65 protein-coding genes (1 of these 65 only partly in view) are annotated in these 51,736 nt (G+C 71.9%); 27 read left to right on the top strand and 38 right to left on the bottom strand.

Annotated elements, in window-relative coordinates; genetic code table 11:
• The 4 genes in view from MOX02_RS06045 to MOX02_RS06030 are tightly spaced (at most 14 nt apart) and all read left to right on the top strand, a layout consistent with a single transcriptional unit that may run on beyond the window.
• A protein-coding gene (locus MOX02_RS06045; RefSeq protein ID WP_147024895.1) for a MotB family protein crosses the window boundary here: on the top strand, positions 1-39 show its 3' end. 1,293 nt of this gene lie to the left of the window's left edge; 39 of the gene's 1,332 nt are visible here — the last part of the coding sequence; its start codon lies beyond the left edge, outside the window; it ends in the stop codon at positions 37-39.
• A 14-nt stretch (positions 40-53) separates the two neighbouring features.
• Positions 54-1,298 carry a MotC family chemotaxis protein gene (locus MOX02_RS06040; protein ID WP_147024894.1) on the top strand — a complete coding sequence of 415 codons (1,245 nt, stop codon included), beginning with the start codon at positions 54-56 and terminating at the stop codon, positions 1,296-1,298.
• Positions 1,295-2,812 carry a flagellar hook-length control protein FliK gene (gene fliK / locus MOX02_RS06035; protein ID WP_147024893.1) on the top strand — a complete coding sequence of 506 codons (1,518 nt, stop codon included), beginning with the start codon at positions 1,295-1,297 and terminating at the stop codon, positions 2,810-2,812. The genes MOX02_RS06040 and fliK overlap by 4 nt, the downstream gene beginning before the upstream one ends.
• The gene (locus MOX02_RS06030) at positions 2,766-3,335 is read left to right on the top strand and encodes a transglycosylase SLT domain-containing protein (protein WP_147024892.1); all 570 of its coding nucleotides are present in this window, start codon (positions 2,766-2,768) and stop codon (positions 3,333-3,335) included. The genes fliK and MOX02_RS06030 overlap by 47 nt, the downstream gene beginning before the upstream one ends.
• Here MOX02_RS06030 and MOX02_RS06025 read toward each other — a convergent pair.
• Complete coding sequence (locus tag MOX02_RS06025) at positions 3,323-4,006, bottom strand: response regulator transcription factor (protein ID WP_147024891.1); 684 nt, start codon at positions 4,004-4,006, stop codon at positions 3,323-3,325. The two genes, MOX02_RS06030 and MOX02_RS06025, sit on opposite strands and share 13 nt — an antisense overlap.
• A 433-nt stretch (positions 4,007-4,439) precedes the next feature.
• Between MOX02_RS06025 and MOX02_RS31020 the strand changes: the two genes are divergently transcribed.
• From MOX02_RS31020 to MOX02_RS06015, 3 genes are all read left to right on the top strand, one after another.
• Positions 4,440-4,580 carry a hypothetical protein gene (locus MOX02_RS31020; RefSeq protein ID WP_170267692.1) on the top strand — a complete coding sequence of 47 codons (141 nt, stop codon included), beginning with the start codon at positions 4,440-4,442 and terminating at the stop codon, positions 4,578-4,580.
• A 95-nt stretch (positions 4,581-4,675) separates the two neighbouring features.
• Entirely contained in the window at positions 4,676-5,278 is a 603-nt protein-coding gene (locus tag MOX02_RS06020; protein ID WP_147024921.1) for an RNA polymerase sigma factor, read from the top strand.
• Positions 5,271-5,933 (top strand): NrsF family protein, encoded by a 663-nt coding sequence (locus MOX02_RS06015; RefSeq protein WP_147024890.1) that lies wholly within the window; start codon positions 5,271-5,273, stop codon positions 5,931-5,933. The genes MOX02_RS06020 and MOX02_RS06015 overlap by 8 nt, the downstream gene beginning before the upstream one ends.
• Before the next feature lie 75 nt (positions 5,934-6,008).
• On the opposite strand, the gene MOX02_RS06010 is transcribed toward MOX02_RS06015, so the two are convergent.
• The 8 genes from MOX02_RS06010 to MOX02_RS05975 all read right to left on the bottom strand — a co-directional run bounded on the left by MOX02_RS06010 (position 6,009) and on the right by MOX02_RS05975 (position 12,225).
• A complete protein-coding gene (locus tag MOX02_RS06010; protein WP_147024889.1) occupies positions 6,009-6,461 on the bottom strand; it encodes a BspJ family T4SS effector nucleomodulin in 453 nt (150 codons plus the stop codon).
• The gene (flhB, locus tag MOX02_RS06005) at positions 6,458-7,522 is read right to left on the bottom strand and encodes a flagellar biosynthesis protein FlhB (RefSeq protein WP_147024888.1); all 1,065 of its coding nucleotides are present in this window, start codon (positions 7,520-7,522) and stop codon (positions 6,458-6,460) included. Before flhB ends, MOX02_RS06010 begins: the two co-directional genes overlap by 4 nt.
• 28 nt (positions 7,523-7,550) lie before the next feature.
• Positions 7,551-8,579 carry a flagellar motor switch protein FliG gene (locus MOX02_RS06000; RefSeq protein ID WP_147024920.1) on the bottom strand — a complete coding sequence of 343 codons (1,029 nt, stop codon included), beginning with the start codon at positions 8,577-8,579 and terminating at the stop codon, positions 7,551-7,553.
• Positions 8,580-8,592: 13 nt separating this feature from the next.
• Positions 8,593-8,916: a flagellar motor switch protein FliN gene (gene fliN / locus MOX02_RS05995; protein WP_147024887.1), complete on the bottom strand. Its 324-nt coding sequence runs from the start codon at positions 8,914-8,916 to the stop codon at positions 8,593-8,595.
• Between the two features lie 99 nt (positions 8,917-9,015).
• Positions 9,016-9,315: a hypothetical protein gene (locus tag MOX02_RS05990; protein WP_147024886.1), complete on the bottom strand. Its 300-nt coding sequence runs from the start codon at positions 9,313-9,315 to the stop codon at positions 9,016-9,018.
• On the bottom strand, positions 9,299-10,237 hold the full coding sequence (locus MOX02_RS05985) for a flagellar motor switch protein FliM (RefSeq protein WP_147024885.1): 939 nt from the start codon (positions 10,235-10,237) through the stop codon (positions 9,299-9,301). Before MOX02_RS05985 ends, MOX02_RS05990 begins: the two co-directional genes overlap by 17 nt.
• Position 10,238: 1 nt before the next feature.
• Entirely contained in the window at positions 10,239-11,108 is an 870-nt protein-coding gene (motA, locus tag MOX02_RS05980) for a flagellar motor stator protein MotA (protein WP_147024884.1), read from the bottom strand.
• A 106-nt stretch (positions 11,109-11,214) separates the two neighbouring features.
• Positions 11,215-12,225 carry a helix-turn-helix domain-containing protein gene (locus tag MOX02_RS05975; protein WP_174804881.1) on the bottom strand — a complete coding sequence of 337 codons (1,011 nt, stop codon included), beginning with the start codon at positions 12,223-12,225 and terminating at the stop codon, positions 11,215-11,217.
• A 591-nt stretch (positions 12,226-12,816) separates the two neighbouring features.
• On the opposite strand from MOX02_RS05975, the gene MOX02_RS05970 reads away from it, so the two are divergent.
• A complete protein-coding gene (locus MOX02_RS05970; RefSeq protein ID WP_147024883.1) occupies positions 12,817-13,731 on the top strand; it encodes a manganese catalase family protein in 915 nt (304 codons plus the stop codon).
• Positions 13,732-13,793: 62 nt separating this feature from the next.
• Positions 13,794-13,994 carry a DUF2934 domain-containing protein gene (locus tag MOX02_RS05965; protein WP_147024882.1) on the top strand — a complete coding sequence of 67 codons (201 nt, stop codon included), beginning with the start codon at positions 13,794-13,796 and terminating at the stop codon, positions 13,992-13,994.
• Here MOX02_RS05965 and MOX02_RS05960 read toward each other — a convergent pair.
• The 3 genes from MOX02_RS05960 to MOX02_RS05950 form a co-directional block, all read right to left on the bottom strand.
• Complete coding sequence (locus MOX02_RS05960) at positions 13,991-14,683, bottom strand: hypothetical protein (protein WP_147024881.1); 693 nt, start codon at positions 14,681-14,683, stop codon at positions 13,991-13,993. The two genes, MOX02_RS05965 and MOX02_RS05960, sit on opposite strands and share 4 nt — an antisense overlap.
• A gap of 71 nt (positions 14,684-14,754) precedes the next feature.
• Complete coding sequence (locus MOX02_RS05955; RefSeq protein ID WP_147024880.1) at positions 14,755-15,027, bottom strand: YiaA/YiaB family inner membrane protein; 273 nt, start codon at positions 15,025-15,027, stop codon at positions 14,755-14,757.
• A gap of 36 nt (positions 15,028-15,063) precedes the next feature.
• Positions 15,064-15,750 carry a PspA/IM30 family protein gene (locus MOX02_RS05950; RefSeq protein WP_147024879.1) on the bottom strand — a complete coding sequence of 229 codons (687 nt, stop codon included), beginning with the start codon at positions 15,748-15,750 and terminating at the stop codon, positions 15,064-15,066.
• A 252-nt stretch (positions 15,751-16,002) separates the two neighbouring features.
• On the opposite strand from MOX02_RS05950, the gene MOX02_RS05945 reads away from it, so the two are divergent.
• The 4 genes from MOX02_RS05945 (at position 16,003) to MOX02_RS05930 (ending at position 19,863) form a co-directional block, all read left to right on the top strand.
• A complete protein-coding gene (locus tag MOX02_RS05945) occupies positions 16,003-17,022 on the top strand; it encodes an SDR family oxidoreductase (protein ID WP_147024878.1) in 1,020 nt (339 codons plus the stop codon).
• 83 nt (positions 17,023-17,105) lie between these two features.
• Positions 17,106-18,251 (top strand): hypothetical protein, encoded by a 1,146-nt coding sequence (locus MOX02_RS05940; RefSeq protein WP_306424506.1) that lies wholly within the window; start codon positions 17,106-17,108, stop codon positions 18,249-18,251.
• Between the two features lie 72 nt (positions 18,252-18,323).
• Positions 18,324-18,563: a hypothetical protein gene (locus tag MOX02_RS05935; protein WP_147024876.1), complete on the top strand. Its 240-nt coding sequence runs from the start codon at positions 18,324-18,326 to the stop codon at positions 18,561-18,563.
• 103 nt (positions 18,564-18,666) lie between these two features.
• Positions 18,667-19,863, top strand: a complete 1,197-nt coding sequence (locus MOX02_RS05930; protein ID WP_238179045.1) for an MFS transporter — start codon at positions 18,667-18,669, stop codon at positions 19,861-19,863.
• 7 nt (positions 19,864-19,870) lie between these two features.
• Here MOX02_RS05930 and MOX02_RS31015 read toward each other — a convergent pair whose 3' ends face one another.
• Positions 19,871-20,020, bottom strand: coding sequence for a hypothetical protein (locus MOX02_RS31015; protein WP_170267690.1), 150 nt, complete (start codon positions 20,018-20,020; stop codon positions 19,871-19,873).
• Between the two features lie 190 nt (positions 20,021-20,210).
• On the opposite strand from MOX02_RS31015, the gene MOX02_RS05925 reads away from it, so the two are divergent.
• From MOX02_RS05925 to MOX02_RS05890, 8 genes are all read left to right on the top strand, one after another.
• Positions 20,211-21,488, top strand: coding sequence for an adenylate/guanylate cyclase domain-containing protein (locus MOX02_RS05925; RefSeq protein WP_238179046.1), 1,278 nt, complete (start codon positions 20,211-20,213; stop codon positions 21,486-21,488).
• Between the two features lie 348 nt (positions 21,489-21,836).
• Positions 21,837-22,109: a hypothetical protein gene (locus MOX02_RS05920; protein WP_147024875.1), complete on the top strand. Its 273-nt coding sequence runs from the start codon at positions 21,837-21,839 to the stop codon at positions 22,107-22,109.
• Between the two features lie 51 nt (positions 22,110-22,160).
• Positions 22,161-22,799: a hypothetical protein gene (locus MOX02_RS05915; RefSeq protein ID WP_147024874.1), complete on the top strand. Its 639-nt coding sequence runs from the start codon at positions 22,161-22,163 to the stop codon at positions 22,797-22,799.
• A gap of 63 nt (positions 22,800-22,862) precedes the next feature.
• Positions 22,863-23,135, top strand: a complete 273-nt coding sequence (locus MOX02_RS05910) for a hypothetical protein (RefSeq protein WP_147024873.1) — start codon at positions 22,863-22,865, stop codon at positions 23,133-23,135.
• A 30-nt stretch (positions 23,136-23,165) separates the two neighbouring features.
• Positions 23,166-23,438, top strand: a complete 273-nt coding sequence (locus MOX02_RS05905) for a hypothetical protein (RefSeq protein WP_147024872.1) — start codon at positions 23,166-23,168, stop codon at positions 23,436-23,438.
• 68 nt (positions 23,439-23,506) lie between these two features.
• Entirely contained in the window at positions 23,507-23,770 is a 264-nt protein-coding gene (locus tag MOX02_RS05900; RefSeq protein ID WP_238179048.1) for a hypothetical protein, read from the top strand.
• Positions 23,771-24,059: 289 nt separating this feature from the next.
• Complete coding sequence (locus MOX02_RS05895) at positions 24,060-24,701, top strand: Crp/Fnr family transcriptional regulator (RefSeq protein WP_306424507.1); 642 nt, start codon at positions 24,060-24,062, stop codon at positions 24,699-24,701.
• Positions 24,702-25,120: 419 nt separating this feature from the next.
• On the top strand, positions 25,121-25,372 hold the full coding sequence (locus tag MOX02_RS05890) for a DUF6894 family protein (RefSeq protein ID WP_147024870.1): 252 nt from the start codon (positions 25,121-25,123) through the stop codon (positions 25,370-25,372).
• Here MOX02_RS05890 and MOX02_RS05885 read toward each other — a convergent pair.
• Together MOX02_RS05885 and MOX02_RS05880 are read right to left on the bottom strand one after the other, a co-directional pair.
• The gene (locus MOX02_RS05885) at positions 25,364-25,582 is read right to left on the bottom strand and encodes a hypothetical protein (RefSeq protein ID WP_147024869.1); all 219 of its coding nucleotides are present in this window, start codon (positions 25,580-25,582) and stop codon (positions 25,364-25,366) included. The genes MOX02_RS05890 and MOX02_RS05885 overlap by 9 nt on opposite strands.
• A 178-nt stretch (positions 25,583-25,760) precedes the next feature.
• The gene (locus MOX02_RS05880; protein ID WP_238179050.1) at positions 25,761-27,086 is read right to left on the bottom strand and encodes an MFS transporter; all 1,326 of its coding nucleotides are present in this window, start codon (positions 27,084-27,086) and stop codon (positions 25,761-25,763) included.
• A 97-nt stretch (positions 27,087-27,183) separates the two neighbouring features.
• Between MOX02_RS05880 and MOX02_RS05875 the strand changes: the two genes are divergently transcribed.
• Positions 27,184-28,089: a LysR family transcriptional regulator gene (locus MOX02_RS05875; protein WP_147024868.1), complete on the top strand. Its 906-nt coding sequence runs from the start codon at positions 27,184-27,186 to the stop codon at positions 28,087-28,089.
• Positions 28,090-28,096: 7 nt separating this feature from the next.
• Here the strand turns inward: MOX02_RS05875 and MOX02_RS05870 are convergent, their stop codons facing one another.
• The 4 genes from MOX02_RS05870 to MOX02_RS05855 all read right to left on the bottom strand — a co-directional run bounded on the left by MOX02_RS05870 (position 28,097) and on the right by MOX02_RS05855 (position 30,092).
• Positions 28,097-28,315: a hypothetical protein gene (locus tag MOX02_RS05870; protein ID WP_147024867.1), complete on the bottom strand. Its 219-nt coding sequence runs from the start codon at positions 28,313-28,315 to the stop codon at positions 28,097-28,099.
• Positions 28,316-28,373: 58 nt separating this feature from the next.
• The gene (locus MOX02_RS05865; RefSeq protein WP_147024866.1) at positions 28,374-28,577 is read right to left on the bottom strand and encodes a hypothetical protein; all 204 of its coding nucleotides are present in this window, start codon (positions 28,575-28,577) and stop codon (positions 28,374-28,376) included.
• Between the two features lie 31 nt (positions 28,578-28,608).
• Positions 28,609-29,271 carry an acyl-homoserine-lactone synthase gene (locus tag MOX02_RS05860; RefSeq protein ID WP_147024865.1) on the bottom strand — a complete coding sequence of 221 codons (663 nt, stop codon included), beginning with the start codon at positions 29,269-29,271 and terminating at the stop codon, positions 28,609-28,611.
• Between the two features lie 89 nt (positions 29,272-29,360).
• Entirely contained in the window at positions 29,361-30,092 is a 732-nt protein-coding gene (locus MOX02_RS05855; protein WP_147024864.1) for a LuxR family transcriptional regulator, read from the bottom strand.
• A gap of 222 nt (positions 30,093-30,314) precedes the next feature.
• Here MOX02_RS05855 and MOX02_RS05850 point away from each other — a divergent pair, with 222 nt between their 5' ends.
• On the top strand, positions 30,315-30,647 hold the full coding sequence (locus tag MOX02_RS05850; RefSeq protein ID WP_147024863.1) for a hypothetical protein: 333 nt from the start codon (positions 30,315-30,317) through the stop codon (positions 30,645-30,647).
• Positions 30,648-30,651: 4 nt separating this feature from the next.
• Here MOX02_RS05850 and MOX02_RS05845 read toward each other — a convergent pair whose 3' ends face one another.
• From MOX02_RS05845 to MOX02_RS05835, 3 genes are all read right to left on the bottom strand, one after another.
• Positions 30,652-30,963, bottom strand: a complete 312-nt coding sequence (locus tag MOX02_RS05845) for a hypothetical protein (RefSeq protein WP_238178809.1) — start codon at positions 30,961-30,963, stop codon at positions 30,652-30,654.
• A gap of 70 nt (positions 30,964-31,033) precedes the next feature.
• Positions 31,034-31,408, bottom strand: a complete 375-nt coding sequence (locus tag MOX02_RS05840; RefSeq protein WP_147024862.1) for a hypothetical protein — start codon at positions 31,406-31,408, stop codon at positions 31,034-31,036.
• 149 nt (positions 31,409-31,557) lie between these two features.
• A complete protein-coding gene (locus tag MOX02_RS05835; protein ID WP_147024861.1) occupies positions 31,558-32,934 on the bottom strand; it encodes a methyl-accepting chemotaxis protein in 1,377 nt (458 codons plus the stop codon).
• A gap of 220 nt (positions 32,935-33,154) precedes the next feature.
• Here MOX02_RS05835 and MOX02_RS05830 point away from each other — a divergent pair, with 220 nt between their 5' ends.
• Complete coding sequence (locus MOX02_RS05830; protein ID WP_147024860.1) at positions 33,155-33,382, top strand: hypothetical protein; 228 nt, start codon at positions 33,155-33,157, stop codon at positions 33,380-33,382.
• 11 nt (positions 33,383-33,393) lie between these two features.
• Here the strand turns inward: MOX02_RS05830 and MOX02_RS05825 are convergent, their stop codons facing one another.
• Positions 33,394-33,636: a hypothetical protein gene (locus MOX02_RS05825; RefSeq protein WP_147024859.1), complete on the bottom strand. Its 243-nt coding sequence runs from the start codon at positions 33,634-33,636 to the stop codon at positions 33,394-33,396.
• A gap of 142 nt (positions 33,637-33,778) precedes the next feature.
• Complete coding sequence (locus MOX02_RS05820; RefSeq protein ID WP_147024858.1) at positions 33,779-34,120, bottom strand: hypothetical protein; 342 nt, start codon at positions 34,118-34,120, stop codon at positions 33,779-33,781.
• Between the two features lie 229 nt (positions 34,121-34,349).
• Here MOX02_RS05820 and MOX02_RS05815 point away from each other — a divergent pair, with 229 nt between their 5' ends.
• Positions 34,350-34,586 carry a hypothetical protein gene (locus MOX02_RS05815; RefSeq protein ID WP_147024857.1) on the top strand — a complete coding sequence of 79 codons (237 nt, stop codon included), beginning with the start codon at positions 34,350-34,352 and terminating at the stop codon, positions 34,584-34,586.
• Positions 34,587-34,663: 77 nt separating this feature from the next.
• Here MOX02_RS05815 and MOX02_RS05810 read toward each other — a convergent pair whose 3' ends face one another.
• Together MOX02_RS05810 and MOX02_RS05805 are read right to left on the bottom strand one after the other, a co-directional pair.
• The gene (locus MOX02_RS05810) at positions 34,664-34,879 is read right to left on the bottom strand and encodes a hypothetical protein (RefSeq protein WP_147024856.1); all 216 of its coding nucleotides are present in this window, start codon (positions 34,877-34,879) and stop codon (positions 34,664-34,666) included.
• 131 nt (positions 34,880-35,010) lie between these two features.
• Entirely contained in the window at positions 35,011-35,643 is a 633-nt protein-coding gene (locus MOX02_RS05805; protein WP_147024855.1) for a LuxR C-terminal-related transcriptional regulator, read from the bottom strand.
• Positions 35,644-35,835: 192 nt separating this feature from the next.
• On the opposite strand from MOX02_RS05805, the gene MOX02_RS05800 reads away from it, so the two are divergent.
• Positions 35,836-36,234 (top strand): hypothetical protein, encoded by a 399-nt coding sequence (locus tag MOX02_RS05800; RefSeq protein WP_147024854.1) that lies wholly within the window; start codon positions 35,836-35,838, stop codon positions 36,232-36,234.
• A 16-nt stretch (positions 36,235-36,250) separates the two neighbouring features.
• On the opposite strand, the gene MOX02_RS05795 is transcribed toward MOX02_RS05800, so the two are convergent.
• The 4 genes from MOX02_RS05795 to MOX02_RS05780 all read right to left on the bottom strand — a co-directional run bounded on the left by MOX02_RS05795 (position 36,251) and on the right by MOX02_RS05780 (position 41,137).
• Positions 36,251-36,550, bottom strand: a complete 300-nt coding sequence (locus MOX02_RS05795; RefSeq protein ID WP_147024853.1) for a hypothetical protein — start codon at positions 36,548-36,550, stop codon at positions 36,251-36,253.
• 263 nt (positions 36,551-36,813) lie between these two features.
• Positions 36,814-38,247, bottom strand: a complete 1,434-nt coding sequence (locus MOX02_RS05790) for a mannose-1-phosphate guanylyltransferase/mannose-6-phosphate isomerase (protein ID WP_147024852.1) — start codon at positions 38,245-38,247, stop codon at positions 36,814-36,816.
• Between the two features lie 159 nt (positions 38,248-38,406).
• Positions 38,407-39,828, bottom strand: a complete 1,422-nt coding sequence (locus tag MOX02_RS05785) for an oligosaccharide flippase family protein (protein ID WP_147024851.1) — start codon at positions 39,826-39,828, stop codon at positions 38,407-38,409.
• 37 nt (positions 39,829-39,865) lie between these two features.
• Entirely contained in the window at positions 39,866-41,137 is a 1,272-nt protein-coding gene (locus MOX02_RS05780) for a polysaccharide biosynthesis/export family protein (protein WP_170267687.1), read from the bottom strand.
• Between the two features lie 96 nt (positions 41,138-41,233).
• Here MOX02_RS05780 and MOX02_RS05775 point away from each other — a divergent pair, with 96 nt between their 5' ends.
• Entirely contained in the window at positions 41,234-42,037 is an 804-nt protein-coding gene (locus MOX02_RS05775) for a glycoside hydrolase family 16 protein (RefSeq protein ID WP_147024849.1), read from the top strand.
• Here MOX02_RS05775 and MOX02_RS05770 read toward each other — a convergent pair.
• The 8 genes from MOX02_RS05770 to MOX02_RS05735 form a co-directional block, all read right to left on the bottom strand.
• Positions 42,034-43,236 (bottom strand): glycosyltransferase family 4 protein, encoded by a 1,203-nt coding sequence (locus tag MOX02_RS05770; protein WP_147024848.1) that lies wholly within the window; start codon positions 43,234-43,236, stop codon positions 42,034-42,036. The two genes, MOX02_RS05775 and MOX02_RS05770, sit on opposite strands and share 4 nt — an antisense overlap.
• A gap of 1 nt (position 43,237) precedes the next feature.
• Positions 43,238-44,149 (bottom strand): glycosyltransferase family 2 protein, encoded by a 912-nt coding sequence (locus MOX02_RS05765; protein ID WP_238179126.1) that lies wholly within the window; start codon positions 44,147-44,149, stop codon positions 43,238-43,240.
• Positions 44,146-44,829: a class I SAM-dependent methyltransferase gene (locus MOX02_RS05760; protein WP_238179128.1), complete on the bottom strand. Its 684-nt coding sequence runs from the start codon at positions 44,827-44,829 to the stop codon at positions 44,146-44,148. Before MOX02_RS05760 ends, MOX02_RS05765 begins: the two co-directional genes overlap by 4 nt.
• Before the next feature lie 96 nt (positions 44,830-44,925).
• Positions 44,926-46,689 (bottom strand): tyrosine-protein kinase domain-containing protein, encoded by a 1,764-nt coding sequence (locus MOX02_RS05755; protein WP_147024846.1) that lies wholly within the window; start codon positions 46,687-46,689, stop codon positions 44,926-44,928.
• A gap of 30 nt (positions 46,690-46,719) precedes the next feature.
• On the bottom strand, positions 46,720-48,189 hold the full coding sequence (locus MOX02_RS05750; RefSeq protein ID WP_147024845.1) for a hypothetical protein: 1,470 nt from the start codon (positions 48,187-48,189) through the stop codon (positions 46,720-46,722).
• Positions 48,190-48,200: 11 nt separating this feature from the next.
• Positions 48,201-49,505 carry a polysaccharide pyruvyl transferase family protein gene (locus MOX02_RS05745; protein WP_170267686.1) on the bottom strand — a complete coding sequence of 435 codons (1,305 nt, stop codon included), beginning with the start codon at positions 49,503-49,505 and terminating at the stop codon, positions 48,201-48,203.
• Positions 49,498-50,679 (bottom strand): glycosyltransferase, encoded by a 1,182-nt coding sequence (locus MOX02_RS05740; RefSeq protein WP_147024843.1) that lies wholly within the window; start codon positions 50,677-50,679, stop codon positions 49,498-49,500. Before MOX02_RS05740 ends, MOX02_RS05745 begins: the two co-directional genes overlap by 8 nt.
• A 129-nt stretch (positions 50,680-50,808) precedes the next feature.
• Positions 50,809-51,546 (bottom strand): sugar transferase, encoded by a 738-nt coding sequence (locus MOX02_RS05735; RefSeq protein WP_147024842.1) that lies wholly within the window; start codon positions 51,544-51,546, stop codon positions 50,809-50,811.
• Between the last annotated feature and the right edge of the window lie 190 nt (positions 51,547-51,736).

Genomic DNA, 51,736 nt, shown 5'->3' with positions numbered 1-51,736 from the left:
CGCCGCATCGAGATCCTGCTGCGGGGCCAGCCGGAATGACGGCGTGCCTCCCGATGCCCGGCAGGCGGAGCGGCGCGGCCGTCGCGCTCGTCCTCTCCGCCCTTCTCATCGCCGGGCCGGCCGATGCGGCCGGCGACGGCCACGGCGGCGACGGGCCGGGGCCCGCCGCGGCGCCCGTCGAGCCGCTGCCCGTGGCGCCGCGCGGGCTGCCCGTCGAGCTGGTGCGCACCCTGCAGCTCCTGCAGGACCGGATCGCCCGCGGCTCGACGCAGGCGCATCTCGCGCAGCGCCAGCTCCTCGGGCACATCGAGGAACGCCTGCTGGCCGCCGCGCCGGAGACCTGGACGTCGCCCGAGAACGTCCGCGCGGCGGTGGCCTTCGCCCTCGGCGGCGGCGGCCCGGCTGTGCTGCGGCGGATGAACGAGGGCAGCCGCGTCGCCGACGGCGAGGCGGGTCTCGTCCTCGGGGCGATCGCCTATCTCGACGGGCGCGAGCGGGAGGCGCGGGCGCACCTCTCGCGCTACGACGCCCGCGCGATGGGACCGGGACTCGCCGGGCAACTCGCCCTGACGCAGGCCGCGCTCGCCGTGCGCGAGGCGCCGCGCCAGGCGATCGAGCTCCTCGACCTCGCCCGGCTCCTGGCCCCCGGCACCCTGGTCGAGGAGGGGGCGCTCCGCCGCGAGATCTTCGTGCTGGCGCAGGGAGGCGACGCGCGGCGCTTCGAGGCCCTGTCGATCCAGTACCTGCGCCGGTTCCGGCGCTCGGTCTACGCGGGCAATTTCCGCCAGCGCTTCGCCGCCGCCCTGACCCGGCTCGATTTCGGCAGCGAGCCGGCCCGCGTGGTCCGGCTGGAGCGGATGCTCGCCGAGATCGAGCCCGAGGGCCGGCGCGACCTCTACCTCCTCGTCGCCCGCGCCGGGCTCGAGCAGGGGCGGCGGGAGACCGCGATCTTCGCCGCCGAGCGGGCGGCCGGCCTCGCCGATCCGGAATCCCGCGCCGCCGCCCAGGCCCGCCTCTACCGGGGCGCCGCCCTGATCGTCGCGGACGGGCGCTTCGAGGAGGGCCAGGAAGCCCTGCGCGCCATCGAGCGGGATCTCCTGCCCGAGGCCGACGCGACGCTCCTCGACGCGGCCCTCTCCACCGCGGCGCAGATCCGCACGCCGGCCGAGCCCGCGGCGCGGCGGCCGGAGCCGGCCGAGGGGGCCGGTCCCCGCGCCGTGCCGACCCCCGCCTCGATCGCCCGCGCGCAGGAGGCGGTGGCGCGCATCGACCGTCTCATCAACGGGAGCGACCCGTGACCCCCCTCGACACGATGCTGCCCGGCATCCGGCAGCGGCCGGAGGCGGGCCTCGGCCGGCCCGCGCCCGAGACCGGCGCGGAGGAGACCGCCGGGTTCGGAACGCTCCTCGGCGACCTCGCGGAGGCGCGGACCGGGGACGCGGCCGATCCCGCGCGGGACACGGAGGGGCGGGAAGAAGCGGCCGCAGCGCCGCCCGGGATGCCGCGCCCGGACGCGGCGGGCGCGCTTCTCGCGCTGCTGCCCGTCGCGCCGGCCGGCGCGGCGGCCATCGCCGCGTCCGCGCAGCAGGACGGGCCGGCCGACCTCACGACTCTCCTCGCGCGCGCCGTCCCGACGCCCGGCCCGGTTGCCGCCCTGGCAACGGCCGCGGATGCCGGCCTCGCCGCGCTGATGGAGCGGGCCTCCGCGCCTGCGGCGGGAGCGCCCCCTATCCTCGGGGAGCGGCCGGCACTGTCGGTCCTCGCGCGCGAGACGCATTTCGCGCCCGTAGCCGCGGCCGGTGCACTCCCGGGTCCGCGGACGTCCTCGGCGGGCGCGCCGGATCCTGAACCCGCCGCGGCCGCCGAGCAGGCGCGCCTCGCCGCGCTCGCGCAGGCGGGCGGATCCCGCCCCGCCGCCGTCCAGGGCGCGCAGCCCCGGATCGAGACGGTGCCCGGACCGGTACCGGCAGCCGGGCCGGCGGGCACCGGCCCGAAACCCGGCTCACCTCCGCAACCGGAGGGCGAGGCCGGCGCCGACGTGCCGGTGTGGGCCGGAAGCCGGGAGGCCGCGGCTGCCCGCCCCGTCGCCGCGCCCCGGCCGGCGGTCGGTGACGCGCGCGAGGGCCGGCAGCGGACCGCTCCCCAAGACGGGATGACCTCCGTCGCCGAGCCCCCGGTGCGGTCCGACGAGGGCGGCGGCACGGCCTCCCCCGCGCCATCCGTCTCCACGGGAGCCCCGGCCGCTCCGGCCCTGCCCTCGGCCACGCTCCGGCAGATCGCGGACGCGGTCGCCGCCACCCCCGCCGCGCCGGGCGCGGTGCCCGAACCCGGTCAGGGCCGCGCGGACGGGCCGGTGCGCCTCCTCACGCTCCAGCTCAAACCGGACGAGCTCGGCTCGGTGCTGATCCGGATGCGCCTGCAGGACGGGCGGCTCGCCATGGATCTGCAGGCGAGCCGGGACGAGACGGCGGAGCTGCTGCGCAAGGACGAGCACCGCCTCGCCGAGCTCCTGCGCGCGGCCGGCTACCGGCCGGAGATCGTCAGCATCCAGGCGGCCGGTTCCGAGATGGCTCAGGCCGGCCGTGGCCAAGGGCAGGCACAGGGGCAGCCGCACGGAAGCCCGCAGAGCCAGCAGCCGGGGCAGGGATCGGCCTTCCAGGCGATGGCCGGCGGACAGAACCAGGGCGGATCGACGCCCGACCAGCCGGCCGGCCGCCAGCCGCCGGCACGGGACGAGGAGCCGGCCGCGCGCCGGGACGAGGGACATGAGACGCATCCTGGCGAGCGCCGTCGCGGCGGCGTGTATCTGTAGCGGCCCGGCCGCGGCGAACGTGTGCGAGCAGCAGATGGCCCAGGCCGCGGCCAAGCACGGGGTGCCGCTCGGCATGCTCTACGCCGTGGGGCTGACCGAGAGCGGCAAGCGCGGCTCGCTGCAGCCATACGCCATGAACATCGCGGGAAAGGCCTATTTCGGGACGAGCGCGGCGGACGTCGTGCGGCGCCTCGCGCAGGCTCAGGCCGAGGGCGTGCGGCTGGTCGATCTCGGCTGCATGCAGATCAACCACCATTACCACCGGGCGAGGTTTCCCTCCATCGAGGCGATGATCGACCCGCGCCAGAACGTCGAGTACGCGACGCGCTTCCTCAAGGAGCTGAAGGAGCGGGAGGGGAGCTGGACCCTCGCGGTAGCGCGCTATCACGCCGGCCCGAACAACAATCCGGCGCAGAAGGTCTACGTCTGCCGGGTCATCACCAACATGGTGGCGACGGGCTTCGGCAACTGGACGCCCGGCGCCCGGAGCTTCTGCCAGCCGGCGCCGGCTCAGCCGACGTAGGTGTAGCCGATGTAGCGCTTGGCCTCGATCGGGTCGTAGCCGAGCCGCTGGCTGAGCTTCTTGCGCAGCTTGCTCACGTGGCCCTCGACCACGCTCTCCTCGACGCCGTTGCTGTAGACGCCGTAGACCACGTTGAAGACCTGGGCCTTGGTCAGGCGCCGGCCCCGGTTTCGCACGAGGTATTCGAGGATGTGCCGCTCGCGCCGCGGCAGGGGGAGGGGCACCCCGTCGACCTCGGGATCCCGCCCGTCGAAGAACACCTTCAGCCGCTCGGGCGCGGCCTCCGCCTCGCCGGCCTGCGGCAGGCCGCCGTTCACGCGGCGCCAGATCGCCTCGGATCGGGCCAGGATCTCGCGCACGTGCACGGGCTTGGGCAGCACGTCGTCGATGCCGGCATCGAACAGAACCAGCGTCTGCTCCAGGGAGCGCACGTCGGCCAGCGCGATGATCGGCGCCCGCGAGTGCTTGCGGATGAAGCTGGCGCAGCGGGCGCGATCCTCGAAGTCGCCGAGCAGAAAGCCCTGGATCGCGTCGATGTCGCTCGCGGAGGCTGCGGCGATCCAACTCTCGAACTCCTCGGGGGAGAGGCCGAAGGAGGAGACGCCCTCGCGCTCGAAGCTCGCCCGGTAGCCCGCGTTCACCGATTCCCTGGCGTCGACCAAGAAATACATCTGTTCAATCCCCGCGGGAGGACGATATTTGTGCGCCGTCTCCGAGCAATTGGCCAAAATTTGCTAACATTTGTCGAGGCCGGACAGAAATTGCTCAGAAAGCTGCAGTGAAATGTATCGGATCGACTGTCGATGATCTGCGATTCGCATGCCTTCGATCCATGTCGGCATCGTTCGCGGCGGTCAACGTCCGGGAACGCGTCCGGATCACCGCGCCTACGTAGATTCCGCGAATGCCGCCCATGTGTGGGATAAAAGACCCGGTCCACAGAATGCCAGGGACGGGCACTGCCGCCGCCGGGCTGGGCCGATTTCGGCCGACAGCGCTCGGAGGGCGGAGCGGATGGTCCGCGCACGTAACCGGCGCGCGGGCGCCGACGAACCATCACGGTGCGGGCGCGGACCCGGTCGCCCCATCTGAAGGACAGATCTCATGAGCATCCTCGCCACCGCCCTCCTCGACGCGGCGCCGGGCACGGGAGAGGGCGCGACGGTGGAATCGGCGGCCGGGATCCGTGCGGGCGACCGGACGCGGCGCGCGCCTGGAATGGCCAAGACGGCGATGACGCAGTAGGTCTCTTACCGGTCGGATGGCAGAGGATGGCCGCTCTCGCATACCGGATGCCGATGCCGGGTCCGACCTGGACCCGCTCGGACGCGCTGCCCGCCATGCAAGCCCGACACGCGACAGGACCCGGCGAGGCGTCCCTCTCGGCCGCGATGCGGGCGGCGCAGGACGGGGATGCGGCGGCTTATCGCCGGGTGCTGCGCGCGTGCGTGCCGGTGATCGCAGGGGTGGCGTGCGGGCAGGGCGTGCGCGGCGCCGCCGTGGACGACGTGGTGCAGGAGGCGCTGCTGACCATCCACCGGGCGCGGGCCACCTACGATCCGGCGCGGCCGTTCCTGCCCTGGCTGCGCGCCATCGCGCAGCGGCGGGCGGTCGACGCGCTGCGCCGCCAGAGCCGGCGCCCGCAGGAGGTGCACGACCCCGCTTCCCTGGACGGGCAGGAGGATGCGGGACCGGCGCCCGGTCAGGCCCTTGAGGAGGGCCAGGAGGCGCGCCTGCGCGAGGCCCGGCTCGCCCGGGCCGTGGCGAGCCTGCCCGCGGGCCAGCGCCAGGCGGTGGAGCACCTCGCACTCCACGAGCGCTCCCTCGCGGAGGCGTCCGCGCTGACCGGGCGCAGCAAGGGGGCTCTGAAGGTGAACCTGCACCGCGCCCTCAAGAGCTTGCGCGCGGCGCTCGCGCCCGACAGGGAGGGGCGCGATGTCTGAACCCGACCGTCACGACCGCCTCGTCGAGGATCTCGCTGGCTCTCTCGCGCCCGTGCGCCGGCTGCGGCCGCCGGGCCGCCGGGCCGTGCTGTGGTGCGGGGCGGCCCTCGCGCTCGGCCTCCTCCTCCTGCCCTTCGCGGACCTGTCCGGGCTCCGCCTCCGTCTCGCCGTGCCGGACCTTCAGGCCGCCGCGATCGGCGCCGCCCTGACGGCGGCGGCCGCCGCCTTCGCCGCCTTCCAGACGAGCGTGCCGGGCCGGGCGCGAGCCTGGGCGCTCCTGCCCCTGCCGCCGCTCGCGCTCTGGCTCGGGGCGAGCGGGCTCGGCTGCCTGCGCGCGTGGCTGGCGCCGTCCTCCGGCGTCGCGGACGCGGAGGAGATGCGGGGCTGCTTCGCGTTCCTGGTCAGCGTCTCGCTGCCGCTCTCCGTGCTGCTCGTGCTGATGCTGCGTCGGGCCTGCCCGCTGCGGCCGACCCTCACGGCGGCCCTGGCGGGCCTCGCCGCCGCGGCGGCCGCCGCCGCGCTCCTCGTGCCGCTCCACCCGCACGACGCCACCGCGACGGATCTCCTGGCGCACGGCGTCGCGGTCCTGCTGGTGATCGGCCTCAACGGGCTGTTCGGGGGCCGCCTCCTCGGTGGCCGGGCCGAGGGCGCCTGACCGCTCCCTCCCCGAGGCGCGGGCCTATGCGCGGCAGCCCGCATCCCGGGCTTCCCGATCGGACCTCGGGCAGCCTCACATCCGCGCGGAGGCGTGACGGGCGTCCGACAGGGCGTGGGCGAAGCGGTCGAGGCAGAGCGGGGGCTCGTGCTCGGTCAGGATCCGCTGGATCGCGACGCCGACGAAGTAGCCGTCGAGGACGAGCTTGAAGAACACCGTCACGGGCTGCGTCACGAACTCCATGTCGAGCACCACCTGGAGCGAGCGGCCCCAGTCGAGCCGCACGTCGGCCGCGTCGGCGTAGGCGAGCGTCGCCTCCTTGAAGAAGGGCTCGGCGGAGGAGGCGACGAGGTCGGCGATGTTGGCGTGGCGCTCGTTGTGGACCCAGCCGACGAGCAGGCCGCCGTCGAGGAGGCACAGCTCGGCGATGAAGTCGCGGATCTCGGCGGCGAAGACGCGCTCGACCGCCGCGACCTGTTCCGCGCAGGCGTAGCGCCCGGCCGCGAAATCGTGGACCGCAGAACTCATCGGGGCCTCGCGAACAGGAAGAACAGGATCTGCGCCACGGCGCGGTAGAACTCGGCCGGGATCGTCTGGTCGACCTGCACAGCATCGTACAGCGACCTTGCGAGAGGCTTGTCCTCGATCACGGCGATGCCGTGCGACTCGGCGATCTCGCGGATGCGCAGGGCGATCAGGTCCTTGCCCTTGGCGAGGACCAGCGGCGCCGGGTTCTCGGAGGGCTCGTAGCGGAGCGCCACGGCGAAGTGGGTCGGGTTGGCGATCACCACGGTCGCCCGGTCCACGGAGGCGAGCATGCGGTTGCGCGAGCGGTCCTGGGCGAGGGAGCGCAGGCGCGCCTTCACGCCCGGGTCGCCCTCCACCTGCTTCATCTCGTCCTTGATCTCCTGGCGCGACATCCGCAGCGAGCGCTGCCAGCGCAGGCGCGCCCAGACGAGGTCGCCCGCCACGATCACGATGGTGGCGATGCTCACCGCCGAGACGAGGCGGATCGAGAGGGTGAGGATCAGCTCCGGGAGCTGGCTCGGATCGACGTACATGGCATTGACGGCCTTCTGCCGCTCCGAGCGCAGGATGAGGAGAACGACGAGACTGACGGCAAGGACTTTAAGGACGGCTTTCAGGAACTCGACTTGTCCCGACCGGCCGAAGATCCGGCTCCAGCCGGCGGCGGGCGAGACGTTCCTCCATTTCGGGCGGATCCGCTCGCCCACCGCGCGGGGCACGTTCTGGATCAGCGAGGCCGCGAGCCCGAAGCCCGCGAGGATGAGGAGGATCGGCAGCAGGAACCGCCCGGCCGAGAGGCCCACCGCCTGCAGCAGCACCTGCACGTCGCCGCTCGCCTCGAGCCGGAAGCCGCCCGGATGGTCGAACAGCGCGGAGAGGTCCCGCGCGATCTGCGCCGCCTGCCCGCGCACGACGAGGCTCAGGCTGACGAGGAGCCCGAGGATCGCCGCGAAGGTCGGCGCCTCCCGCGAGAAGGGCACGTCGCCCTTCTCGATCGCCTCGCGGATGCGCCGGTCGGTCGGCGCCTCGGTCCGGCTCTCCTGGTCGGTCTCCTCGGCCATGCGTCAGTGACGCGCCGGCCGGAAGGTCTCAGCGGATGAGCGCTTCATCCTCGCCTCCCGGGTTGATCTCGATCTCGCCGCGCCCGGCCATCTCCATGGCGAGGTCCGTGATGCTGCGGCGCGCCTCCATCACGTCCTTCTGCGCGGCCGGCTCCCCGCCGTTCAGCTCGTGCTCGACCATGCGGCGCACCCGGGCCGAGAGGGCGCCGAGGATGACGCCGCGGAACTCCGCGTCGGTCCCCTTGAGCGCCAGGACGAGGCGGTCGTTCGGCACCGCGTCGAACAGGGCCGTGCGGGCGCGCGGGGCCAGCTTGACGATGTCGTCGAAGGTGAAGAGCAGGCCCTTCAGGGTCTCGACCGATTTCGGCCGCGTCTCCGCGAGGCTCGAGAGCACGTCGTCCATCTGGGCCCGGTCCATCTTGTTGATGATGTCGGCCATCTTGGCGTGCGTGTCGGCCCCGGAATTGCGCGGGCCGTTGATCATGAAGTCCTCGTGCAGGGTCTTCTCGACGCTCTGCAGGATCTCGTCGACGATCGGCTTGAAGCTCAGCATCCGCCGCATCACCGTGTTGCGCAGCGGGCCCGGCAGGTGGCCCATCACCTTGGCGGCGGTGGCGGGCTTGACGCGCGACAGGATGAGCGCCGCGGTCTGCGGGTGCTCCTTCACGAGATAGCCGGCGAGCACGCTCTCCGAGACCGTGCCCATCCGCTCCCAGACCGAACGGGCGGCGTTGCCGCGCACCTCGGCCAGGATGTCGGCGATCTGGTCGGCGGGCAGGATGCCGGTGAGGAGCTTCTCCACCTCCTGCGCGGTACCCACGAGGCTCGCGCCGTTCGCGAACTCCGCCGAGAAGCTCTCCACCACCGCATCGAGCTGGTTGGGGCTTACGGCCCCGAGATGCACCGCCGAGCGGGTGATGCGCTTCAGCTCGTCCGGCTCGAAATACTTCAGGAGGCGTCCCGCGGCGGGCTTGCCCATGGCGAGCAGAAGCGCCGCGACCTGATCGACCGGGTCGAGCGGCCGCGGCCCGCCGCGCACGACCGGGGGAGGCGCCACCACGGAAGGCGCCTCAGCCGTTCTGATCGGGATCGGCGGGGCCGACGACCTCGGTCAGCGAGACGCCGAAGCGGGAATTGTCCTCCTCGACGATCACGATCTCGCCGCGCGCGATCACGCGGCCGTTGACCATCACGTCGACGGGCTCGCCGACCCGGTGGTCGAGGGGGACGATGGCGCCGCGCCCGAGCTTCATCAGGTTGGCGACGGGCATGGTGGCCGAGCCGAGCACCACCTGCACGAGGACGGGAATGCGCAGTATCGAATCGAGATTGCGGCCGTCGCCGACCTGCGGGCCGGCGGTCGGGGCTGCATCGGGGAAGGGGCTGCTGCTCATCACGGGACTCGGGGGATCGCGGCCTACGGTCGGCTGGCAGGTCTAGGGGGTCTGGCTGGCCCGAGGCTGTCGCGGGTCCGGGCCGAAGGGCGGGGCGGCCTAGCGGCCGCCCTCCGCCCGCGCGGCGAGGAGGGCGCGGCGGGACGCCTCGAGGTCGGCCTGCGCCGCCCGCGCCTCCTCGATCTTGAGGCCGAGGGCGTCGAGCACCTCGCGGCCCTCGCCCGCGAAGCTGCGCACCGCCTCCCCCGCGCTGGCGAGGGCGTGGCCCGACTCCGCCATGGCCCGGCCGTAGGCGGCCTGCGCCCGGTCGAGCCGCTTGAGCTTGAGGTACATCGGCACAACGCAGGCGCTGGTGCCGACGAGGGCCGCCAGCAGAACGCCGTCAACCAAGGAGGCCATGAACGCCCTCTTCCCTGTCCTGATTGATCACTTCGTCGACCCGCAGCACGTAGGCGCCCTGGGCCTGGCCCGCGTGGCACCAGAACAGGGGCCGGTCGTTGCCCTCGAGCTTGACCCGGGTGGCGGGGGTGGCGTCGAGCGCGATCACCTGGCCGACCTTGAGGCCCGCGATCTCGCCGAGGGTGAGGTGGCGCTCCTCCAGCACCGCGCGCAGGTGCACCTCGGTCTTCTGGACCTCGGCGGCGATCTGCTGCGTCCAGCGCGGGTCGCGGGCGGCGGACTCGCCGGTCAGCACCTTGGCGAGGCTCGGGCGCAGGGGGTTGAGCACCGTCTGCGGGATCACGAGGAACATCTCGCCGCCGCGGTTGAGCGCCTGGAGCAGGAACTTGGCCTGCACCGCCTTGTTGCTGCGCCGCCCGATGACGGCGAACTCCATGCGGGTCTCCATCCGCTCCAGGCGGAAGGGCGTCTGCGAGACGAGGCCGAAGGAGGATTCGAGCGCCTTGCCGACCTGCTCGAAGATCATCCGGGCGATGGCCAGCTCGATCGCCGAGAAGTTGCGCTCGTCCTCGACGGGCTGCTCCGAGCCGTCGGCGCCGAACAGCACCTCGACCATGGTGAAGATGAAATCCCGGTCGAAGCCGACGAGGACGTGCCCGTCCCATTCGGGGGCGTGGAAGATGCCGACCACGGCGCTGGAATCGTAGGCGTCGAGGAACTCGCCGAAGCGCCCGCCCTGGACGCCGGACAGCGAGTAGAAGATCGTCGAGGCGGCGAGGTGCTTCAGCGCGTCGCCGCAGGCGGTGGCCAGCCGGTCGAAGATGACGTGGAGCATCGGCAGCCTGTCGAGGGACAGGCCGGCCGCCTCCTGGATGCGGGCGCGGATGTCGACGGGCTGCGAGGCGTGGGCGGGCGCGTCCATCTCAGGCCGCCTCCGCCCGGGCGCCGGGGACGGTGGCCGCCTCGACCTCGTCGATGGTCGGCCGGTCGGACGAGGCGATGCCCTTGCGGCCGTGCTCCACCGCGACCTGCGGAAGGGCGCCGTTCATGTAGGCGATGAGGCTCTGCTTGACGATCGTGTAGACCGCGCCCTGCTTCTCGCGCACGCCCTTGATCTTCACGGCGAGCGGCGCCAGCACCCCGTACGAGGCGAACACCCCGAAGAAGGTGCCGACGAGCGCCGCGCCGATGAGGCCGCCGAGGATCTGCGGCGACTGGTCGAGCGCGCCCATCGCCTTCACGATGCCGAGCACCGCCGCGACGATGCCCAGCGCCGGCAGCGCCTCAGCCACCGTGTTGATGGCGTTGTAGGGCTTGAGCGCGCTCTTGCGGTGGGTGCCGATCTCCTCCTCCATCAGCGCCTCGATCTCGTGCGAGCGGGCATTGCCGATCAGGATCAGCCGGCAGTAGTCGCAGATGAACAGAACCAGGTCCTGGTTCTTCGCGATGTCCGGGTAGTTCTTGAAGATCTCGGAATTGGCCGGATCGTCGAAATGCGTCTCGACCTCGTTGCGCGGCTTCGTCTTCAACTCGCGCATCAGGGCGTGCAGGAGGCCGAGCAGGGCGAGGTAGTCCTTGCGCTTGGGCACCTTGTCGGTGATCGCCTCCAGGGTGGCCTTGCCGGAATCGACCACCGTCTTCATCGGGTTGGCCATCACCAGGGTGCCGGCGGCCATGCCGCCGATGATGACGAACTCCCAGGGCTGCCAGATCACGATCAGGTGGCCGCCCATGGCGACGAAGCCGCCGAGCATGCAGCCGATCGCGATGACGAGGCCGATGAAAACGCCCATGCTGCCCTCCCGCGCCCCGCGCGCGGCGCGGACGAATCCGCCTTCGGGCCGAGGGAGTAGGGGGTAAGGCTTGCGCGGGGCTTTTCGGCCTGCCGCCGGCCCGCCCTCAACCCGAGCGCGCGCCGAGGTGCTCCCACCACCAGTTGAACACGTCGAGGCTCGTGCGGGCGGTCTCGCGGGCCACCTTCAGCTGCTCGGCGCGGAACTCGCTCGCCGTCGTGCCGAACTGGGCGCGGAAGCTCCGGCTGAAATGCGCCTCGCTCTGGAAGCCGTGCTCCGCGGCGAGCCGCGACAGCAGGCGCGTCTCCAGCGGGTCGCTCAGCGCCGCCCGCACGGCGAGCAGGCGCCGCTCCTGGACGCAGCGCATGATGCCCCCGTAGGGCGCGAACAGGCGGTAGAGGCTCGCCCGCGAGATGCCGAGCCTGGTCGCCAGCCAGTCCGGTCCGAGGTCGGGTAAGGCGAGGTTCTCGCGGATCGCCTGCTCGGCCAGCGCTAGGTGGCTCGTGTCGAGGGCCGGGGTGTCGAGGTGGTCGAGGGCGCGCGAGGGATCGAGCAGGGTCGACAGCACCTCCAGCGTGCGCTCGGTCACCCCGGGCACGTCCGCCTCGTCGAGATGGGCGCTGCGCTCGCGCAACGCGGTCAGGTGGGCCGCGAGCAGGCGGTTCCGGGCCGGCTCCAGGCGCGGCGGCAGGGCGAGATCGTCCACGCCGGGCAGGAGGTTGCGCGGGACGATCAGCGAGATCGTGTCCGAGGAGGCGGCGTGCGTGCTCACCTCGTGGCGCAGATCGATGACGGCGACCTGCGCGGACCAGATCGTGGTCTGGTGGCGGGTGATCGTGCCGTTGAAGCCGCCGACATTGTAGAGGTGGAACAGGACGTGGTCCGGCGTCCGCTCGATCAGCGCCCGGTCGCGGTGGAAGCTCTGGGCGGTGAAGACGACCCGCGCGACGATCATGTTGCCCATCACCACGCCGCTCGCGGAGCCGGTCGGATGGTGCTGGCTCGGGTGGAAGGCGCGGGGCTCGAAGAGCGCGCCGACGACGCCCTTCCAGATCTCGTAGGCCTGGGCATTGGGCAGGCCCGTCGTCAGGTAGTCCAGGCGCGGCAGGGTGGACACGCGGTGTCAAGACCTTCGAGGATGCGGGCCGTGGCTGACCGCGGGCGCTGCGGAACCGAGATGCGGGAGGCGCGCCGTCCTGTCGGGCGTGATCCGGTCGCGCCCCGGTTCCGCTCGCAAGCCGTCGCCGCCTCCGACGCCTCGGGCGCCCATGGACAAGGGTTCGGACGCCTGACGGGAGCGAAAGTTCCCAGGGTCCGGCGGCCTCATTGCGACGGATCAGCCGTCGCGGTCAACAGCAAATCTGTTTTCTGCTGCCGTGTAATTCTGCACAGATGCGGCTTCGAGACGGCGGCGCCTGAACAAGGATTGCTGAGGCAACCGGCTGATTGAATACAAGCGGTGCATGGACTGGGGGCATCTGGCGGCGGCCGCTGTAGCGAAGCCCTGATGACGTGCCGAACGTCCGTCGAGATCTCTCAGATCTGCCGCCTGCCGCTCCGCCTCCATCCGTGACTGGCGCCGAGGCAGGGCCGTGATGCGGGAAGCGCGGCGCGGAGAGGCCGCAGGCATCCCTCCACGTTCGCGGGGAACATACCGCAAGTTGCAGAGTCGCCCTTTCGGTGACCGCAAACCGGAAAGGTGCTGCCCATGTTCATGAGGATCGACCGCCTCCAGGCCGAGTTGCCCCAGCCGAAGAAGCCCGACCCCAACGCGGCCGCCGCTCTGCAGGAGTTGCTCGGCGGCAAGTACGGCGAGATGTCTACCCTCGGGAACTACATGTTTCAGAGTTTCAATTTCCGGGACAAGTCGAAGCTCCGGCCCTTCTACAGCCTCGTCTCCAGCATCTTCGCGGAAGAGCTCGGCCACGTCGAATTGGTCTCTACCGGGGTCGCGATGCTGAACAACGGCAGCGGTGACCAGACCGAGGACGTCGACGTCTCGAAGGCGCCGTTCCACGACATGCAGGACATCCGCCTCGCCGGCAGCTTCCTCAGCAACGGCGGCGGCGCCATGCCGATGAACTCGAACGCCGCGTCGTGGAACATGGACATGGTCACGACGACGGGGAACATCATCATCGACCTCCTGCACAACTTCCACTTGGAATGTGGGGCGCGCCTCCACAAGCTGCGGGTCTACGAGACCCTGAAGGACCCGACCGGGCGAGAGGTCTGCGGTTATCTCCTCGTGCGGGGCTCGGTACACGCCCACGCCTACGCGCTGGCGCTGAAGAAGCTCACCGGGGTCGAGATCGAGAAGATGCTCCCGACCCCCAACATCGATCTCAGCCGCATCCCCGAGTGTCAGAAATACCTCAACGAGGGCAGCCACCGGCGCCTCTACCGATTCAGTCCGAGCGACTACCAGGAGGCGGCGGGCGTCTGGTCGAACGACGAGGTGGCGCTGCCCGGCGATCCTCCCGGCAATCTGGAGGTGGTGGACGGTATGCCGGAGGGCGGCAAGATCCCCGAGCTCGACGGGAATTACGGGGCTTTCGCCCCGAACTATGCGCCGGAGGAGATCTTCGAGGTGGCGAGCAAGCTCTATAAGAAGAGCCGCTGAGGCATCAGAGGCCCGGCGCGGGGCGCGTCCCCGCCCGGGCCCATCCCACGAGGGCAGGGGCATTGACGGACAAGGCCGCGATCACGTTCGAGCAGATCCGCGAGCGCGCCTACGAGATCTGGGAGCGCAATCACCGGCCTGCCGGGTTCGAGATCGAGTTCTGGCTCCTCGCCGAGCGCGAGCTCCGGGCCGAGCGCGAGCGCAAGCGCGGGGCTGGCCACGAGCCGGCGGGCGGAGCGGGCGGGGAGGGGGCGGCGAGCTAGAGCCCGGTCCTGCCCGCCTCGGGCATCCAGCGCCTGAGGACGAGGTGGGTCGGCGCGAAGAGCAGGGCCGGCAGGCCGACGATCAGCCCGGCGAGCCACGCCCAGGCCGGCACCAGGGTCTGCGCGGCGCGGTCGCTCATCCCCCAGACGTAGTTGATGTTGACCGGCGTCAGGCCCGGGTCCGGGGTCGGCCCCGGCATCAGGAAGAAGCAGACGAGGAGGGTCGCGACGGCCGAGGCTGTCCACGCGGCGAGCGCCCGCCGGTCGTAGCCGAGGCGGAGCACGAGATAGACGAGCAGGATCGGCAGCCAGCCGTGGAATCCCGAGAGGGCGCGCAGGAACAGGGGCTTGGCCGGATCGAACATGTACTCCGTCATGCCCGTGATCGGCAGGCCGATCGCGGTGCCGAGGAAGTCGGCGATCCAGAGCACCTGCGGTGCCAGGATGCCCACGGCGCACATGGAGATCAGGAGCGGGCTCTCGAGCCAGATGCCGACGAGCGTGAGCAGGATGGCCTGGTCGCAGAAGTACAGGAGGTTCGTCGGCCCGTAAGCGTGCAGGTAGACGGGCAGGATCACGGCCGCGAACAGGCTGTAGCCGATCCGGACCGGGGCGGGGATGCGCCGGGCACCGCGCCTGCGCGCCGGGCTCGGGAGAATAGGGCGGGCGTCGGCGTCGAGGGTCGTCATGGCGGGGCTCATCGGAAGGCGGCGGGTCGGAGGGTGAGGGGCCCGGCGCGGCGGCCGGGCCCGGGGCGGCGCTACTCCTTGCCCACCGACATCAGCAGGCGCTCCGTCCGCGCATCCTCGATGCGGTTGAGCATCCGCTTGGCCTCGTGGACGTCGCGCACCGTCTTGGTGACGGTGACGCAGGACTGCACCAGCATCACGACGCCCATGGCGAGGTAGCCCTTCAGCCAGAAATCCACCGGCATGAAGAGGATGCCGAAGCCGACCATCGCGGCGGCACCGATGAAGGACGCGTAGGTGAAGCTGACCCAGGCGCCGGAGTGGCGGGGTGTCTCGTTGGTCATGGCGGTTCCTCTCGGGGTTGCGTGGCGTTTGCGGGATCAGGCGGTTTCGGCGGCAAGGCCGGCCGAGCGGCGCAGGCGCTCGAGGACGGCGCTGCCGGTCGGGCGGTCGCTGCCGCCGAAACCCTCGCGCCTGAGGCGCTCGGCGATGTCGGCGCCGGGCTCGGCCTCGGCCAGCGCCGCCTCGGTGTCGGCGGTCTCCGCCTGAAGCTCCCTCAGCCGCGCGAGGGTGGCCTCGGCCTCGCGCAGGGTCGTGGTGTCCTGCGGCCGGGCGCTCGCACCGAGGCGCCGCACGGCTTCCGCGGCGGCCGCGACCCGGCGGCCGCGCTCGAGCTCGGCCTGACGGCGGCCCGCCTCCGCCACCGTCTCGCGGATGCGGGCGACCTCCGCGGTGAAGGTGGCGCGGGCGGCGCGGATCGCGTCGCGTTCCGCTTCCAGCTCGGCGATGGCCTCGGCGGCTTCCGCGGCGAGATCCTCGCGGCCGGCCTTCAGCGCGGCGACGGCGCGGGTCTCCAGGTCCTGTGCTCGGGCCTCGGCGGCCTCGGCGCGCCGGGCCTCGGCCCGGTCGCCGGAAATCGCCACGGCCAGCGCCCGCCGGCTGCGCTCCAGCGAGGCGCAGGTCTCGCGGATCTGCTGGTCGAGGATCAGGAGGGCGTTCTGGTCGAAGAAGTCCTCGGCGGCGCGGGCGGCGGCGCCGCGGGCGAGGAGACGAAACAGCTTGAGCATCGGTGGCTCCGTTCGTTGAACAGCGTTCACACTCCCTGTGTGGCAGTGGTTTGAACGGTGTTCAAGTGTGTTTTTGCACGACGTGCAAAAGCGGAGCGGGGCTCATCCGCCGCAGTGCGGGCCGGAAACCGCCGGCGGCCGGGCGAGTTTGCGATGCGCGAGTTGATTTAGCTCGGCTCGACACAACTTCAGCGCGCATCGGCCCGGGGCGAGACGCCCGGCCGCGCGCGGCGACCCACCCGGAGACGCCCGATGAACCTCGTCCACAAGCCGCTCGCCGAACAGGTCATCGTCGTCACGGGCGCCTCGAGCGGCATCGGCCTCGCCACCGCCCGCATGGCGGCGGAGCGGGGCGCCCGCGTCGTGCTGGTGGCCCGGGACGGGGAGGCACTCGCCCGCATCCGCGCCGAGATCGAGGCGGCGGGCGGGCGCGCCCTCGACGTCGTGGCCGATGTCGGCCGCCGCGCGGAGGTGCAGGCCGTCGCCGACCGGACCATCGCCGAGTTCGGCGGCTTCGACACCTGGGTGAACGTCGCCGGTCTGACGATCTACGGTTATGTGTGGGAGGTCAGCGATGAGGACGCCGCCCGCCTGCTGCAGACGAACCTGTGGGGCACGATGTACGGCTCGCTCGTCGCCGTCGAGCACCTGCGCCGGGGCGGGGGTGCCCTCATCAACATCGGCAGCGTCGCCTCCGACCTCGCCTTCCCGCTCCAGGGGATCTACTGCGCCAGCAAGCACGCGGTGAAGGGCTTCACCGACGCCCTCCGCATGGAGCTTCTGCAGGTGGGGGCGCCCGTCTCGGTGACCCTCGTCAAGCCGACCTCGATCGACACGCCGCTGCCGCAGCGGGCCCGCAACTACACCGACCGAGAGCCGAAGCTGCCGCCCCCGGTCTACCCGCCGGAAGAGGTGGCCCGCGCGATCCTCCACGCCGCCGTGCACCCGCAGCGGGACATTTTCGTCGGCGGCGGCGGCAAGATCCTGACGGGGCTGAAGGAGTTCGCGCCGGGCGCCTACGACCTCCTGGCGCCCGCCGTCACCAGTCTGCAGCGGCGGGACGAGGCCCCGCGCAACCCGGAAGGCGCGCTCCACCGCCCCGCCGGCGACGGGCAGGCGCACGGCAGCCATCCCGGCTACGTCATGCGCACGAGCGCCTACACGCGGGCGACCCTCCACCCCTTCGCCACGGCCGGGATGGTCGCCGCGGGCGTCGCCATGACGGCGGCCCTGATGCTCGCCGGCGGCCCGCGCGGCAACCGCCGGACCTGAGCCGCATGACCGGCCGCCCGCGGCCGTGATATGCCCGCTGCCGTGTCGGAGGGGGCAATCGTCCGGGGATGGGGCAGCGGGGGGTGAGAGCGGGGGCGGCCCGGGCGGCCTGTGCGGTGCTGCTCGCGCTCGGCATCGCGGGACCGGTCGCGGCGGGCGGGTACGACCCGCGCATCCTGCCGGCCAAGCCCCGCTACGCGCGCAACGCCGCCTGCAGCGACGTCACCATCGCGATGCCGCCCGCGACGCACCGGCTGCCGGGCAGCAACCGGATCTCGCCCCAGCCCGCCGACATCCCGGTCGGCCAGGGCGACAGCGCGATCTGCTTCGCCTACGCCACCGCCGACATGATCTCGCAGCGGGTCGGCCGTGCCGTCTCGCCCCTCGACGTTGCCTCGAAATTCTACTTCGCCGATCCCGCCCGCCTGCCCGAGATCCGCGATCCCCGGATCCGGGCCCATCTGCGGGCGCATCCGACCTACCGCGCCGACATCGACTGGAGCCGCAACGCCACCGACATCAGCCGGGACGGCAACCCGCAGGCGCAGCCCTACTTCGACAAGTTGGAGGGCGGCGAGGAGGATGCGGCGGCCCTGCTCTACAATCTCGGCGGCCTCTGCGCGGAGCGGGACCTGCCCTCGCACGAGGGTTACGCGCACTTCACCCGCACCTTCGCGGCCCTGCGCTACGGCGCCCCGGTGCGGGCGCCGAACCAGTGCTTCCGGAGCGTCGGCGCCACGGTCGACAGGCTGCGCAGCCGCCGCGCCGACGCCGTCAACGCGGCGTGGCTCGCCCGGGTCGAGACGCTGTGCCGGCGCGAGCCCTCGCCGGTGCCGCTGCTGCCGGTCTCCTTCCGGGTCGCCTCGAACCAGCTCGAGTTCATGGAGATGCTGGAGGCCGGCCGGGCGCCGAGCGCGAGCACCGTCTCGCGGATGCTCGCCATGGTCGACTACGCCCTCGATCACGGCCGCGCCCCGACCGTCGGCTACAGCTGGTACGTGCTGGAGGAGCGCGACCCGAAGGACCCGGACGTGGCCGCGGACCATTCGAGCGCCATCGTCGCCCGGCGCCGCACGGCCCGGGGCTGCCAGTACCGCGTGCAGGACAACACGGGCGAGTACTGCGCCCGGATGCGCGAGGGGATCCGGGAGCGCTGCGACAACGGCCGGATCTGGCTGTGGGAGGAGGAACTGAAGCGCACCCTCTACAGCGTGATCTACCTGCGCTGAGGCACGAAGGCCGCGACCCGATCCGCGTCCGAGTTGTTGTTCCACCGATTCCGCCGTGGCAGTAGGACCGCGATGGCCAACGACAAGCACAAGCGCTTCGCCGCCTATCTCGTTGCCGTGACGCCGGTTTCCGAGACCGACAGCCAGCCGGCGGACGCGGTCTACGCGGTCGTCCGGCAGAGCCCGGCGGAGGCTGTGTCCGCGGTGCGCGCACTCGTCGAGGGCGAGGCCCGCGTCGCCGTCGTGGGCAGCCTCTCGGCGAGGACGACCAAGGCCATCAACCTGCAGCCCGGCGAGGTCCGGATCATCTGAGGGCGCCCGCGCAGTTGACGCCCGGGCGCCGCGATCCCGCGCCGCGGGGCAGTCGGCAGCATCGGGCATCGCGGCGCCGCGCGGGCGAGGGGGAGGATGATCGATGGAAGGCCGCCCGGCTCGCCGCGCCGCAGGGATGCCCCCCGGCCGCCTCCGCGTCGTCGGCGCCCTCGGCATCTTCGAGATCCTGGCCTGGGGCTCCTCCTTCTACCTGCTCTCGGTTCTCGCGGCGCCGATCGCCGCCGAGACCGGCTGGCCGCTCTCGGGCATCGTCGGCGGCCTCTCCGCGGGGCTGCTCGTGGCAGGGCTCGCCTCGCCGCAGGTCGGCGCGATCATCGACCGGCGCGGCGGCCGGCCGGTGCTCGCCTTCTCGGCGCTGGTGATGGCGCTCGGCCTCGTGATCCTGGGGCTCGCGCCGACGCTGCCCGTCTTCCTCGGCGGCTGGATCCTTCTCGGGCTCGGCATGGGCTCGGGCCTCTACGATCCGGCCTTCGCCACCCTCGGCCGCCTCTATGGCGCGGAGGCGCGGCCGGCGATCACGACCCTCACGCTCTGGGGCGGCTTCGCCAGCACGGTGAGCTGGCCGCTCTCGGCGCTCCTCGTCGATCAGGTTGGCTGGCGCGGCACCTGCCTCGCCTACGCGGGACTTCAGCTCTGCGTCTCCCTCCCGCTCGTGCTCGGCCTCTTGCCGGAGGCCGGCGCGGGGTCGGCCCACAGCGGCGCGGCCTCCTCGCCGGCGCCGGCCGCGCTCGACCCGCGGGAACGGCGGGCCTTCCTGCTGATGGCCGGGGTGCTCACCCTCGGCGGCGCCGTGATGACGCTCGTCTCGGTGCACCTCGTCACGCTGCTGCAGGCCCGCGGCGTGCCGCTCGCCTCCGCCGTCACCTACGGGGCCCTGATCGGCCCGTCGCAGGTGGCGGCGCGGGTCGTCGAGATCGCCGGTCGCGGCCGCTACCACCCGCTCTGGACGCTGACCGCCGCGATGAGCCTCGTCGCCCTCGGCATCCTGCTCCTCGCGGACGGGCTGCCGGTGGTGGGGATGGCGCTCGTCCTCTACGGCGCGGGCAACGGCATCTACTCGATCGCCCGCGGCACCGTGCCCCTCGTCCTGTTCGGGCCGGAGCGCTACGCGCGGCTGATCGGGCGCCTCGCCCGCCCCGGGCTCGTCGCGCAGGCGCTGGCGCCGCTGCTCGGCGCCTTCGTGCTGACGCACGGGGGCGCCGACGCGCTGTTCGCGGTGCTGGCGGCCCTCGCGCTGGCGAATGTCGGGCTCGTCCTCGCCCTCTGGCGGGTCCGGTAGGGACGCTTCAGACGTAGTGGCGGAACACGACCTCGCCGGCCGGCCGGGCCGGGAGGGCGCGGTCGCGCTGGGCGGCCTCCTGCAAGGCGCGGCCGGCCGCCGTGAGGATCCGGGACATCGGGCGCAGGAGCCGGCGGAGCGGGCGGGCGGCTGACATGCGGGCCTCCTCTCGATGCTCGGGGACTGGAGCGAGTCCGGTCATACCCGGTCAAGGTTGCCGAGGTGTTTCTTGCGCACGCCCTGATTGTTTCGTGATCCGCCCGCGGCAGGGTCGGGCGATCCGGCCCCTATGTGGTATGGGCCCGTGCGGGGCAGGGCAGGGGATCCGGGACGCGGTGTCGGAGGGCGTGAGCAGGACGGGCGGCAACGGTGGCGCCTTCCGCCTGATGCGGGCGGCGGCGGGCGGGCGTCCGCTCGCCCTCCACATGATCATCGTGGTGGTGCTCCTCGCCACGGCCGTCACGGCCGGCGGCACGCTCCACGCGCCGAGCTACTGGGTGGTGCTCGGCGTCTACGCGATCTGCTCCCTCGGCCTCGGCCTCGCCTCCCGCGAGCCGGGAACGCGCCTCGCGGCCGGCGAGGAGGAGGGCGGGCGCGAGCCCGATTGGCTGGCCTGGGCCTCGACCCTGCTCAACGCCGGCATCGCCCTCTACCTCGTCGTCGAGCATATGCTGGCGGGTGCCGTATCCGAGGCCGAGGACGCGGTCGCCGCGGTGAGCCGGCTGCCGGCCTTCCTGCTCCTCCTGCAGACCGGCCTGACCATGCGGGTCGCCCACACGATCCTGTTCTGCGGGCTGGTGACGCTCGCCTGGGGCGGCACCATCCTGTTCGCCGCCCTCGTGCCGGGCAGCATGCATCTCGGGCCGCGGGTGTCCCTGACGGAGGAGGTCTTCAGCCTCCTCACCTTCCTGGCCGCGGGCCTCGTGGTGATCGACGGCACCCGGCGCCTGCGCTCGGCCGTGGCCACGGCCCTGCGCGTCGAGCGCGAGAAGGCGGTGCTGGCCCGCTTCGTGCCCGGCAAGGTCGCCGCAGACCTCGCCCGCGAGGGCGGCCTCGGCACCGCCCGGGCGCGCCACGCCTGCCTGTTCGCCCTCGACATCCGCGGCTTCTCCGCCCTCACGCGGGAGCACGCCCGCGACGATGTGGTGCGCGCCCTTCTGGACATCCGCGCGCTGACACACGCGGTCGTGACGGAGGAGGGCGGCATCGTCGACAAGTATGTCGGCGACGCAATCCTCGCGCTCTTCGTATCCGGACGGCCCGGGGAGCAGGCGCGGGCGGCGCTCCGCAGCGCGCGGGCGATCGGGCGGCGGCTGCAGGAGCTCAACGCGACGCGGCGGCGCGAGGGCCAGCCCGACCTGTCGATCATCGTGGCGCTGCATGCCGGCGAGGTGCTCGTCGGCGTGTTCGACGACGGGTACCGGGCGGAGTTCACGGTGCTTGGGACGGCGATGAACCAGCTCGCCCGCATCGAGAGCCGCGCCAAGGCGGCGGGCCTCGAACTCGCCCTGTCGGAGACCTTCGCGCAGCTCCTCGGTGATCCGCCGGGCGACGGCCTCGCTCTCTGCCCCGTGCGCGAGCCGGCGGGCGCGGCCGGAAGCCTGCCTCTCCTCACGCTCGCCTGACCCCGCCTCGAGCCATACGGCCGGGACCGGGCAGCCGCTCCCTGCCTGCGATCCCGATGCGGCGCCCCAAGAACAGGGCGAGCAGAGATCCGATCTCTCGGATCTTTGGCATACAAAATATCTCCGATTCACGGCGACCCGACAGTCCTCTTTAATCCCGGTCGGTTCCGTGAGCCCCGGCGTTGCGGTGCGCTCCGTCACCATGAAGATTAAACTTCGGATTAAAACGCAGGAAATTCGAGGTGTTGTTCATCACTTGCATATAATACATCAGGAGATATTTAGAAACTCATCTGATGTTTGGTCGTTCAAGACCTAGACATCGTCCAATCGAAGGAAAGGACTGAGATGATGAGGTTCTGCGCCGCTCCTGCCGTCCTCGCCCTGCTCCTCGGGCTGACGGGCCACGCCGCCGCCGAGGGAAGCCGCCAACCCGCGGGCGGGGCTCACATGAGCTCCTTCGTGCACCACCCCTACCACGACCCCCGCTCGCTCCACTCGCAGCGCCGGTCGACGGGCCAGATCCTCGGCCAGCCCATGCTCTCGGAGCGCGCCGGCATGCACCGCGGCTCGCCCCGCCTCGTCGAGCCGCACTGGGCCTCGGGCTGGCGCCGGCGCTGAGGCGGGGGCGGAGCGGACGAGGATCGGGTTTCGGGCAGGAAAGGGGATCGGATGAGTTCACGGGGTCAGCGCCAGGGGGTCGCGGCGGAGGTGGAGCGGCAGCTCGCCGTCAGCCGCACCCGTTGCCGGAGCGACACCGCGCGGCCTGCGGTCGCGCTCACGCTCGGGCAGTGGCGCACGGTCGAGACGATCCTGCGCACCGAGATCGGCCAGTGGCACCAGGGGCGGGGCATCAACCCGGAGCGGGTCGATACCGGCTTCATGGTGCTGGCGGCGGTCCGCTACAGCCTGGGCCGCCCGTGCCACGCGGCGAGCCTGTGCACCGGCTGGCTCCGCACGCACTGGGCGGCCCTGCGCGAGGGGGACCGCGACGAGATCCTCGCCGACATCGAGCGCCACCTCGCCGAGGCGGGCGGCGCGGACGACGAGGCCGACCGCGCCGCCTGGATCGCCTTCGTGTCCTGGACGCGCGCCGGCCAGGACGGGGCGGAGGCGCCGCTCGCGCCGCTGGCGGGCTACCGCCTCGGCATCCTCGCCCGCGCCCCCCGCACCTACGCGGCGGGCGATGCGCAGATCCAGGCCCTGCACAACCGCGGCCTCGTCGCGCCGACAGGCTCCGTCGATGCCGAAGGGCGGCGCGAGTGGGCGATCACGAAGGCGGGCCGCGCCACGCTGGAGCGGCAGCCATGAGGCGAGGGGGCAAGGCCCTTCGGGGCATCACACGGGAATCCACACGCGAACAGGAGATCAGTCATGCTTCGTCTTGTCGGTACAGCGGCCCTTGCCGGACTTACCCTCGGCCTCATCGGCGCGACGGTGACGGGAGCCGCCGCCGAGGCCCGGCGCGATCAGCAGCCCGGACACTGGGCGATCTACCCCGGTCCGCACGGTGAGCTGTTCGGCGCCGAGATCGGCGGCGGGACGATCGCGCCGCGCTCGCCCTCGAGCGACCAGATCCGCGGCCCCGTGCACGACAGCACCACCGGCGCCGTCCGGCCCGGAAACCCCTCACCCTCCGTCCGCTGAGCCGATGCCCGCACAGTCCGAGGATTTAACATGACCAAGCGTCCCGCCATCTTCGCCGCCCTGCTCGCCCTCGGCCTCGCCGCCCCCGTCACAGGGGCCTCGGCCTACGGTTTTCCAGGCTCCATCGAGGAGGTCGCGCCGCGGCTGTTCCTCGAGGATCCGGCCCGCAACGGGGCGCGGCCGGTCTACGGTGCCTCGCCCTACGGCCGGTGCATCCCGAGTTCGGCGAGCGAGGGCAACGCCAACCAGCAGAACCGGCCGGTGAAGCAGTACGGGCAGACGTCGGGCGGCTCGGCCTGCTGACCGTGCCCCGGCGCCGCCCCGCACCCGCGCCGGGCGGCGTCCCGACCAACCGCAGGGAGATCACGCCCATGGTCCCGACCAAGATCCCGGCCGTCCTGGCGGCGGCCGGCGCCTTCCTCCTGCTCTCCGGGCCCGTCGCGGCGGCTGCGACGGCGGTCACGGGGACCGGAGGCGGGCCCCAGACGACGATCACGGCACCCCACACCTCGGCCTCGGGCCAGACGCTGCCGCCCGGCGCGGCGGCGGCGCCGACCGCGGATCCGGAGGCACGCACGCCGCGCCAGGAGGCGCTCGACCGGGTGCTCGACGGGGTCTGCAGCGGCTGCCGCTGAGGCGTCCGCACCCTGCGGTCGCACGTCACTGGGCATGACGGCGGGAAATCGCAAGGGCGGTTAACCTGCGTCAATCAAAGGCGCTTCCGCACCGGCTAGCTAGACTATGCCGACGGTACAGCCGCGGTGAGCGCGGGGCGTCGGGAAAATCTGCCGCGCTTCGAACGTCGGAGTGGGGCAAGGGCGCGTGGTTTCGGCTGCCGAACAGTCGCTGGGTGTGCTGATCCGTAAGCTGGAGTCCATCGCGTCACTGTCGCCGCAGGAGCGACAGGCGCTGACAGGGCTGTCCGTGACTGTCCGGACACTCTCCGCGGGCCAGGATATCGTGCGCGATGCCGACCGGACGACGCAATGCTGCCTCGTCGTCCAGGGCTGGACCGGCCGCTACAAGCTGCTCACCCGCGGACGTCGGCAGATCTTCTCCTTCCACGTTCCCGGCGACATCCCCGACCTGGAAAGCCTGTTCCGACCGGTGATGGATCACAGCGTCGCCACCCTTACCAAGGCCACGGTCGCCTTCATCCCGCACGAGAGCCTGCGCGAGCTGATCGCCGCGCATCCGGGGCTCGCGGCGGTGTTCTGGCGCAGCACCCTCATCGACGGCGCCGTCTTCCGCGCCTGGATGCTCGGCCTCGGCCGCCGCTCCGCCTTCGAGCACATGGCGCATCTGTTCTGCGAGCTCTACCTCAAGCTCCGCGCGGTCGGGCTCGCCGGTGACGGGCGCTGCCCGCTGCCGATCACGCAGGTGGATCTCGGCGATGCGCTCGGCCTCTCGAACGTGCACGTCAACCGCGTGCTGCAGGTGCTGCGGGGGCAGAAGCTGATCAGCCTGCACAGCAGCACCCTCGTGATCGAGGATTGGCCGGCCCTCGTCCGCATCTCGGAGTTCGATCCCGAATATCTCGGCCTGGAGAAGTTGGTCGCGACCTGAGCCGGGGTTCCGGTCAGCCGACGATGCTCAGGATCTGCCAGGCCGACCAGGCCATCAGGCCGAGGGACGCCTTGAGCAGGACGACGACGCAGAGCCAGGGCACGGGACGTTTCTCCGAATTTCGATGGTCTCTATTGCATCTTCAAGTTGCAAACATTGCGTGAGTTGGCAATCCGGTTTGTTGCCGGCCAATGACCATCCCGCAGGGGGTGCGGATTAACAATAACCCGCGCGGTTAAGACGAGACTTTCTCGGGCGAGGACACGGCGTCGGACTGCGGAAGCCGATCGCGGCGGGAGGAGGCCGCGCGGGGCGGCGCGGCATCGGTCCGGATCTTCGGGCCGCGACTCTTCGCGCCGGGGAACCGGGAACCGCGGACCCGCCGTCCTGTTCTCCTCCCGCGCTTGGGGGGATGGGAGATGCCGCGCTTCTTCATCGACTCGGACGACGGCGAACTGAACGTGCGCGACGAGGAGGGGCAGGACCTTCCCGACGCGACGACGGCGCGCCGCCTCGCGACCGCGATGCTGCCCGACATGGCCCGCGAGAAGATCGCTTCGGGCGATCGGCACACCTTCCTGGTCCAGGTGCGGGACGAGGCCGGCACGACCCTCTATCAGGGCATGCTCAACTTCGTCGGCGCGTGGCAGGACCCGGGCGCCTCAACCTAGCGGCCAAGAGCCGGCGAGGATCGCGATCAGCGCGAGCGTGCCGAGCAGCGCTCCCGACAGGGTGACCCGCAGGCGGGTACGCGACGCGGCCGGCGCGGCGTTGTCGTTCGCCGCCCGGCCGCGGCCGGGGCGGCCGAGATGGCGCTCCACGGCGGGGTAGGAATCGACGATCCGATGCGAGACGGCCCCGCGGATGCCGGCGGCGAACATCTGTATCCTCCCGGTCCGGATCCTCGCGCGGGCGTCCGGTCGCTCGGCCCTGACCGGGCGGCGCCTCGCTCGGCGGCGGAGGTCCGTTTGCCGATCAGGCTAAGGCCGATCGTGGCGCCGCGTCAAAGCCATTCGCGGCCGATCCCCGCCTCTCGACTCCCCGGCTCTCGGCATCGGGTCACGCCGGGGCGGATACGGAACGCTTCTCGATCCGGTTCAGCCGCAGGGCGAGCGCGAGTGCGAGGGCGAGCAGGCCGGCGTTGAAGCCGGCCACGGCCGGCCAGCCGGCCGCCGACCAGAACCAGCCGCCGGCCGAGCCCATCAGGCTCGATCCCAGATAGTAGGCGAGCAGGTAGAGCGAGGCGGCGTGCCCCTTGGAGCCCTGCGCCATCCGGCCGACCCAGCCACTCGCCACCGCGTGGGCGATGAAGAAGCCCGCCGTCACGGCGACGATGCCCGCGAAGATGCCGCCGAGCGCGGCAAGGCAGGTCAGGGCGGTGCCGGCCGCCATGGTGAGCACGCCCGCGATCAGCACGGGCCCCCGCCCGAGCCGGTCGGCGAGCGACCCGGCCAGGGTGGAGGCGGCCACGCCGAACAGGAACACCGTGAAGATCGCGCTGATCTGCCCCTGGCTGAAGCCGTAGGGGGCGGCCGTCAGCCGGAACGTCAGGTAGTTGAACGTGCTCACGTAGGCGCCGAGGACGAGGAAGCCGATGGCGAACAGGAGCGGCAGGCCCGGATTGCGCAGGTGCTTCAGCCAGGCGTCCCGGTGGTGGACGAGGGACACGCCGCGGCGCCGAACGACGTTGCGCGAGGCGGGCAGCAGGACGAAGAACCCGAGGGCCGCGGCGAGGTCGACGGCGCCGAGGACCCCGAGGGCGGTCCGCCACGAGGCGAACTCGGCCAGGATCCCGATGCCGACCCGCCCCATCATGCCGCCGAAGGCGGTGCCGCCGACGTAGAGGCCCATGGCCGCGCCGAGCGCCCGCGGGTGGATCTCCTCGGCGAGATAGGCCATGGCCACGGCCGGCACGCCCCCGAGGAGGATGCCCTCCAGCGCCCGCAGGGCGAGCACGGCGTGCCAGCTCGGCGCGAGCGCGCTGCCGATATGCAGCAGCGCCGCGCCGGTCATCGAGCCGAACATCAGGCCGCGGCGGCTGACGGTCTCCGAGACGGCGCCGGCGCACAGGATGGAGAAGGCCAGGAACCCCGTCGTCAGCGACAGAGCGAGCGAGCTGGCCGACGGGCTGATGCCGAACTCGTCGACGAGCCCCGGCAGCAAGGGCTGCACCGCGTAGATCAGCGAGAAGGTGGAGAAGCCGGCGAGGAACAGGGCCGCGCTGATGCGCCGGTAGGGGCCCGTGCCCGGCTCAGTCCAGGTCGCCGCCCGCGCCTCTCCGGCCTGCGACCCGCCCGCCGAGGCCGCGGGCCCGCGGCGGGGGAGCGTCGCGGAACGGGCGGCAGGGGCCGGCACGAGGTCGGCGGCGGGGCTGGCACTGCTCACGGCTGGTCTTCCGGTCTGACCAGCGCGTTGTACGCGCGCGGCAGCTATCGCACGTCAGCCGTTTACATCAATCAGCTATCGCGGAATTCTATGGCTCATGGACGTGTCCCAGCTTCGCACCGTCGTGCACGTGGCCGAGCTCGGCAGCCTCAGCAAGGCGGCCGGCCGGTTGCGGATCGCCCAGCCGGCCCTCAGCCGGCAGGTGCGGATGCTGGAGGAAGAGCTCGGCCTGCGCCTGTTCGAGCGCCACGGCCGGGGCATGGTGCCGACAGAGCGGGGCCGCGAGGTGGTGGCGCATGCGAGCCGGGTCCTCGCCGAGATCGAGGCCCTGCGCGCCAACGCCGCGGGGCCGGGCTCGGCCCTCGCCGGGCACGTGGCGGTCGGGGTGCCGCCCACCGTGGCGGACATGGTGTCGGTGCCGCTGGTGGCGGCCTTCCGCGCGCAGCACCCGGCCGTGCTGGTCCAGCTCGTCAGCGCCTATACCGGCTACCTGCTCGACTGGCTCTACCGCGGCGAGGTGGACGTGGCCGTGCTCTACGATCCCCGCGCCAGCCGCGCGCTGCGGACCGAACCGCTGATGCGGGAGAGCCTGTTCCTGATCGGGCCGCCCGATGCCGGGCTGTCGGCCGACCGCCCCGTGCGCTTCGCGGACCTTGCCCGGATGCCCCTCCTGCTGGCGAGCCCGCGCCACGGCCTGCGCAACGTGCTCGACCAGTTCGCGGAGGAGGCCGGCATCGTGCTCGACGTCGGCGTCGAGACGGACAGCTACACGGCCCTGAAGGATCTCGTGCGCCACGGATACGGCCGCACGATCCTGCCGCTGGCGCCGATCCGCGCGGACGTGGCGGCCGGGCGACTGACCGCCGCGCCGATCGTCGATCCCGCGCCCACGCGCCGCCTCGTCCTGTGCTACCCCTCGGACCGGCCGGTCTCGCGGGCGGCGGAGTTCGCGGGCGATCGGCTGCGGGCGATCATGGCCGATCCCGCGCGGCGCCGACCCTGAGGCGCGCCTACAGGAGCTTCGGCTTGCCCGGCAGCAGGCCGAGCTGCTCGACCCGCTCGGCACGCAGCACCTCGTCCGTCAGCTCCGCGATGCTCCCGTACCTGAGATGGTCGGAGATGGCGGCGAGGGCGCAGGCCCGGTTGCTCGCGAGGACGGCGTAGCGGTGCTCCTTGCCCTTCATCGGATAGGCCGGGAGGCCCCGCACGCAGACGACGTAGGCTTGCATCGCCGATCCTCCTCTCACGGCATCGGGTCTTCGGGCGGGAGACTCGGGCGAGGCCCGGCTAGTCCACCAGGGCGATCCGAGAATCGCCCTGGATCTCCTCGGCGAGGTTGCGGCCGATCTGCAGCAGCAGCAGGTCGAACAGGGTCTGGACGGTCGGATCCCCGATCTGCCCGATGGCCTCGCGCGCTTCGAGGCAGCGGGCGGCGGCGCGCGCCGCAGCGCTCGCGGGCGCGTCGCCGTTGGATGTGTATCGCTCTGGCATGGTACTCACCTGATCGGGGGCCTGAGGGATGTCAGGCGGAGCGGCGGCGCGGCGCCTCGATGCGCCGGCGGCGCGGAAGGTCGAAGGTGTCGATGTCGAGAACCGAGCCGGAGAGCCCGAAGACCTGACGGTGGGTGTCGATCGTCTCCGGCATCAGGCGCGCGCAGATCGGCAGGATGGTCGAGCCGTCGTAGGGGCAGGGGAGGGCGAGGGCCTCCACGTCCCAGCCGAAGGTCATCAGCCGGCTCACCAGGATCGGGTGGGTCTGCACCAGCAGCCCTTCGAGCCCGAGGAATTCCGCGGCCTCGGCCACCGCCGTGAAGGAGGGCCCTGAGACGGCGTCCGCCCCGCGACTGCTCTCCCGCTTGGAGGGAGCCACCGCGCAGCGCGTCCACTCGAAGATGCGCGGCCCGGACGGGGCCGGCGCGCCTTTCAGGATCTCCGGGTAGAGGTGGGTCTGCAGGTGCGGCCGCGTGGTCGGCAGGAGCCGGGAGTAGGAGACGACCTCATCGCCCTCGAGCCCGACCACGTGATAGCACTCGGGCGTGTCGAACGCGTCGATCTCGCGCCCGTCCGGCTTGCGGCACGCTTCCCATTTCAGGTGCTCGACGAAGAAGTCGTGCCGGAACCGGTAGACCTTGTCCATGAGGTTCGGATCTTCCGAACCGTCCTGCCCGCTGATGAGTTTGAACATGCCTGCGGCCCTCCTCGTCGCCGGGAGAGTCGGGCAGGAAGCCGCGCGGGCGTATTCGTAGATTTACGAGGTGGAGGGGGGTGCGACCGTCAGGCTATGATGCCGCGCCGGAGCGCCTCGGCGATCGACTGGACGCGGTTGACGGCGTTCAGCTTGCGCGCCGCGCTGGCGAGGTGCGCCTCCACCGTCCGCGACGAGATCGCGAGGATCTGGCCGGTGTCCCAGGCACTCTTGCCGGCCGCCGACCATTTCAGGCACTCGATCTCCCGGTCGGTGAGGCCGCCCGGAGGCTCGAACTCGCCCTTCGCGCGCAGCGCCGACACCGCGCGCGCCTTCGACATCGCGTAGATCGCCACGAGGTGGAGGCCGGCGCGCTCGTCCTCGGAGAGGCTGAGGCGATCGGACCCGAAGCTCACTCCGGCCTCGCGTCCGTCGAGGTCGTGGAAAGGCACGCAGAAGCCGTCCCGGAGCCCGAAGCCGCGCGCCTCGTCCATGACGCGGGCGCCGTTCGGGTCCTCGTGCAGGCGCGCCGCATCCGTCCAGAGGAACGGCTCCGTGGTACGCCGGATCTGCCGGATCACCGGATCCTGATGCAGGTAGCCCTGGCAATGGTAGCGCCGCGACCACGCGTCCGGCCAGCCCGTGATCATGGCGCAGTCGAGGAGGCCCTCGGCTTCGGTCTGGGGAAGTCCGCCGATCAGGAAGGCGTCGTACCCGAATATGCGGCCCGCGGCCCGCAATTCGGCGTAGACCTCCGCACGCGAGCGCGTCGCCCGCAGCCGGTGGATGATGTCGAACGAGGTCTGGCGGATGTCGGGCACGAAGGGGCGATCACGATGTCGACCTCTGATTGTACCAAACCGCAAACTCGCGAGATAGTTTAACTTGACGCTTTCGCCCGGGTGGATGATGCCAGGAGAAATTGTATGAACGGGCTCTTTTTCCTCCCCGGTAGGCGCCGGGTCTTCCCAGCCCGGCGCGATGCCGGGGCGGCCCGGGCCGCCGGGCCACGCTGGGGCGCCCGCTCGCACAGGTGAGTCGCGATGTCGAAGGATTACGAGTGGGATCTGCTGCGCAGGATCGCGGCGGCGCTCGACCTGAGCCCGGCCGCATTCTTCGCCGAGCGCCCCGTGCCCGGACATTCGGGCACGCCGCCGCTGGAGGTCGCGGTGGACGGGCAGGCGCCCGACCGCAAGCGCCTGCTCGACAGCCTGCGGCTGCACAAGGCGTTCGAATCGATCGAGGACGAGGAGGCGCGCCTGGAGGCCCTGCGCGCCGTCGAGGCGATCAGCCGCCGCCAGGCCGAGAAGCACGCCGACAAGCGGGCCGAGCCCGCGTCGCAGCCTCAGGCCGGCACGAGGCCGGAGCGGACCTGAGCGCTCAGGCCGCGCGCGAGCCGGCGTTCGGGTGAGCCTCGCGCTCGCCCGGCCCGTTCGCCCGGGCCGCGACCGCGCGAAGCGAGGCGACCATCGCGTCGACCTGCGCGTCGAGGTCGGCATCGCGCCGCCAATCCTCGTCGCGGCGCCGCATCAGGAGAAGGGCGGCGAGCGCCGCGCACAGGCTGCCGCCGAGCGGCGCGCCGAGGAGCGCGACGAGCAATCCCTGCGGCGCCAGCGCCACGCCGGTCAGCAGGCCGCCGGCCATCGCCATCGCTATCAGCACGAACATCGGCACCTCCAGATGCCGCATCATGCACGCTTCCGGAGGCCGGCGGAGATCAGCCTGCGAGCAGGGTGACCGGCGGGTTAACGGCCCGCCTTGCTCAATCGACGCATTTCCCGGCCGAGACGAACGGGGCCGCCGACTCCTCCGTGCTGAGGCGGGCGAGGGAGAAGCGCAGGCTCGACGTGTTGATCGCGAAGATCACCTTCCGGTCCGGCGAGCGGCAGTAGATCGTCTTGGACTTCCCCTCGTCCGCCATCGTGCAGCGATAGATGCCGGGGTAGCCGCCTTTCACGAACATGGTCTCGTCGGACAACTCGACGTCGAAGCGGAGGGACGGCGGCGCGGCGCCCCGCCCGTCGTGGCTCGTCAGCGCCACCTTGGCATCCTCGGCGCAGAAGTACCGCGCCTCCTCCGCCAGAGGACTTCCCGTCCCGATCAGGACGGCTGCCAACGCCAGGACGATTCTCGTCATACAAGCTGCCCCCTCATGGCCGCAGCGTGAAACGCCCGCTCCGGCCCTCGGTTGCATGCAGTATACAACATTTTCCCGGATCGAACCGGGATATTTTGCCGGAGTCCGAATTTCAGACCGGACTCCGAGGCGGCCCGGAGGATCGGACCCTAACGGGCTCCCCGCGTGATCTGCTCTGCGGCGTCGAGCATCTCCTTCATCGCCTTCGACGCGGCGCGGAAGGCCGGCGTCCCTGTCTCCCAGTCGCTGCGCGCAATGGCGCGGACCATCTGCTCGGCCTCCCGCAGGGCCGCCTCCTCCGCCCGGGCGAAGGCCGGGAAGGCCGGGTGGTTCGCCTCCGGTGCCTGCGCGAGGGCTTGGCTCAGGCGCAGCGTCTCGCCCTCGCGCATCGCCGCCGCGCCGGTCTCGGCCGGCGCGAAGCCGGCGAGGATGCGCGCCAGCCGGCGCTTCCAGGTGCCGATATCGGCGGGCAGCCGCACGAGGCGGAAGACGGGCGCCGTCTCCTCGACCGCGTCGAGCGTCATCTGCGCCGAGCTCTCGGTCTTCACGAGGCGCTCGGTGATGCTGTCGATCTCGGTGCGGGTCTTGGCGGATTTCTCCGCGATGTCCTGGACGTTGCGGGCGATCTCCTCGGTGGCCGTCCGCTGCTGGCCGAGCGTCTGCGCCAGCGCCTGGGTGAGGCTGCTGGTCTCCGTGATGCCGGTCTCGGCCTCGGCGATCCGGGCGCCGAGCTCGGCGACGAGGGCGCTGCCGCCGGCCACGGCCTCGCGGCTCTCGCTCACCGCGTCGGCGATCAGACCCATCTCGGCCTGCAGGGTGCCGAGCCAGGAGCGGATCTCCTCGGTGGATTTCGCCGTCTGCCCGGAGAGCGCCTTCACCTCGGCCGCGACGACCGCGAAGCCGCGTCCCGCCTCGCCGGCGCGGGCCGCCTCGATGGTGGCGTTGAGCGCCAGAAGGTTCGTCTGGCCCGAGATGCCCGCGATCGTGGCCGCCATGGTGCCGATCTGCGCGATCGCCCCCTGGAGCACCTTGAGGCGCTCGTCGATCTGCATGGTGCGGTCGTGGATCGCCTGCATCGCCTCGCGGGTCTGCTGCACGTCCCGCAGGCAGATCGTCATCGATGTCTGTGCGTGGTGCGCGCGGACGCCGGCGCCCTCGGAAGTCTCGGCGACCTGGGCTATCGAGGCGACCATCTCCTCGGTGGCGCTGGCGATGGTCTGCGACGAGTTCGCGATCTGGCCGACGTCGTAGGTGGTCCAGCCGACGTTGATGGCCGCCTCGGAGGCTTCCTTGGCGAGCCGCGCGAGGTCGGCGAGGTCGCGCAGGCGGCTCTCGGCCCTCGACGTTTCGAGCCGGCGCAGGGCGTCCGCCAGGGGACCGGCGGGCAGGTCATCGGCCGCGAGATGCTGGCTCGCGATCAGCCGCTCCACGGCGGCGAGGAGACGCTCGTCGTCGCGCGGCGCCTGCTGAACCGCGACCGCCTGCACCGGCGCTGCACGAAAACTGCTAAGGGCCGACCGCAACATTCCTGGGTTCCTCAAAGGTTTCTTGAGGAAATGATACGGCGACTTCGTTAATTTCTACCTGACGTTGGTTTGGCAGCCGGGCCGACAGTTCTGCACTGTGCGGTTTCAGCCGCCGGCCGGCGATGCGGGGGCGGGCTGACGGGTACGTGTCCAACCTCGGCCGGATCGGATCTCGGGTCCGCGACGTTGCTCTCCCGGCGTCACGTCATGAGGGCAGGTCATGCAGACGATCGTGGGAATCGCGGCCGAGGAGGTCGAGGGTCTGGCGGAGGCCGCGCGGGATGCGATCAACCTTCGCCTGAGCCTGATCCCGGAGGGCGGCGGCGCCGGGTTCTGGACGGCGGTGTCGAAATACTACGGGCGCGGCTTCGCCGAGGCCGCCGCCGGCCTGTGCCCGCCGCTCTCCGCGGGCGAGGAGCGTGCGGGCGACGAGGGCACCGCGGTCTGAGGCGGTCCCACCTACGCCGCGAGCCGTTGGGGCGCCGGGTTCAGGGTGCGCTCCAGAAGCGCCACGCCGGCCTCCACCATCCGCTGCTTCTCCGGCTCGCTGAACTCGCCGAACATGTCGTCCACCGCCTCGAACCAGTCACGGTGCGTGGGCGCGGCGCTCTGCGACAGCAGAAACAGCAGCACGTCGAGGATCCGCTCGCGCGTCGGGCGGAGGGGGTGCGGATGGGCGTGAGGGTGGTACAGGAGCGTCATCGTCAGTCCAGAGCTTGGCCTTAACGGTGTGTTAATCCCGTCTCTCTGGCAAGACGCTTCGTACGGATCCGGCCGCGCCGCGACGCCTATCCACGGTGCTCCACAGCCAATCCGGCCGGTCGCGAGCCGGCCCGGGCCGCCCTCAGCAGCCGACGCAGATGCCCGCGTCGAGGCTGCGGTCGAGCCGCGTGCGGCCGGACCGGATGCCGCCGGTGTGATGCGGCCCGGACGGGCTGAAGCCGCGGCCGCGCCGCAAGACGATCGGCGCCGCATAATCCGTGCCGGGCCTGAACAGCACGTTGCGCTGCGCGTCCATGCGCAGCGCCGTCACGTCGGCCTGCTGCTGCTGTTGAAGGGAGCGGAACTGCGCCTGGCCCGCGAGCGCATCGTTGATGCTGTTCAGGTTCGAGCTCGGCAGGCCCTGCGCGTGGGCGGGGGCCGCGAGGGCGAGCAGGGCGAGGAGGCATGGGATCGACGCGCGCATGGTTGAGCCTCATGGATCCGGAAAGCGTTTCCAGGAGACGACGCCCGCCCGCGCGCCGGGTTCCCGCATGCGACCGCCCGGTTCGGACGCGGGCGTTCGGTCCCCAGCCGTTGTTGCAGAAAGGCCGATCCGAAGCGCTGCTCGCGTGATTAGTACGCAAGTGTAGGTTCTCGATTTCGCCAATACTGCTAGCATGATTCAGATACGTGAAAGCATCGGACAAAAACAGATGCCGCTCGACACCTCCTGTCCGATGATGGTCCGCTTGGCGGCCCTGCTGGAGGACGAGCAGCTCCTGCGGGGCGACCCGAAGCGCGACGACCTGTTCTTCGCGATCTCTGCGCTCCTGGCCGAGGCCCTACAATCGGGAGCCGAAGAGCGCACCCTGAAGGCGATCCGCGCGGCGCTCGCCATCGCCGACCTGAGCTTCCTGCCGCGCTCCGCGGCCGAGTGCGGATCGAGCTGAGCCGCGGGTTCGGGCGGACGCGCGCCGACACGCTCACCCGCGGGGTGCGCCTGTTGCAGCCCGTCCGGGAGCGGCGCTCAGCGGCGTGCGGAGATCGCCTCGGGCGAACGGCGGCGGTGGCCGCGCCGGCTCGTGTGGTCGCACAGGTCGCCGGGCGTGTCCCGCCCGTCCGCCGGCCAGGCCACGCGTTCCTCCTCGGGCTCCTCCGAGCCGAGGAAGGCCGGGAGCGGCCGGCTGACATCGAACACGATCTGGCTGCCGCCGAGGGCGTCGGTCACTTCGTGAACCAGCATCTGCACGTTCCTCCGGATGCCCGCCGCCGCTTGTCCCGCGGCGTCGCCGGCTCTTTAGGCATGACGGCGACGGGCGAAAATCGTTCCGGCGGCTTGCCTCCAATTTCTTCGCCGCGCTGGCGAACCGAAGTTCAGGGCAGGTCGATCACCTCCTCGCGGCGCGAGACGCCGAGCTTGCGGAAGATCGTGTGGATGTGGACCTTCACGGTGTTCTCGGCGAGGTGCAGGCTCATCGCGATGTCTCGGGTGCTGCGTCCGGCGCGCAGGTGCCCGAGGACGTCGGCCTGCCGTGCCGTCAGGCCGGCGTCGCGGCTGTGGCGGCGCGGGCGCCCCTGGCCGCCGGGCGCGGGCGCCGGGAGCGCGCTGAGGGAGGCGGGCACGTAGACGCGGCCCGCGCAGACGGCCGCGACCGCTTCCGCGAAGGCTGGCGGATCCAGGCTCGTCGGGATGTAGCCGTGCGCCCCCGCGTGCAGGCAGGCCAGCACGTCTCCGCGCGCCTCCGTCCGGGCGAGGGCGACGACGCGCAGGCCGCCGTACAGGAGCCGCAGATCGAACAGGGCGCTCGCCTGGTCGGCCGCCGAGGACCCGAGATCGACGAAGGCGAGGTCGATCTCCGGCCGCTCGCGAAGGCGGCGGCGCGCCTCGGCGAGGCCGCGGCATTCGAGAACCTCGCCGAAGCCCCCGATCTCCCGCAGCAGGCCGGCCAGCGCGCGCGCCGGCTCCCTCTCGCCTGCCACGAGCGCGACGCGAACTGGGCTCGCCATGGTCCGTCCCTTTCCCTCCCCTCGCGCCGCGGTCGCGTGCGAGGTCCGGAGAGGCTGGCACAGGGAGCGAGGGCCTCACACGGCAGAAGGTGGGAACGTTCACCGGACGATGGTCCGAGACGTTGGCCTCGGTGCAATCCGGGACGATGACGCCGGGGCCGGAAAGGACATTTCCGCTGGCGAGAGCGCGGGTTGCTGGATCGCCGGTCGGGCCCGGCCTATCCCGGCCGGGAGTGGGAACGGCGCCGGCATCGGGGGCGCCCGCGTGCGAGGACGATCCGTGTTTCGGCGATCAGGGCCCACGAGTGCGGGCGCCGGGGCAGACCCGAGGAGCGGCTGCTGAGCGCGCCGGGCCCGGCGCTGCGCCGGCGCAACGCCTTCCGTTTCGGCCTGATCCGGCCGGAGAGCGGGCCGGGCGGGCTCGAATGCCTCGTCTGGGAGCTGACAGGCGATGGGGCGATCATCGAGATCGAGCCGGAGGCCTTCGCCCCGGACGGGTTCCGGCTGGAATCACCCGACCTTTCCCTCGACGAGACCTGCCGCGTGACGCACCGCGAGGGCCGCAAGCTGACCGTCCGCTTCGCCGGCTGAGGCCGGACCCTGGCGATCAGTTCTGCTCGTGCCGGATCTCGGCCGGCGCCTGGTCCTTGCGGACCGTCTTGCCCGCCGCGCGCATCCGCCGGACATGCAGGACGACGCTCTTGACGGCGAGCGTCAGGAAGTAGCCGACCTGGAGGGAGACCGCGCAGCCGAGCAGGAGGAGGGGCGTGAACGGCCCCCCGAGCAGGTAGCTCGCCAGGCCGCAGACGGCGACGAGCCCGACCGTTGTCACGGCGATGCCGACGACCGACAGCCAGAGACCGCAGAGAGCCCCGAAGATTGCGAACAGCGACGCGACCAACATCATGCGCACCACCCACCAACCTAAAACGGGATGCTGCGCTCACGCCTAGGTTTGACCAAGATCGACGTCAGCGGCGAGGAGCAGTCACGCGGGGCTCTTCACCGACTCGGCCTGAGCCTCAAATTGACTGCCATCGTGTCGATTTTGGGCTTTTTTCGTTATCAGGCGGCCTTGGTTAGCGAAAGCTTAATTTTTCGGCCCTCGCGGGCCCGCAGGCACGGCAAAGCCGTGCCTGCGTAGTCGTCACGCGGGAGAATGGTCCCGCTTCAGCGTCCGTAGACATCCTCGACGCGGATGATGTCGTCCTCGCCCGTATAGGAGCCAACCTGGACCTCGATCAGCTCCAGCGGGATCTTGCCCGGGTTCGACAGCCGGTGCATCGAGCCGATCGGCAGGTAGATCGCCTCGTTCTCGTGAACCAGCACGACGCGCTCGTTCAGCGTCACCTCGGCCGTGCCCTTCACCACAACCCAGTGCTCGGCCCGGTGGTAGTGCTTCTGCAGCGACAGGCGCCCGCCCGGCGTCACCATGATCCGCTTCACCTGGAAGCGCTCGCCGATGTCGATGCGCTGGTACCAGCCCCAGGGCCGGTACATCCGCCGGTGCGCGTCCGCCTCCGGGTAGGCCTTCGCCCGCAGCCGCTCCACCAGCGTCTTCACCTCGCCCGAGCGCGCCTTCGAGCTCACCAGCACCGCGTCGGGGGTCGAGACCACCACCACGTCCTCGAGGCCCACCACCGCCGTGACCTGCTCGCCCTCGCTGTGCACCAGGCTGCCGCGGGTCTCGATCAGCTCGACCCGGCCGCGCACCGCGTTGCCGGAAGCGTCCTGCTCCAGCACGCTCCAGACTGCGTCCCAGGTGCCGACGTCCGACCACGCGAAGGAGACCGGCAGCACGCCCGCGTGCCGGGTCCGCTCCATCACCGCGTAGTCGATCGAGGTCTTGGGCGCCTGCCCGAAGGCGTCGGCGTCGAGCCGCACGAAGTCGAGGTCGCGCGCCGCGTCGTCGAGCGCGGCTCGGGCCGCCGCGAGCACGGCCGGCGCGTGCGCCTCAAGCTCGGCCAGCATCACGTCGGCGCGGAACAGGAAGTAGCCCGAGTTCCAGACTGCGCCCTCCGCGATCAGGCGCTCGGCGCCGTGCCGATCGGGCTTCTCGACGAAGCGGGCGATCCGGTAGGTGCCGGGGACGTCGGGGATGGCCTCGCCCGGGTGGATGTAGCCGTAGGCGGTGGCCGGCTGCGTCGGCTCGATGCCGAGCGTCATGATGTGGCCGGCGCGCGCGCCGACCGCGGCGGCCTCGACGGCGGAGACGAAGGCGCGCGTGTCGCCGATGACGTGGTCGGCGGCCAGGATCAGGACGACGGCCTGCGGGTCGGTGCGGGCGGCATGCAGCGCCGCCACCGCGACGGCGGCGGCGGAGTCGCGCCGCTCGGGCTCGAGCAGGATGTCGGCGGCGATGCGGGCCTCGGCGAGCTGCTCGGCGACGATGAAGCGGGCATCGGTGTGGGTGAGCACGCTGAGGCGGCCGAAGGTGGCCGCGTCGGCCACGCGCCGGGCCGTGTCCTGGAAGGTGGAGGAGTGCTCGCTGACGAGCCTGGAGAACTGCTTGGGCATGCTCTCGCGCGAGGCCGGCCACAGACGCGTGCCCGAGCCGCCGCACAGGATCACCGGCAGGATGGGGGCGCTACGATCGAGGTCCATCATCATCTCCCACACTCGTACATCGTGCCGGGCCGAAACGGGGCGGCGTGCATCGTGGCGGATCCGGCGCTCGTGCGGCCGCGGGCACGCCGCGCGGACGCTCCGAATACGCGGCCGGATCGGGAAGGTCGAGCCCGGTCCCTCCCGGCACCGCCGGCGTCATCGGGCGAGCTGGCGCCGCTGCCGCGCCGCGGTCGGGCGGAACGGCGCCGCCTCCCGCCACATCGTGCGCAGCTGCGGGAAGGTCAGCAGGCCCTGAAGCACGAGCAGCAGCCCGGCGAGGGCGGCGAAGTTCAGGGGCGCGGCGAGGCCGCCCGGCGCGGCATGCGCCACGGCGCTGCCGGCCACCGCGAGCGCGACGGCGACGAGCGACTGGCGCGCCAGCACAGAGATCAGCAGGCGGGCGTGGCTCTGCCGCCGCATGACCACCCAGAGGCTCGCGCCGGTGACGCAGAGGTTGACGAGGCTGCGGCCGGCAGCGCTCGCCACGGTTCCGATCAGCGCGCCGCCGATCAGGCCGAGCGTGCCCCCGAGGAGCCGGGAGACCTGGATATCCGCGAGGCGGCGATGGGCTTGGCGCGACGTCAGCAGCGCGATCATCGCGCCGTTCGCCACGAGGGCCGGCGTGGCCACGGTGATCCAGAGCACGATCATCGCTGCGTCGATCCAGACATCGCCCTTGAAGCGCACGAGGCTCGTGCTGACCACGAGAGCGAAGCCCGTCCCCGCGAAGCCCACGAGCACGATCGCCAGCGGCGTCGTGCGCAGGATCCAGGCGGTCTTCAGGGCGGCCGCCGAGCGGCGCCCGGTCTCGGCGATCATCACGAGGTTGAGCGAGTTCAGGATGACCGCCTGGAAGGCTGCGGTGAAGCGGGCGGCGAGGCGGAACTGGCCCGCGGCTACCGGCGACAGCAGCGCCCCGATGAAGATGTCCGCGGCATAGCTCTCCGCCCAGCCCGAGAGGCGGGGCAGGGAGTAGGAGGCGAAGCCGACCGCGTGGCGCCGGACGTTGCGCAGCCGCAGGGACGGCAGCAGCGGCCGGCCGCAGGTGAGGCTGAAGGCGAGGTACTGCGTGACCGACTGGGCGAGCTTGGCGAGCGCGAGCGCGTAGACGTCGTAGCCGGCGACGAGTCCGGCGACGCTCACCGCGAGGTTGACGGTGTCGCCGGCCCCGGTGCTGATCAGGATCCGCGAGGCCCGGCCGTCGCGGATCGCGAGGGCGTCGGCGGCGTTGGAGGCGCCCCAGCCGACGCAGTTCACGGCGTAGGCCAGGAAGGTGAGGGTCATCACCCGGGTGCCGGCCCGCTCGCTCGCCAGGGCGAACAGCACCAGGATCGCCGCGAAGACGAGACCGGTGACCGAGGCGAAGGCGTGCGCCTCGTCGGGATCGACGGTCCGGGCCAGGACGCCCTCGTGGGTGCCGCTGCCCAGCACCATGCAGAAGAGCAGGCCGATGCTCGTGGCGATCGCGAACAGGCCGAAGCCGACCGGGTCGGCGTAGGTCACGGCCGCGACCGTGATGCCGAGGCCGCAGACGCTCATCCAGATGCGGGTCAGCGAGAGCAGGATACCCGTACGCATGTCGGTCAAACCTCTCCGGGCCGGGATGCCGTGGCGCTCAGCGGACCGCCGCCTCGTCCCGTCGCTCGCCCGCGGCGGTCGACCCCGGCTGCACCGTCATCTCGACCCGCAGCACGTCCCCCGGCTCCAGGGCCGCGGTCTCGTCGACGCTGGTCCCGCTCTCGCGGCCCCTGCGGACGATCGTGTAGCCCGGCCGCACGCCGCCCTGGGCCGTGCGCTGCCGGTCGAGCATGGCGCGGGGCGCGACCACGCTCGCCTCGGTGATCAGGTCCTCGGCGGTGCGCAGCTTCGCACGGGCCTGCCCGACGGCGGCCATCGTGTCGGCGAGCTCGGTGACGATGCGGGTGCGCAGGTCGTTCTTCAGGTCGGTGGCGCCCTGCTCGGACTTCTTGATGTCCTGGCGGGCGTTCAGCGCGGCCATCTCGTAGTCGAGGCGCTTGCTCTCCATCTCGGCGACGATGCGCTCCAGGGAGAATTCCCGCGAGGTGACGGCGAGACCCCGCCCGACGAGGCCGCTCACCTCCTTCAGCTCGCGCCGCGAGATCTCGAGCTGCTTGTCCTGGACGCCGATCTTCTGCTCCAGCGAGCGGACCTGGCTCGCCAGGATCGCCTGCAGGCCGGAGCTGTTCTCGAGCTGGGCCGCGAGCATCGAGGCCCGCGCCTGCGCGAGCGCCGTCTCGTCGGCCTGGACGCGCTGCGCCTCCTTGCCGGTGATGCCCTCCGGCAGGTCGAACTTGATGCGGCCGGCGAGCTCGGCCTCGAGCCGCGCCTTGCGGATGAGGCCGCGCTGCAGGTCGAGGCGCGCCGCGTCCACGAGCCCGACCGCGTTGATCCGGTCCCGCTCCAGCCGCAGGAGGCCGCCGTCCGCGGGACGGTAGAACCCGCCCGCGATGCCGACCGCCTGGAGCACGGTGGTGCCCGGCCGGAAATAGTACTCGCCCGGCTTGTCGACCGCCCCGACGATGTAGAACGGCCGGTACTGGATCACCTCCACCGAGACGTCGGGCTTGTTGACGAAGCCGGCCCGCTTCTGGAGGCGGTCGCCGATCGCCTCCGAGAACGCGCTCGGCGTCATGCCCTCCACCTTGAACTCGCCCAGCATCGGCACCGACACGAGCCCCGAGGCGGCCACCGTGTACTCGCCGTTGAGGGGCAGCCACTCGACCGCCTCGCTCTTCCCGGGGCGCCATTCCACGATGCGGATGCGCACGCGGTCCTGCGGACCGAGCCCGTAATCGGCGCTGGCGGCACCGATCCCGGACAGGAAAACCGCAAGTATCAGAACGGACATGCGCAGGATGTGAGCCAATTTAGCCTCGAATAATACCGGTAAATTCTGATTCAATGTTGATGTATTCTCGCTCTTGTTCTATGAAGACGCATCCTTCATCGATTTCGGAGAGTCATGGTGCGACCGATATCGCGCGCGATCTTCATCCTCACCGCTCTTCTCGCGGCCCGTCCCGCGTCCGCGCAGGAGGGGGCCGAGCTCGACCTCGCCGGCTACCGGCAGACCTTCGCCGAGGAGTTCGACAGCCTCGACGTCTCGGCGCGGGGCCCCGGCACGCGCTGGATCGCCCACACCCCCTGGAACGGCGATTTCGGCGACGCGGCCTTCACCGACCCGCGGCCGGGCTTCCCCTTCACCACCAAGGACGGGATCCTGACGATCGAGATGCGCAAGGGCAGCGACGGCAAGTGGCGCTCGGGCCTGATCGCCGCCACCGATCCGCAGGGGCGGGGCTTCGCGCAGCGCTTCGGCTACTTCGAGATGCGGGCGAAGTTCCCGGCCGGCGAGGGCGTCTGGCCGGCCTTCTGGCTCGTCGGCGTCGACCGCACGACCCACACCTCCGAGATCGACATCGTCGAGCATTACGGCCACTTCCCGGGCCGATACACCGCCTCCGTCCACGTCTGGGACCGGAAGGACAAGTCGCGCCACCGCACCGTTCACAAGCGGGTGCCGGTGCCGGAGGGCTCGCTCTCGGCGGGCTTCCACACCTACGGCGCGCTCGTCGACGCCGAGTTCATCCGGTTCTACTTCGACCGCCGCGAGGTGGCCCGCGTGCCCACGCCGCCGGAGCACAACCAGCCCATGTACCCGCTGGTCGATCTCGGGCTCGGGGCGGGCTGGCCCACCGAGCGCACGCCGAACCCCTCGACCATGGAGGTCGACTACGTGCGCGTCTGGGCGAAGGACGGGGGCTAGAGCGGCCGGCACGGACCCCCCGTCGCGTCGAGGAGGAGATCGATATAGGCCTGGGCCGAGGCGGCCCAGGAGAAGCGCCGGACCTGCTTGGCGCCCCGGGCGGCGAGGTCGGCGCGCAGGCTCGGCGAGTCGTGCAGGCCCTGGATCGCCTCCAGCCACAGTTCGGGCCGGTCGGGCGGCAGCAGGATCGCGGCGTTGCCGCAGACCTCCGGCATGCTCGTGACGTTCGAGGAGACGACGGGGCAGCCGAGCGCCATCGCCTCGACGAGAGGCAGGCCGAAACCCTCGACGAGCGAGGGGAAGGCGAGGCAGAGGGCGTTCGAGAGCAGGAAGGCGAGGTCGTCGTCGGTGACGTAGCCGAGCACGCTCGTCTCGGGCGCGCCGAGCTGCGCGGCCTGGCTGCTGAACATGTTGAAGACACCGCCCGTCACCACGAGCTTGATGCCGCGCGCGTTCAGCGCGCCCGCGATGGCGTCGAGCATGCGCACGTTCTTGTGCGGCGCCTGGCTGCCGATCACCAGCACGTAGGGCCGCTCCAGGATCGCGGCCCGGTCGAGCCTCGTCGCCTCCGGCCGCCAGGCGTGGACGTGCTCGTGCCCGTTCGGGATCACGTCGATCTCCCGGTCGGCCGGCACGATGCCGAGCGATTTCAGGAGCTTGGCGGAGGCGTTCGAGACGGTGGTGATCGTCTGCGCCCGCCGACCGATGGTCGGGAACAGCGCGCGCTGCGCGTAGCGGAAGCGGCGGCTGTAGCTCTGCGGGTAGACGAAGGAGTTCGCCCCGTGGATGCAGACGATCTGCCGCCGCCTCAGCAGGGGCGCTGTGTTGCACAGGTTGAGCAGGGGCGCGCGGGCGCGCAGCGGCAGGACCCCCTGCTCCCAGCCGTAGCCCTTGCCGCCGCCGACGCCGCGGCGCCGGATCGCCGCGTAATCGGACGGGCCGGCGGCCCGCTCCGGCGCCACGATGTCCAGGGCGAGGTGGCTGCGCAGGAGCGGGTCCTCCGCCAGGATCGCGTCCATCTGGCGGACGATCTCGTAGGCGTAGCGCTGCACGCCCGTCTTCGGCTGGCTGAGGAAGCGGCCGTTGATCGTGGCCCGGGCCGCCGCGCCGGGCGGCCCGTGGCCGGTCCCGGAAGGGCGCGTGCCGAGGCCGGCGCGTCCGCGCTCCTCGTGCGGGAGGTTGAGTTGGTAGGTCCGCATCTCAGCTCCCGAGGCTCAGGGTGCGGGAGGGCATCAGGCGCCCGCGCAGGAGATCGGCGAAGGCGACGAGGTTGCCGTGCAGGCGCCCGCGGCGGTCGACGTAGGGCTCGGGCCAGAGGCATTTCGCGACGTTGATCGCGATGTTGCGCGACATCTGGTGGAGCGCCTTGCGCCAGGTGCAGTGCCCCTTGCGCACGAGGTAGAGCGGGTTGGCGATCTGCGAGTACCCGAACCGCAGGCCCGATTGCCGGCCGAGCTTCACCCCGAGATGCACGCCGCGGGTGCTGGTCGCGCGCACGATCCGCCCGTAGGGCGCGAGCTGGCGGCTGAAATCGACGTCCTCCAGCCACGCGTAGCTGCCGAGGGTCTCGTCGAAGGCCAGGGCGTGCCGGCGCACGGGATCGAGCCGCACGCTCATGTTGCAGCCGTAGCCGTTGTAGACCTCCGCGAGGGCGAAGGGCGGGCAGGGCGCCCCCTCCGCCTCCGCGACCCGGGCCTTCGCCTCGTCGAAGGAGAGACCGGGCCCGATGATGCCGTCCTTGATCACGGTCCCGGTGGTCATCGCGACCTCGGGATGCGCGATCAGGATCGCCTCGACCTCCGTGAGGTAGTCCGCGCAGGGGACGAAGTCGTCGTCGAAGAAGACCACCGCGTCGAACCCGTCGAGGCTGCGCAGGATGGCGTTGCGCTGGTGCGGCAGGCCGCGCGGGCCGATCACGACGCGCACGTCCGGGTGGTTCGCAGCGAGGGCGTCGACATCCGTCGGGCTCGGCGCGCAGACGACGATGCGGTCGGCCGGTCGGTCCTGGCGCAGCAATTCGGCGACGGTCGCCCCGACGATGCCGGGGCGGCCGGCGGTGGCGATGCCGACGGCGAGGCGCAGGCGGCTGGCGGGAAGGGGGCTCGTGCTCACGCGGCGTTCTCCTGGCGCGGCTTGCGGGCGAAGGCCCAGACCATGACGGGGAAGTTCGGTTCGTTGCGCAGGGAGCGGAAGCCGCGCTTGCGCCATTTGGGCAGGTTGCCGATGAGGCAGGCCCGGTTGCCCCACGAGTCGACCGAGATGCCGTCGGCCGGGAATCCCGCCTCCTGCAGGAAGTAGGACATCCCGGTCGGGGTCCACCGGTTGCAGTCGATCGGGACGTTGTGGATGCGCACGAGGAAGGGCGTCGAGACGATGAAGACGCCGCCGGGCTTCAGCATCGCGTGGACGTTCCGCGCCGCCCGGTAGGGCCAGGGCAGGTGCTCGAACACCTGGTCGGCGATGATGAGGTCGTACGTCTGCGGCAGCGTCTGTGCGCAGATGTCGAAGTCCGGATACTCCGTGGCCGTGTAGGACTTGAAGTCGAAGCGCCGCGTCCATTGCGGGCCGGCGGAGATCTCGAGCGTGTGGAGGTTGCGCGGCCCGAGGGTCTCCACGTAGGCGAAGCAGCGCTCGTACATCACCTCCCGGACCCAGTCGGTCGTGCCGAATCCGACCCGTTCGAGGGCGTCGCGCAGGGTCTCCTTGAGGGCGGGCCGCGCCCGCAGCCTGGCGATCAGGCTGTTCTGCGGCACCCGCTCGGCAAGGGCCTCGATTGGCATGGCTTCCGGCATCTTCGCCTCCTGTCGATCCGGCGCGGTCCGCGCGCCCCGTGCCCCCTCACCCCGTCCCATCGCCCCGCTTCCGGCGAGGCCGTTTCCACCCGGCGCTCAGGTCGCCCAGGCCCTGTTCTTGCGGTCGACCTTGTTGAGGACCGCCCCGAGCAGTCGCCCGCGGCCGGTCTCCAGGGATCGGACGGCGCTCTCCAGCGCCCCGGCGTTGGTGCGGCCGAACTCGGCGACGAGGATCATGCCGTCGAGGAGAGGCGCGATGGCGCGGGCGTCCGGCGCCGCCGCCAGCGACGGCAGGTCGAAGATGACCACGTGATAGTGCTTGCGCAGGTCGTCGAGCTGCAGGCGCTGGCGGTCCGAGGCCATCTGCTCGATCGGCGAGACGCGCTCGCCCACCGTGCCGAGCGGCAGCACGAACAGGTTGGGCACGCTCGGCTGGGCCGAGATGAGCCGGCTCAGCGTGTCCGGGTAGGCGAGCGCCTGCACGAAGCCGAACTCGGCGTTCGGCGCGAACTTGCGGCTGACCACGGGATCGCCCGGGCTCGCGTCGATGAGCAGGGTGCGCGAGCCCGAGAGGGCGAAGAGCTGCGCGAGGTTGGCGGCCAGCGTGCTCTTGCCCTCGCCGTCGCTCACCGAGGTGACGCCGAGGCAGCTCGCGGCGCGGTCGAGGAGCGCCGTGTTGATCGAGGTCTTGATCGTGCGCAGGTCCGCGGCGAAGCGGGTCCGCGGCATGTCGGCCGCGATGGCCAGCAGCCGGTCCGAGCTGATCGGGGTCGCCCGGAGGGGCGCCTGCCGCAGGCGGACGCAGTCGACGGTGCCGAGGAGGTCGACCCCGTGGCGCGTCACGGCGCCCCCCGTGAAGATGCGGTCGTCGAAGCGGCGCCGCACCATCGACGTGCCGACACCGGCCGCGCCGCCGAGGATCCCCGCGAAGGCGATGATCAGGAGCGTCTTCGGGTGGCTGCGGGTGAGGGGCTTGGCGGCCGCCGCGACGATGCGGGCATCCGCCACCGGGTAGGTCACCTTCTGCGCCGTCTCGATGTAGCGCAGGAGGAACGCGTCGTAGAGCTTGGTGTGGCTGACCGTGGTGCTCTCGAGCTCGGCGAGCTTCACCCGCGCCTCGGTGGCCGAGGACGCCTCGCCGCTCGACTTGAACTGCTCGAGGTCGCGGCGCGCCTGCAGCGCCTGGTTGCGCAGCGCGGTGAGGCGCTCGTTCAGCCAGTCGCTGCCCCGGCGCGCCTCCTCGGCCTTGGCCGAGATGTCCGTCTCGATGAAGGCGGCGGTGATCGCGTTGGCGATGGCGGCGGCCTTGGCGGGGTCCTTCGAGCGCACGGAGAGCTCGACGACGTAGGACTGGCCGACGCGCCGCACCAGCATGCGGTCGGAGAGCAGATTGAGGGCGTAGGCGAGCTTGGCGGCCTCGCGGTCGGCCTCGCTCATGGGCTCGGGGTCGGGCCGGAACAGGTCGAGGGCCTGGCCCAGGAGCGAGGGCGGGCCGGGCTGGAATTCCGGGTCGTCGATGAGGCCGAGGCTGCGGATCACGGTCTCGCCGATCCGGTCCGACTTCAGGACCTCCATCTGGCTCTCGACGCGGCCCGTGTCGGTGACGGTCTCGACGGCGTTGCCCTCCTGCAGGAAGGACTGGGCCCGCACGGGCTCGATCAGGACCTGGGCCGTGGCGGTGAAGATCGGGGTCGTGATCAGGCAGTAGGCGAGCGCCGCGCCCGCGAAGAGCAGCACGAACAGCAGGATCGTGCGGTGGGAGATCCGCAGGAACTGGTAGATCTCCCGCAGGCCGACGACCTCGTCCTTGGCGGGAGGCTGCGTCTGCGGGGTGAAGATCCTGCGGGCGGGATCGTACATGGTCGCTGTCCAGTCCCTTCGGTCGCGGGTTCAGGAATGGTTCGGGGCGAGCGGCGCCCCGAGCCTCGGCAGAGCGACGGGCGCCAGCGTCAGGTCCCCGCTCGCGATGGGGCGCAGGACCGCCGGCCACGCGGCGCGGGCCTCCGGCGCGGTCGTCGCGAGGGCGGCGAAGATCACGAAGAACAGGCCGAGATCGATGCTGCCGAGGGTGACCGTGGCGGCCAGCAGCGTCGCGAGGCAGGCGCCGCGCGCCGCCGCCCGGACGGGCTCCTGCCCGCCCTCCGGCACGCTGGCCGATCGGGTCACGGTCGCGGTCAGGAAGGCCCCGTACAGGAGGGTGCCGACGACGCCGACATTGGACACGAGCGCGACGAGGAAGCTCGAGGCGCGCACGCTGCCGACACCGGCCCCCATCCCCAGCGTGTCGATGGCGCTCTGCAGGGCGTAGGCGTTCCAGCGGGCGCGCTCGACGCCGGACTGCGAGGACATCTTGTTCGAGACCGTCGCGTCGAACAGGCCGGTCACCATCGTCCAGACGGAGGGGATCAGCATCAGCCCGAGCACGACCAGCACGGCGAGGACCGGCGTCCCGACGAGGTACGCGTTCGTGCGCCAGTCGCCGCCGCGGCCCTCGCCGGCCCGGCGCAGGCAGCCCGCATAGGCCACGAGGTTGTAGGCGCCGAACGCGGCGTAGGCCGCCGAGGAGGTCGAGAGCAGGAGGGCGAGGGCTTGGCCCGCGGCGAGCGCGCCGGTGAGCCGCGTCGAGACGCCCCGGAGCCAGAGCTGCAGGCAGAAGGCGTAGAACCCGATCGCCACGTAGGCGTAGGCGCCGGCCTCGGTGAAGGAGCCGACGATCCGCTTGAAGCCGCCGATCACGCCCTCGTTCAGCATCCGGTAGTTGGCGTTGCGGATGAAGCCGAGGACGTCGCCCGTCCCCGTGGCGAAGGTCGCGAGGTCGAGCAGCGCGAAGGCGAGGTGGAGACCGGCGGCGAGGAGGAGCGCGGCGAGGGCGTGGCGGCCGTCGCCGCGGGCGATCAGGGCCGCGAAGGCCGCGTAGCAGGCGACGTCGCCGAGGAGGTAGGCGGTCTGGGTGATGTTGCTGGCACGGGGCCCGAGCGGCGTCATCACGACGCCCACGTCGATGCCGCTGCGGGTCAGCGAGTAGACCATCGTCGCCCCGGCGAAGATGCGCGGCAGGAAGACGGCCGTCACCGCCCCGAAGACGATCGCCGCGAGGAACCAGAACCCCGCGCGCGGGAAGGTGAGGGCGGCCATCATGCCCCCGCGGAGCTCCGCGCTGCGCAGCACCGCGATCATCAGGAACGGAATGATGAGGTGGCAGGGCATGATGCTGGCATCGCCGAGCGCGGGCAGCTTGATGGCGGCGGCCGCCCCGAGCAGGCTCGTGGCCGCGAGCGCGTAGATCCCGACGACCGGGCCGAAGGCCAGGACGGCGAGTCCGAGCAGCGCCGCGAGGATCCCGATCGGCTCGATCTGCACCTGAGCCCTCCTCACGGACGCGCGGGCAGGCCGAGGGCCGTGCCGTGCGGGAGGTCGGCGGTCCGGCCGGTCCGGGTCCGGCCAAGGGCCCGGGCCGCCGCGATCACCTCGGCGAGCCGGTCCAGGGCGCCCTCCGTCTCGCCGACGACCGAAGCGTGGCGGACCGGATCGACGCCGGCGCGCATCGCCTCGGCGAGGCGGGCGGGGATCTCGCCCACGCTCGCGTCGTCGAAATCGGCGGCTCGGTCGGCGGCGTCGACGGAGCGCAGGAAGGCGTCGAGCTTGGCGTCCCAGCGCAGGCCGATCGCGGGGACGCGGTAGGCGTAGGCGAGGATGATCGCGTGCAGGCGGTGCGCGACGAGGCCGTCGAGCCCCGCGACGCGGCGCGCCAGGGCGGCGGGGTCGGCGGCGCGGGGGAGGCGGGCCACGCGCCCGTCTCCGCCGGCGGCGGCGCAGAGACGCGCGGCGTGCGCGGTGAGGAAATCCTCGTCCTCCGCCGCGCCGTTCGTGAACAGCGCCACGTCGAGCCCCTGAGCCACCAGCCCGTCGACGAGGCGTCCGTAGCGCTCGGCCGCGTCCGCGTCCGTCTCGCGGGCGAGCCCGGCGCCGTGGTGGTGGAGCGGGGCCGGATGGGTGATGCCGACCCCGATCAGGGGTCGTGCCCGCCCCGGTTTCGCCGCGGCGGGCCAGAGCCCGGCCGCGAGGAGGCCGGGGTCGCGGGCGAGGTCCACGGGCTGGCTCGGCCGGTAGCCCGCGAGGCTGTCGCGGGAGGCGGCGTCGCGGGCGCTCAGGTGCACGAGGCGGGGCGAGGCGAGGAGGCGGCGCAGGAGATGCCCGCCGAGCGTCGACCGGCTCGGGCTCGCGCCGACGCCGTAGACGGCGACCGGCATGGCGAGCGCGTGGCACAGGCCGATGGCGGCAGAGAGCTTGAGGGGGAAGTTGAGGTCCCCGTCCTGGATGAGCTGCCCGCCGCCGAAGACGGCGAAGCCGGCGCCCCGGGCGGCCCGCCGCCACGCCGGCACGAGGCGGCGGCGCAGCCTCAGCCCGAGGGCGAGGCCGACCGCGCCGTCGCGGAGAGGGGCTGGCAGGGCCTGGAGGGTCCGGAGCAGGCGGACGCGCCCGCGCCCGTCGCCCGGCGGCAGCCAGGCCTCGCGACCGGCGAGATCGATCGACGCGACGCGGGTGCCGGGCAGGCGCGCGGCGAGCCCGTGCTCCAGGCAGGCCGCGATGACGCCGTCCCCGAGGTTCGGGCTGTACTTGACGTTGAACAGGACGATCCCGTCGGGGGCGGCCGGGCGGTGGGGCGTGTCAGGCATAGGCGGCCCTCCGGCGGCCCGCCGGAAGGGCGATCGGCGCGTCGGCAGCCGGGAGTGGCGCGGCGAAGGGCGCATCCTGGGCGCCGGCGGCCGCGCGCGCCGCCGCGATCGCGGCCGCCATCTCGGCGGCGAAGCGGTCCCCGTTGAAGCGCCGGGCGTGGGCGGCGATGCGGGCGGGATCGAGGTCGAGCCCGTCCAGGCGCTCCACCGCTGCGGTCAGCGCCTCGACGCTCTGCGTCTCGAAGAAGACGCCGGTGTGCCCGTCGACCACCGTCTCGGTGGCGCCGCCCCGTCCGTAGGCGACGACCGGGCGGCCGCTCGCCATGGCCTCCACGGGCACGATCCCGAAATCCTCCTCGCCGGGGAAGATCAGGCCGCGGCAGCGGGCATAGTGGTGCTGCAGCTGCGCGAAGGGCTGCGGGCCGAGCACCCGCACGGTCGGCCCGGCCATCGCGCGGATCTCGCCGAGCATCTCGCCGCCGCCGATGATCACGAGCGGGCGGCGCAGGGCGTTGAAGGCCGCGACCGCTATGTCCGGCCGCTTGTAGCGGACGAGCTCGCCCACCATCAGGTGGTAGTCGCCGCGCTCCGCCTCCGGGACGGGCGCGAAGTCGTCCACCGCGACGGGCGGGTGGATGATGCTCGCCTCGCGCCGGTAGTAGCGGCGGATCCGCGAGGCGACGGTGCTCGAGTTGGCGACGAAGTGATCGACCCGCGCGGCCGAGCTCTCGTCCCAGGCCCGCAGGTAATGGGTCAGCAGCGGCATCGCGAACCGGGTCAGCCGTCCGGCCGAGCTCCGGTAGTCGTGGTACATGTTCCAGATGTACCGCATGGGCGAGTGGCAGTAGCAGACATGCACCGCCCCCTCCGGCGGGATGATGCCCTTGGCCGGCCCCGACTCGCTCGAGATGATGAGGTCGTAGCCGCGCAGGTCGAGATGCTCGAGCGCGAGCGGCATCAAGGGCAGGTAGTGCTTGTAGAAGACCTTCGCCCGCGGCAGCCGCGCGATGAAGGAGGTGCGGATGCGGTGCCGGAGGATCTCCTCCGATATCGCCTCCGGCGCGAGGACGTGCGTGAAGATATCCGCCTCGGGATACATCCGCGCCAACGCCTCGATGACCTTCTCGCCGCCGCGCATGCCGACGAGCCAGTAATGGATGATGGCGACCTTCATGGCAGACCTCTCCTGCGCCGCTCTCCTGGGACGACCGCGGGCGCGCTCCGAGCCGGAGGCGCCGTTCCTTGCCGAAGCGCGAAATCGGGGTCGTGCGTCTTCCGCCCGGGCGTGCCCGGGGGCCGGGCGTCAGTAGGAACCGCGGGTGAAGAACACCGCCGGGATCGTGCGCAGGATGATCACGAGGTCGCCCCGGAAGGACTGCGACTCCACGTACTGCCGGTCGAGGCGCACCCGCTCCGCGTAGGAGGTGTCCGAGCGGCCGCTCACCTGCCAGGCGCCCGTGAGCCCCGGGCGGACGGCGAAGTAGGCGGCGGCGTCGGACCCGTACTTCTCGACCTCGGCCTCGACGATCGGCCGGGGGCCGACGACGCTCATCTCGCCGCGCAGGATGTTGATGAGCTGGGGCAGCTCATCGAGGCTCGTCTTGCGCAGGATCGCGCCGACCGGCGTGATGCGCGGGTCGTCCTTGAGCTTCTGCGTCTCCGCCCACTCCGCCAGGGCGGCCGGGTTGCTGCTGAGATAGAGGCGCAGCGCCTCCTGGCTGTCGGTCCGCATGGTGCGGAACTTCAGGCAGTCGAAGCCCGACTGGCCGCGGCCGACCCGCCGGTGCCGGTAGAAGGCCGGCCCGCCGTCGTAGGCCCGGATCAGCAGCGCGATCAGCAGGAAGATCGGCAGCAGGAGGAGAAGCGCGCAGAGCGCGGCCGTCAGGTCGAAGCCCCGCTTGACCCGGCTGTCGAGATGCCCGGCGATGTGCTCGGCGAACTGCCCGGCCAGGTGGCCGGACGATGATGCGAGGCGGGCGCGCTGCGCCGACTCGGCCTGCTGAAACTCGGTTCCGACCGCAATCGGAGGGTGCGCAGACATGCAGGTCTCCTGCCTCTGAAAGCCCCCAGTCACTAACTTTCCGTTAAGGTTTCATGCCGCATCGCACCATTCAAGTTTTAATTGAAGCCAGCGGGAGATTACATGTTGGCCACATGCACAAAAAACGTTCAATCCAGAAATATTCTGCAAAATAAGAACAAATACTTGTAAAATCCTCGCGATATACGGT

The sequence above is a fragment of the Methylobacterium oxalidis genome, from assembly GCF_007992195.1.
In the GTDB taxonomy this organism is placed as follows: domain Bacteria; phylum Pseudomonadota; class Alphaproteobacteria; order Rhizobiales; family Beijerinckiaceae; genus Methylobacterium; species Methylobacterium oxalidis.
This window is presented reverse-complemented; position numbering and strand designations above follow the sequence as displayed.

Excerpts from the sequence above, each read along its gene's own strand:
- MOX02_RS06015 (WP_147024890.1), top strand. The coding sequence starts at position 5,271 with ATGTCTGAACCCGACCGTCACGACCGCCTCGTCGAGGATCTCGCTGGC.
- MOX02_RS05850 (WP_147024863.1), top strand. The coding sequence starts at position 30,315 with ATGTCGAAGGATTACGAGTGGGATCTGCTGCGCAGGATCGCGGCGGCG.
- MOX02_RS05900 (WP_238179048.1), top strand. The coding sequence starts at position 23,507 with ATGGTCCCGACCAAGATCCCGGCCGTCCTGGCGGCGGCCGGCGCCTTC.
- MOX02_RS05770 (WP_147024848.1), bottom strand. The coding sequence starts at position 43,236 with ATGCGGACCTACCAACTCAACCTCCCGCACGAGGAGCGCGGACGCGCC.
- MOX02_RS05735 (WP_147024842.1), bottom strand. The coding sequence starts at position 51,546 with ATGTCTGCGCACCCTCCGATTGCGGTCGGAACCGAGTTTCAGCAGGCC.
- MOX02_RS05825 (WP_147024859.1), bottom strand. The coding sequence starts at position 33,636 with ATGACGCTCCTGTACCACCCTCACGCCCATCCGCACCCCCTCCGCCCG.
- MOX02_RS05790 (WP_147024852.1), bottom strand. The coding sequence starts at position 38,247 with ATGGACCTCGATCGTAGCGCCCCCATCCTGCCGGTGATCCTGTGCGGC.
- MOX02_RS05890 (WP_147024870.1), top strand. The coding sequence starts at position 25,121 with ATGCCGCGCTTCTTCATCGACTCGGACGACGGCGAACTGAACGTGCGC.
- MOX02_RS05845 (WP_238178809.1), bottom strand. The coding sequence starts at position 30,963 with ATGATGCGGCATCTGGAGGTGCCGATGTTCGTGCTGATAGCGATGGCG.
- fliN (WP_147024887.1), bottom strand. The coding sequence starts at position 8,916 with ATGAGCAGCAGCCCCTTCCCCGATGCAGCCCCGACCGCCGGCCCGCAG.
- MOX02_RS06010 (WP_147024889.1), bottom strand. The coding sequence starts at position 6,461 with ATGAGTTCTGCGGTCCACGATTTCGCGGCCGGGCGCTACGCCTGCGCG.
- MOX02_RS05860 (WP_147024865.1), bottom strand. The coding sequence starts at position 29,271 with ATGTTCAAACTCATCAGCGGGCAGGACGGTTCGGAAGATCCGAACCTC.
- MOX02_RS05910 (WP_147024873.1), top strand. The coding sequence starts at position 22,863 with ATGCTTCGTCTTGTCGGTACAGCGGCCCTTGCCGGACTTACCCTCGGC.
- MOX02_RS05920 (WP_147024875.1), top strand. The coding sequence starts at position 21,837 with ATGATGAGGTTCTGCGCCGCTCCTGCCGTCCTCGCCCTGCTCCTCGGG.
- MOX02_RS06040 (WP_147024894.1), top strand. The coding sequence starts at position 54 with ATGCCCGGCAGGCGGAGCGGCGCGGCCGTCGCGCTCGTCCTCTCCGCC.
- MOX02_RS05815 (WP_147024857.1), top strand. The coding sequence starts at position 34,350 with ATGCCGCTCGACACCTCCTGTCCGATGATGGTCCGCTTGGCGGCCCTG.
- MOX02_RS05970 (WP_147024883.1), top strand. The coding sequence starts at position 12,817 with ATGTTCATGAGGATCGACCGCCTCCAGGCCGAGTTGCCCCAGCCGAAG.
- MOX02_RS05810 (WP_147024856.1), bottom strand. The coding sequence starts at position 34,879 with ATGCTGGTTCACGAAGTGACCGACGCCCTCGGCGGCAGCCAGATCGTG.
- MOX02_RS05740 (WP_147024843.1), bottom strand. The coding sequence starts at position 50,679 with ATGAAGGTCGCCATCATCCATTACTGGCTCGTCGGCATGCGCGGCGGC.
- MOX02_RS05830 (WP_147024860.1), top strand. The coding sequence starts at position 33,155 with ATGCAGACGATCGTGGGAATCGCGGCCGAGGAGGTCGAGGGTCTGGCG.
- MOX02_RS05950 (WP_147024879.1), bottom strand. The coding sequence starts at position 15,750 with ATGCTCAAGCTGTTTCGTCTCCTCGCCCGCGGCGCCGCCGCCCGCGCC.
- MOX02_RS05960 (WP_147024881.1), bottom strand. The coding sequence starts at position 14,683 with ATGACGACCCTCGACGCCGACGCCCGCCCTATTCTCCCGAGCCCGGCG.
- flhB (WP_147024888.1), bottom strand. The coding sequence starts at position 7,522 with ATGGCCGAGGAGACCGACCAGGAGAGCCGGACCGAGGCGCCGACCGAC.
- MOX02_RS05905 (WP_147024872.1), top strand. The coding sequence starts at position 23,166 with ATGACCAAGCGTCCCGCCATCTTCGCCGCCCTGCTCGCCCTCGGCCTC.
- MOX02_RS05755 (WP_147024846.1), bottom strand. The coding sequence starts at position 46,689 with ATGTACGATCCCGCCCGCAGGATCTTCACCCCGCAGACGCAGCCTCCC.
- MOX02_RS05870 (WP_147024867.1), bottom strand. The coding sequence starts at position 28,315 with ATGCAAGCCTACGTCGTCTGCGTGCGGGGCCTCCCGGCCTATCCGATG.
- MOX02_RS06030 (WP_147024892.1), top strand. The coding sequence starts at position 2,766 with ATGAGACGCATCCTGGCGAGCGCCGTCGCGGCGGCGTGTATCTGTAGC.
- MOX02_RS05915 (WP_147024874.1), top strand. The coding sequence starts at position 22,161 with ATGAGTTCACGGGGTCAGCGCCAGGGGGTCGCGGCGGAGGTGGAGCGG.
- MOX02_RS05935 (WP_147024876.1), top strand. The coding sequence starts at position 18,324 with ATGGCCAACGACAAGCACAAGCGCTTCGCCGCCTATCTCGTTGCCGTG.
- MOX02_RS06020 (WP_147024921.1), top strand. The coding sequence starts at position 4,676 with ATGCAAGCCCGACACGCGACAGGACCCGGCGAGGCGTCCCTCTCGGCC.
- MOX02_RS05745 (WP_170267686.1), bottom strand. The coding sequence starts at position 49,505 with ATGCCTGACACGCCCCACCGCCCGGCCGCCCCCGACGGGATCGTCCTG.
- MOX02_RS05990 (WP_147024886.1), bottom strand. The coding sequence starts at position 9,315 with ATGGCCTCCTTGGTTGACGGCGTTCTGCTGGCGGCCCTCGTCGGCACC.
- motA (WP_147024884.1), bottom strand. The coding sequence starts at position 11,108 with ATGGGCGTTTTCATCGGCCTCGTCATCGCGATCGGCTGCATGCTCGGC.
- MOX02_RS05820 (WP_147024858.1), bottom strand. The coding sequence starts at position 34,120 with ATGCGCGCGTCGATCCCATGCCTCCTCGCCCTGCTCGCCCTCGCGGCC.
- MOX02_RS31015 (WP_170267690.1), bottom strand. The coding sequence starts at position 20,020 with ATGTCAGCCGCCCGCCCGCTCCGCCGGCTCCTGCGCCCGATGTCCCGG.
- MOX02_RS05775 (WP_147024849.1), top strand. The coding sequence starts at position 41,234 with ATGGTGCGACCGATATCGCGCGCGATCTTCATCCTCACCGCTCTTCTC.
- MOX02_RS05865 (WP_147024866.1), bottom strand. The coding sequence starts at position 28,577 with ATGCCAGAGCGATACACATCCAACGGCGACGCGCCCGCGAGCGCTGCG.
- MOX02_RS05930 (WP_238179045.1), top strand. The coding sequence starts at position 18,667 with ATGGAAGGCCGCCCGGCTCGCCGCGCCGCAGGGATGCCCCCCGGCCGC.
- MOX02_RS06025 (WP_147024891.1), bottom strand. The coding sequence starts at position 4,006 with ATGTATTTCTTGGTCGACGCCAGGGAATCGGTGAACGCGGGCTACCGG.
- MOX02_RS05785 (WP_147024851.1), bottom strand. The coding sequence starts at position 39,828 with ATGCGTACGGGTATCCTGCTCTCGCTGACCCGCATCTGGATGAGCGTC.
- MOX02_RS31020 (WP_170267692.1), top strand. The coding sequence starts at position 4,440 with ATGAGCATCCTCGCCACCGCCCTCCTCGACGCGGCGCCGGGCACGGGA.
- MOX02_RS05760 (WP_238179128.1), bottom strand. The coding sequence starts at position 44,829 with ATGCCGGAAGCCATGCCAATCGAGGCCCTTGCCGAGCGGGTGCCGCAG.
- MOX02_RS05840 (WP_147024862.1), bottom strand. The coding sequence starts at position 31,408 with ATGACGAGAATCGTCCTGGCGTTGGCAGCCGTCCTGATCGGGACGGGA.
- MOX02_RS05875 (WP_147024868.1), top strand. The coding sequence starts at position 27,184 with ATGGACGTGTCCCAGCTTCGCACCGTCGTGCACGTGGCCGAGCTCGGC.
- MOX02_RS05885 (WP_147024869.1), bottom strand. The coding sequence starts at position 25,582 with ATGTTCGCCGCCGGCATCCGCGGGGCCGTCTCGCATCGGATCGTCGAT.
- MOX02_RS05805 (WP_147024855.1), bottom strand. The coding sequence starts at position 35,643 with ATGGCGAGCCCAGTTCGCGTCGCGCTCGTGGCAGGCGAGAGGGAGCCG.
- MOX02_RS05835 (WP_147024861.1), bottom strand. The coding sequence starts at position 32,934 with ATGTTGCGGTCGGCCCTTAGCAGTTTTCGTGCAGCGCCGGTGCAGGCG.
- MOX02_RS05795 (WP_147024853.1), bottom strand. The coding sequence starts at position 36,550 with ATGATGTTGGTCGCGTCGCTGTTCGCAATCTTCGGGGCTCTCTGCGGT.
- MOX02_RS05945 (WP_147024878.1), top strand. The coding sequence starts at position 16,003 with ATGAACCTCGTCCACAAGCCGCTCGCCGAACAGGTCATCGTCGTCACG.
- MOX02_RS05985 (WP_147024885.1), bottom strand. The coding sequence starts at position 10,237 with ATGGACGCGCCCGCCCACGCCTCGCAGCCCGTCGACATCCGCGCCCGC.
- MOX02_RS05955 (WP_147024880.1), bottom strand. The coding sequence starts at position 15,027 with ATGACCAACGAGACACCCCGCCACTCCGGCGCCTGGGTCAGCTTCACC.